Annotated in this window: 51 protein-coding genes and 1 tRNA gene (2 of these 52 cut by a window edge); 25 read left to right on the top strand and 27 right to left on the bottom strand. The window is 69.6% G+C overall.

Annotated elements, in window-relative coordinates; genetic code table 11:
- The 3 genes from RAB70_RS02035 to RAB70_RS02025 form a co-directional block, all read left to right on the top strand.
- Window positions 1-1,034: the 3' portion of a sensor histidine kinase gene (locus tag RAB70_RS02035; RefSeq protein WP_017908164.1), read on the top strand. Its footprint begins 337 nt before the window's first position; 1,034 of the gene's 1,371 nt are visible here — the last part of the coding sequence; its start codon lies beyond the left edge, outside the window; its stop codon occupies window positions 1,032-1,034.
- Between the two features lie 215 nt (window positions 1,035-1,249).
- Window positions 1,250-2,833 (top strand): DUF1800 domain-containing protein, encoded by a 1,584-nt coding sequence (locus RAB70_RS02030; protein WP_148827264.1) that lies wholly within the window; start codon window positions 1,250-1,252, stop codon window positions 2,831-2,833.
- A 29-nt stretch (window positions 2,834-2,862) separates the two neighbouring features.
- Window positions 2,863-4,053: a DUF1501 domain-containing protein gene (locus tag RAB70_RS02025; protein ID WP_148827266.1), complete on the top strand. Its 1,191-nt coding sequence runs from the start codon at window positions 2,863-2,865 to the stop codon at window positions 4,051-4,053.
- Between the two features lie 181 nt (window positions 4,054-4,234).
- Here the strand turns inward: RAB70_RS02025 and RAB70_RS02020 are convergent, their stop codons facing one another.
- Window positions 4,235-5,023 (bottom strand): zinc-dependent peptidase, encoded by a 789-nt coding sequence (locus RAB70_RS02020; protein ID WP_148827268.1) that lies wholly within the window; start codon window positions 5,021-5,023, stop codon window positions 4,235-4,237.
- The gene (locus RAB70_RS02015) at window positions 4,990-5,274 is read right to left on the bottom strand and encodes a hypothetical protein (RefSeq protein WP_017917075.1); all 285 of its coding nucleotides are present in this window, start codon (window positions 5,272-5,274) and stop codon (window positions 4,990-4,992) included. The genes RAB70_RS02020 and RAB70_RS02015 overlap by 34 nt, the downstream gene beginning before the upstream one ends.
- A 155-nt stretch (window positions 5,275-5,429) precedes the next feature.
- Between RAB70_RS02015 and birA the strand changes: the two genes are divergently transcribed.
- The 4 genes from birA (at window position 5,430) to RAB70_RS01995 (ending at window position 8,235) form a co-directional block, all read left to right on the top strand.
- Window positions 5,430-6,395 (top strand): bifunctional biotin--[acetyl-CoA-carboxylase] ligase/biotin operon repressor BirA, encoded by a 966-nt coding sequence (gene birA, locus RAB70_RS02010; protein ID WP_170268082.1) that lies wholly within the window; start codon window positions 5,430-5,432, stop codon window positions 6,393-6,395.
- The gene (locus tag RAB70_RS02005; protein ID WP_148827272.1) at window positions 6,392-7,147 is read left to right on the top strand and encodes a type III pantothenate kinase; all 756 of its coding nucleotides are present in this window, start codon (window positions 6,392-6,394) and stop codon (window positions 7,145-7,147) included. The genes birA and RAB70_RS02005 overlap by 4 nt, the downstream gene beginning before the upstream one ends.
- 122 nt (window positions 7,148-7,269) lie before the next feature.
- Window positions 7,270-8,118 carry an SPOR domain-containing protein gene (locus tag RAB70_RS02000; RefSeq protein WP_170268080.1) on the top strand — a complete coding sequence of 283 codons (849 nt, stop codon included), beginning with the start codon at window positions 7,270-7,272 and terminating at the stop codon, window positions 8,116-8,118.
- A gap of 41 nt (window positions 8,119-8,159) precedes the next feature.
- Window positions 8,160-8,235: transfer RNA gene (locus RAB70_RS01995), tRNA-Thr, on the top strand.
- Between the two features lie 102 nt (window positions 8,236-8,337).
- Here RAB70_RS01995 and RAB70_RS01990 read toward each other — a convergent pair.
- Window positions 8,338-10,077, bottom strand: a complete 1,740-nt coding sequence (locus RAB70_RS01990) for a ShlB/FhaC/HecB family hemolysin secretion/activation protein (RefSeq protein WP_148827274.1) — start codon at window positions 10,075-10,077, stop codon at window positions 8,338-8,340.
- A 196-nt stretch (window positions 10,078-10,273) separates the two neighbouring features.
- On the bottom strand, window positions 10,274-13,459 hold the full coding sequence (locus tag RAB70_RS01985) for a filamentous hemagglutinin N-terminal domain-containing protein (protein WP_170268081.1): 3,186 nt from the start codon (window positions 13,457-13,459) through the stop codon (window positions 10,274-10,276).
- A gap of 153 nt (window positions 13,460-13,612) precedes the next feature.
- Between RAB70_RS01985 and rocF the strand changes: the two genes are divergently transcribed.
- The 4 genes from rocF (at window position 13,613) to RAB70_RS01965 (ending at window position 15,422) form a co-directional block, all read left to right on the top strand.
- Complete coding sequence (gene rocF, locus RAB70_RS01980; protein ID WP_148827278.1) at window positions 13,613-14,536, top strand: arginase; 924 nt, start codon at window positions 13,613-13,615, stop codon at window positions 14,534-14,536.
- Window positions 14,537-14,678: 142 nt separating this feature from the next.
- Window positions 14,679-14,831 carry an entericidin A/B family lipoprotein gene (locus RAB70_RS01975; protein WP_017908941.1) on the top strand — a complete coding sequence of 51 codons (153 nt, stop codon included), beginning with the start codon at window positions 14,679-14,681 and terminating at the stop codon, window positions 14,829-14,831.
- 55 nt (window positions 14,832-14,886) lie between these two features.
- The gene (locus RAB70_RS01970; RefSeq protein ID WP_026143575.1) at window positions 14,887-15,021 is read left to right on the top strand and encodes an entericidin A/B family lipoprotein; all 135 of its coding nucleotides are present in this window, start codon (window positions 14,887-14,889) and stop codon (window positions 15,019-15,021) included.
- Window positions 15,022-15,206: 185 nt separating this feature from the next.
- Window positions 15,207-15,422 carry a CsbD family protein gene (locus RAB70_RS01965; protein WP_010341025.1) on the top strand — a complete coding sequence of 72 codons (216 nt, stop codon included), beginning with the start codon at window positions 15,207-15,209 and terminating at the stop codon, window positions 15,420-15,422.
- 70 nt (window positions 15,423-15,492) lie between these two features.
- On the opposite strand, the gene RAB70_RS01960 is transcribed toward RAB70_RS01965, so the two are convergent.
- Window positions 15,493-16,443 (bottom strand): hypothetical protein, encoded by a 951-nt coding sequence (locus tag RAB70_RS01960; protein WP_408068849.1) that lies wholly within the window; start codon window positions 16,441-16,443, stop codon window positions 15,493-15,495.
- A 108-nt stretch (window positions 16,444-16,551) separates the two neighbouring features.
- On the opposite strand from RAB70_RS01960, the gene RAB70_RS01955 reads away from it, so the two are divergent.
- The 4 genes from RAB70_RS01955 to RAB70_RS01940 all read left to right on the top strand — a co-directional run bounded on the left by RAB70_RS01955 (window position 16,552) and on the right by RAB70_RS01940 (window position 20,900).
- Window positions 16,552-17,844: a tryptophan--tRNA ligase gene (locus RAB70_RS01955; protein ID WP_148827282.1), complete on the top strand. Its 1,293-nt coding sequence runs from the start codon at window positions 16,552-16,554 to the stop codon at window positions 17,842-17,844.
- Between the two features lie 425 nt (window positions 17,845-18,269).
- A complete protein-coding gene (locus RAB70_RS01950) occupies window positions 18,270-19,202 on the top strand; it encodes an MBL fold metallo-hydrolase (RefSeq protein ID WP_148827284.1) in 933 nt (310 codons plus the stop codon).
- 35 nt (window positions 19,203-19,237) lie between these two features.
- On the top strand, window positions 19,238-19,477 hold the full coding sequence (locus RAB70_RS21310) for a peptidase (RefSeq protein WP_394686960.1): 240 nt from the start codon (window positions 19,238-19,240) through the stop codon (window positions 19,475-19,477).
- A 451-nt stretch (window positions 19,478-19,928) separates the two neighbouring features.
- Entirely contained in the window at window positions 19,929-20,900 is a 972-nt protein-coding gene (locus RAB70_RS01940) for an IS110 family transposase (protein WP_148829575.1), read from the top strand.
- A 134-nt stretch (window positions 20,901-21,034) separates the two neighbouring features.
- On the opposite strand, the gene RAB70_RS01935 is transcribed toward RAB70_RS01940, so the two are convergent.
- Both RAB70_RS01935 and RAB70_RS01930 read right to left on the bottom strand, forming a co-directional pair.
- Window positions 21,035-21,622 carry a hypothetical protein gene (locus tag RAB70_RS01935; protein ID WP_148829940.1) on the bottom strand — a complete coding sequence of 196 codons (588 nt, stop codon included), beginning with the start codon at window positions 21,620-21,622 and terminating at the stop codon, window positions 21,035-21,037.
- Between the two features lie 473 nt (window positions 21,623-22,095).
- Window positions 22,096-22,509 (bottom strand): Rap1a/Tai family immunity protein, encoded by a 414-nt coding sequence (locus RAB70_RS01930; protein WP_148829939.1) that lies wholly within the window; start codon window positions 22,507-22,509, stop codon window positions 22,096-22,098.
- A 122-nt stretch (window positions 22,510-22,631) separates the two neighbouring features.
- Between RAB70_RS01930 and yedA the strand changes: the two genes are divergently transcribed.
- Window positions 22,632-23,528 (top strand): drug/metabolite exporter YedA, encoded by an 897-nt coding sequence (gene yedA / locus RAB70_RS01925; protein WP_148829938.1) that lies wholly within the window; start codon window positions 22,632-22,634, stop codon window positions 23,526-23,528.
- Entirely contained in the window at window positions 23,525-24,427 is a 903-nt protein-coding gene (rarD, locus tag RAB70_RS01920; protein WP_148829937.1) for an EamA family transporter RarD, read from the top strand. Before yedA ends, rarD begins: the two co-directional genes overlap by 4 nt.
- A 78-nt stretch (window positions 24,428-24,505) precedes the next feature.
- Here the strand turns inward: rarD and RAB70_RS01915 are convergent, their stop codons facing one another.
- The 5 genes from RAB70_RS01915 to RAB70_RS01895 form a co-directional block, all read right to left on the bottom strand.
- On the bottom strand, window positions 24,506-25,648 hold the full coding sequence (locus RAB70_RS01915) for an alpha/beta fold hydrolase (protein ID WP_148829936.1): 1,143 nt from the start codon (window positions 25,646-25,648) through the stop codon (window positions 24,506-24,508).
- A 150-nt stretch (window positions 25,649-25,798) separates the two neighbouring features.
- Window positions 25,799-27,109 carry an ABC transporter permease gene (locus RAB70_RS01910; protein ID WP_017913664.1) on the bottom strand — a complete coding sequence of 437 codons (1,311 nt, stop codon included), beginning with the start codon at window positions 27,107-27,109 and terminating at the stop codon, window positions 25,799-25,801.
- A 64-nt stretch (window positions 27,110-27,173) separates the two neighbouring features.
- Window positions 27,174-28,331: an ABC transporter permease gene (locus RAB70_RS01905; protein ID WP_148829935.1), complete on the bottom strand. Its 1,158-nt coding sequence runs from the start codon at window positions 28,329-28,331 to the stop codon at window positions 27,174-27,176.
- A 13-nt stretch (window positions 28,332-28,344) separates the two neighbouring features.
- Window positions 28,345-29,034, bottom strand: a complete 690-nt coding sequence (locus RAB70_RS01900) for an ABC transporter ATP-binding protein (protein ID WP_017908954.1) — start codon at window positions 29,032-29,034, stop codon at window positions 28,345-28,347.
- Between the two features lie 900 nt (window positions 29,035-29,934).
- Window positions 29,935-31,182, bottom strand: coding sequence for an efflux RND transporter periplasmic adaptor subunit (locus tag RAB70_RS01895; protein ID WP_148829968.1), 1,248 nt, complete (start codon window positions 31,180-31,182; stop codon window positions 29,935-29,937).
- A 250-nt stretch (window positions 31,183-31,432) separates the two neighbouring features.
- Between RAB70_RS01895 and RAB70_RS01890 the strand changes: the two genes are divergently transcribed.
- The 5 genes from RAB70_RS01890 to RAB70_RS01870 all read left to right on the top strand — a co-directional run bounded on the left by RAB70_RS01890 (window position 31,433) and on the right by RAB70_RS01870 (window position 36,867).
- Window positions 31,433-32,335, top strand: a complete 903-nt coding sequence (locus RAB70_RS01890; RefSeq protein WP_148829969.1) for an ABC transporter ATP-binding protein — start codon at window positions 31,433-31,435, stop codon at window positions 32,333-32,335.
- The gene (locus RAB70_RS01885) at window positions 32,332-33,117 is read left to right on the top strand and encodes an ABC transporter permease (RefSeq protein ID WP_148829970.1); all 786 of its coding nucleotides are present in this window, start codon (window positions 32,332-32,334) and stop codon (window positions 33,115-33,117) included. Before RAB70_RS01890 ends, RAB70_RS01885 begins: the two co-directional genes overlap by 4 nt.
- Window positions 33,118-33,217: 100 nt before the next feature.
- Window positions 33,218-34,417 carry a sensor histidine kinase gene (locus RAB70_RS01880; RefSeq protein WP_148829971.1) on the top strand — a complete coding sequence of 400 codons (1,200 nt, stop codon included), beginning with the start codon at window positions 33,218-33,220 and terminating at the stop codon, window positions 34,415-34,417.
- Window positions 34,418-34,469: 52 nt separating this feature from the next.
- A complete protein-coding gene (locus RAB70_RS01875) occupies window positions 34,470-35,072 on the top strand; it encodes a response regulator transcription factor (RefSeq protein ID WP_026143841.1) in 603 nt (200 codons plus the stop codon).
- 103 nt (window positions 35,073-35,175) lie between these two features.
- Complete coding sequence (locus RAB70_RS01870; RefSeq protein ID WP_017908336.1) at window positions 35,176-36,867, top strand: diguanylate cyclase; 1,692 nt, start codon at window positions 35,176-35,178, stop codon at window positions 36,865-36,867.
- A gap of 88 nt (window positions 36,868-36,955) precedes the next feature.
- Here the strand turns inward: RAB70_RS01870 and fhuE are convergent, their stop codons facing one another.
- The 3 genes from fhuE to RAB70_RS01855 form a co-directional block, all read right to left on the bottom strand.
- Window positions 36,956-39,121 (bottom strand): ferric-rhodotorulic acid/ferric-coprogen receptor FhuE, encoded by a 2,166-nt coding sequence (fhuE, locus tag RAB70_RS01865; protein WP_148829972.1) that lies wholly within the window; start codon window positions 39,119-39,121, stop codon window positions 36,956-36,958.
- Between the two features lie 381 nt (window positions 39,122-39,502).
- Window positions 39,503-40,072: a cytochrome b gene (locus RAB70_RS01860; RefSeq protein ID WP_148829973.1), complete on the bottom strand. Its 570-nt coding sequence runs from the start codon at window positions 40,070-40,072 to the stop codon at window positions 39,503-39,505.
- Entirely contained in the window at window positions 40,069-41,166 is a 1,098-nt protein-coding gene (locus RAB70_RS01855; protein WP_148829974.1) for a catalase family peroxidase, read from the bottom strand. The genes RAB70_RS01860 and RAB70_RS01855 overlap by 4 nt, the downstream gene beginning before the upstream one ends.
- A gap of 211 nt (window positions 41,167-41,377) precedes the next feature.
- On the opposite strand from RAB70_RS01855, the gene RAB70_RS01850 reads away from it, so the two are divergent.
- Complete coding sequence (locus RAB70_RS01850) at window positions 41,378-42,328, top strand: calcium/sodium antiporter (RefSeq protein ID WP_148829975.1); 951 nt, start codon at window positions 41,378-41,380, stop codon at window positions 42,326-42,328.
- A gap of 71 nt (window positions 42,329-42,399) precedes the next feature.
- On the opposite strand, the gene RAB70_RS01845 is transcribed toward RAB70_RS01850, so the two are convergent.
- Genes RAB70_RS01845 through RAB70_RS01820 form a run of 6 tightly spaced genes read right to left on the bottom strand, consistent with a single transcriptional unit; the run spans window position 42,400 to window position 48,309 of the window.
- Entirely contained in the window at window positions 42,400-42,771 is a 372-nt protein-coding gene (locus tag RAB70_RS01845) for a Na+/H+ antiporter subunit G (RefSeq protein ID WP_017908202.1), read from the bottom strand.
- Complete coding sequence (locus RAB70_RS01840; RefSeq protein ID WP_017908201.1) at window positions 42,768-43,052, bottom strand: K+/H+ antiporter subunit F; 285 nt, start codon at window positions 43,050-43,052, stop codon at window positions 42,768-42,770. Before RAB70_RS01840 ends, RAB70_RS01845 begins: the two co-directional genes overlap by 4 nt.
- Window positions 43,049-43,552 (bottom strand): Na+/H+ antiporter subunit E, encoded by a 504-nt coding sequence (locus RAB70_RS01835; RefSeq protein ID WP_010341382.1) that lies wholly within the window; start codon window positions 43,550-43,552, stop codon window positions 43,049-43,051. The genes RAB70_RS01840 and RAB70_RS01835 overlap by 4 nt, the downstream gene beginning before the upstream one ends.
- 1 nt (window position 43,553) lies before the next feature.
- Window positions 43,554-45,116: a monovalent cation/H+ antiporter subunit D gene (locus RAB70_RS01830; protein WP_148829976.1), complete on the bottom strand. Its 1,563-nt coding sequence runs from the start codon at window positions 45,114-45,116 to the stop codon at window positions 43,554-43,556.
- The gene (locus RAB70_RS01825; protein ID WP_148829977.1) at window positions 45,113-45,478 is read right to left on the bottom strand and encodes a Na+/H+ antiporter subunit C; all 366 of its coding nucleotides are present in this window, start codon (window positions 45,476-45,478) and stop codon (window positions 45,113-45,115) included. The genes RAB70_RS01830 and RAB70_RS01825 overlap by 4 nt, the downstream gene beginning before the upstream one ends.
- On the bottom strand, window positions 45,478-48,309 hold the full coding sequence (locus RAB70_RS01820) for a monovalent cation/H+ antiporter subunit A (protein WP_148829978.1): 2,832 nt from the start codon (window positions 48,307-48,309) through the stop codon (window positions 45,478-45,480). Before RAB70_RS01820 ends, RAB70_RS01825 begins: the two co-directional genes overlap by 1 nt.
- Window positions 48,310-48,756: 447 nt before the next feature.
- Here RAB70_RS01820 and RAB70_RS01815 point away from each other — a divergent pair, with 447 nt between their 5' ends.
- A complete protein-coding gene (locus RAB70_RS01815; RefSeq protein WP_148829979.1) occupies window positions 48,757-49,686 on the top strand; it encodes an NAD(P)-dependent oxidoreductase in 930 nt (309 codons plus the stop codon).
- Between the two features lie 121 nt (window positions 49,687-49,807).
- Here the strand turns inward: RAB70_RS01815 and RAB70_RS01810 are convergent, their stop codons facing one another.
- From RAB70_RS01810 to RAB70_RS01790, 5 genes are all read right to left on the bottom strand, one after another.
- Entirely contained in the window at window positions 49,808-50,290 is a 483-nt protein-coding gene (locus RAB70_RS01810; RefSeq protein WP_017910174.1) for a DUF962 domain-containing protein, read from the bottom strand.
- Between the two features lie 464 nt (window positions 50,291-50,754).
- Window positions 50,755-52,524, bottom strand: a complete 1,770-nt coding sequence (locus RAB70_RS01805) for a peptidoglycan-binding protein (protein ID WP_148829980.1) — start codon at window positions 52,522-52,524, stop codon at window positions 50,755-50,757.
- Between the two features lie 70 nt (window positions 52,525-52,594).
- Complete coding sequence (locus RAB70_RS01800) at window positions 52,595-53,095, bottom strand: hypothetical protein (RefSeq protein WP_408068869.1); 501 nt, start codon at window positions 53,093-53,095, stop codon at window positions 52,595-52,597.
- A gap of 376 nt (window positions 53,096-53,471) precedes the next feature.
- On the bottom strand, window positions 53,472-53,954 hold the full coding sequence (locus RAB70_RS01795) for a hypothetical protein (RefSeq protein ID WP_148829981.1): 483 nt from the start codon (window positions 53,952-53,954) through the stop codon (window positions 53,472-53,474).
- Between the two features lie 150 nt (window positions 53,955-54,104).
- A complete protein-coding gene (locus RAB70_RS01790; protein WP_225851724.1) occupies window positions 54,105-54,734 on the bottom strand; it encodes a hypothetical protein in 630 nt (209 codons plus the stop codon).
- A gap of 19 nt (window positions 54,735-54,753) precedes the next feature.
- Between RAB70_RS01790 and RAB70_RS01785 the strand changes: the two genes are divergently transcribed.
- Window positions 54,754-55,526 (top strand): IS5 family transposase gene (locus tag RAB70_RS01785; protein ID WP_148830478.1). Its coding sequence is split into 2 segments (ribosomal slippage): window positions 54,754-55,096 and window positions 55,096-55,526, totalling 774 coding nucleotides; the frame shifts between segments, so codons are not numbered across the junction.
- Window positions 55,527-55,777: 251 nt separating this feature from the next.
- Here RAB70_RS01785 and RAB70_RS01780 read toward each other — a convergent pair.
- Window positions 55,778-56,006, bottom strand: partial view of a phosphoribosylaminoimidazolesuccinocarboxamide synthase gene (locus tag RAB70_RS01780; RefSeq protein ID WP_191091472.1) — the end only. 698 nt of this gene lie beyond the right edge of the window; only the last 229 of its 927 coding nucleotides appear in the window; its start codon lies beyond the right edge, outside the window — the gene reads right to left on this strand; it ends in the stop codon at window positions 55,778-55,780.

The following is a 56,006-nucleotide window of genomic DNA, read 5'->3' as shown; positions in this document are numbered from 1 at the left end:
TCGACGGACCCTGGCCGATGACCCAGATCGACGGCAGCGAAGGCGAGGTCTACCGCTACGGCATCGGCTTGGCCTACGTGCGCCACGACAAGGAAACCCCGGTCACCATCTACATCATGGAGGACACCCGCGCGCTGGGCGCGCAGCTGCGCGTGTTCCGCGGCCGGGTGTGGTTCAACCTCGGCGGCGCCGGTCTGATCCTGCTGGTGCTGCAGGCCTTCATCCTGCAATGGAGCCTGCGCCCGCTGCGCCGGGTGATCAACGAACTGACCAAGGTGCAGCGCGGCGAAGCGGTGCGCATGGGCGATCGCCATCCGCGCGAACTGGAACCGCTGACCGACAGCATCAACGCCTTCATCGAGAGCGAGCGCGAGAACCTGGACCGCCAGCGCAACACCCTGGCCGACCTGGCGCACAGCCTGAAGACGCCGCTGGCGGTATTGCGCACCCAGCTCGACAGCGGCGCGCAGGGGCCGGAGCTGCGCGAAGAGTTGGACGTGCAGCTACGGCGCATGAACAACCTGGTGTCCTACCAGCTGGCGCGCGCCGCCTCCAGCGGCCACAAGCTGTTCGCCGCGCCGTTGCCGATCGAGCCCAACGCCGAGGAGATCGTGCGCGGCCTGGAGAAGGTCTATGCCGCCAAGGGCGTGCTGTGCGAGTTCGATATCGAGCCGAGCGCGCGCTTCCACGGCGAGCCCGGCGACCTGCAGGAACTGCTCGGCAATCTGCTCGAGAACGCCTTCAAGTGGGCGCGCCGGCGGGTGCTGCTGAGCGTGCGCCCGGAGCCGGCCGCCGGCAGCCGCCGCGCCGGCCTGATCATCGCCGTGGAGGACGACGGCCCCGGCATCGCGCCGGAAGAGGTCGCCCACATCCTGCAGCGCGGCGTGCGCGGCGACGAGCGCGTGCATGGCCACGGCATCGGCCTGGCGATCGTGCAGGACCTGGTCAAGGGCTACCGCGGCGAGCTGCAGGTCAGCCGCTCCGAGGAACTGGGCGGGGCGCGCTTCCTGGTCACCCTGCCGCCGGGGTTGTAAGCCCGACAGCGCGCTCCTGTGCTGGTCTGGGACCGGCATTCCGCTGCGCAGCGACGAACCGTGCCAATCGAGCGGCCGCGCGCGCCGCTGCAGTGCAGCAGCAGGTGAATCCCGTGCAAATGACCGGGAGGTTTCCGACAGAGGCTTAACGCGACCGGCGCGCAGCTGGCGATACTGCGCCGGTCTTCACGCCGCTTTTCGTCCAGGAGCCCCGCATGTCCGCATCCCGGCATCGTCCTGCAGCAACGCGTCTGCGCGTGCGCGGCCGGCGCGCGCTGCGCAATTCCCAGCGGTTGCTGCTGTCGTTGCTGCTGGTGCTGTTCACCGTCGGCGCCATCGCCGCCACCGACAAGGTGCTCAAGCGCGACGATGCGCGCTGGCTGCAGTCGATGACCACCGGCCTGGACAGCGCCAGCGTGGCGCAGTTCGAGCGCGATGGCCGCAAGCGCTTCCTGCGCGAGCAACTGCAGGCCGACGGTGGCGATGCCGCCCTGCCGGCGCCGGTGCGCGCGCAACTGGACGGCTACGCCGCGCTGCACACGCCGGTCCAGGAACTGCTCAAGCAGCAGGCCGCCGCACAGCAGGCGATCAAGGCGATGCCGGATGGCGATGCCAAGGTCGCGGCGAAGAAGGCGGCGCAGCAGCGCGGCGATCTGCTGCTGAACCAGGCACGCCAGGCGCAGCTGCTGCGTTCCATCTACGCGCCGGATCAGCTGCGCGAGCAGATGGTTTGGTTCTGGCTCAACCATTTCAGCGTGTTCGCCGACAAGGGTCGCCTGCACTGGACCGTGGCCGACTACGCCGACAACGCGATCCGCCCGCACGCGCTGGGCAAGTTCTCCGACCTGGTGATGGCGACGCTGGAGAGTCCGGCGATGCTGGAGTACCTGGACAACGCGCAGAACGCCAAAGGCAAGGTCAACGAGAACTACGCGCGCGAATTGATGGAACTGCATACCCTCGGCGTCGATGCCGGCTACACGCAGAAGGACGTGCAGCAACTGGCGCTGATCCTCACCGGCGTCGGCATCGCGCCGGTCGACCGCGACGGTCCGCCGAAGTTGCCGCCGGCGCTGCAGGGGCAGTATGTGCGTCGCGGCGCGTTCGAGTTCAATCCGGCGCGGCACGAACCCGGCGACAAGACCTTGCTCGGCCAGCGCATCGCCGGCGGCGGCTTCGACGAGGTCGAGCGCGCGGTGCAACTGATCGTGCGCCAGCCGGCATGCGCGCACTTCATCTCGCGGCAGTTGGCCGAGTACTTCGTCGCCGACGATCCGCCGCCGGCGCTGGTGGAGAAGATGGCGCGCACGTTCCAGCGCAGCGACGGCGACATCGCGGCGGTGCTGCAGGTGATGTTCACCGCACCGGAGATGGCGGCCGGCGCGCCGCACAAGTTCAAGGATCCGTACCGCTTCCTGGTCTCGGCGCTGCGCCTGGCCTACGACGGGCAGACCATCGTCAATCCGCAGCCGTTGCTGGGCTGGTTGAACCAGATGGGCGAGCCGAGCTTCGGACGGATCACGCCCGATGGCTGGTCGCTGCAGTCCAGTGCCTGGAACAGTTCCGGGCAAATGGCGCAGCGCTTCGAGATCGCGCGTGCGATCGGCAACGGCAACACCCAGCTGTTCACCGTCGATGGGCAGCAGCGCGGCGGTTTTCCGCAACTGAGCACGCCGCTGTACTACCACGCGATCGAGCCGCAACTGAGCGACGCCACGCGCCAGGCGCTGGCGCAGGCGCGCTCGCAGCAGGAGTGGAACGGCTACCTGTTGGCCTCGCCCGATTTCAATTACCGCTGACCGCGGCCTTCGCCGCACGGAGATCCGCCATGCACCGTCGCCGCTTCCTGCTCGCGTCCGCCGCCGCTGCGGCCAGCCTGCCGTTCGCCGGGCGCCTGTTCGCCGCACCGGCGCCGTCGCCGCGTTTGTTGGTGGTATTCCTGCGTGGCGGCTACGACTGCAACAACCTGCTGGTCCCGTACGCGAGCGAGTTCTACTACGCCTCGCGGCCGAGCCTGGCCATCGCCAGGCCGGATCCGGCCAATCCCAACAGCGCCATCGCGCTGGACACGCAGTGGGGCCTGAACCCACGGCTGCGCGACACGCTGATGCCGCTGTGGAACGACAAGCAACTGGCCTTTGTGCCTTTCGCCGGCACCGACGACCTGTCGCGCAGCCACTTCGAGACCCAGGACAGCATCGAGGCCGGGCAACCGGCCGGGCAGCGCAGCGACTACCGCACCGGCTTCCTGGCGCGGCTGTCGCAGGTGGCCACCGGCACGCCGTCGATCGCCTTCACCGATTCGCTGCCGCTGAGTTTCCAGGGCGGCGGCGACATTCCCAATCTCTCGCTCAAGCGCAATCCGACCCCGGCGTTCGACCAGCGCCAGGCCGACATCCTCGCCGGCATGTACCACGGCACCCAGTTGGCCAGCGCCGCGCACGACGGCCTGGCGCTGCGCCAGCAGGTCTCGCAGGCCCTGCGCGACGAGATGCAGCAGGCCAACCGCGGCGCCGCCAGCGCACGCACCTTCGCCGACGAGACCCGCCGCATCGCCACGCTGATGCGTGAGCGCTACCGGCTCGGCTTCGTCGATGTCGGCGGCTGGGACACGCACGTCAACCAGGGCAGCACCGACGGCGCGCTGGCCAACAACCTGGCCAACCTGTCCGAGGGGCTGTCGGCCTATGCCGAGGCGCTGGGGCCGGAGTGGCGCAATACGGTGGTGGTGGTGCTGTCCGAGTTCGGCCGCACCTTCCGCGAGAACGGCGACAAGGGCACCGACCACGGCCACGGCACCACGTACTGGGTGCTGGGCGGCGGGGTCAACGGCGGCCGCATCGCCGGCGAGCAGGTGGCGGTGAGCAAGGACAAGCTGTTCCAGGACCGCGACTACCCGGTGCTGACCAACTACCGCGACATGTTCGCCGGCCTGCTCGGCCGCATGTGGGGCCTGTCGCCGACGCAACTGCAGAAGGTGTTTCCGCAGGCGCATGCGCGGGATCTGAAGTTGGTGTGATGCGTTTTCCGCGATGGAGGGATTCGGGAAATGTCCTGTACGAGCGGCTTCAGCCGCGACGGGTGCACTGTGGGAGGGACTTCAGTCCCGACGCGTTATGCGCCCGACTCCCCGTAATGCATGCTTTGTCGCGTTCATCGCGGCGACGTCTTGAAGCGATCCCTCAAGACGCGATGGCCGCTCAGTCCACAGCGAACGGCGACGGCCCATAGAACCGCGCCAGATGCGCCGCCACTTCCGGCATCTCGCGTTGCAGCCGCTCTGGCGCGGAAAAGTGATATTCGCTGACCACCGCGAAGAATTCTTCCGGCGCTTCGGCGGCGTAGGCGTCGATCTCGCTGGCGCGGCCGCGGTCCACGCGCGCGCAGAAGGTGTCGTAGCTGCGCTGGAAATCGTCGGCCCATTGCCGTTGCCACGTGCGCGGCAGCAGCGGCGTGCCGTCCAGGGCGCCGTCGAGCACGTCGAGCTTGTGCGCCATTTCGTGCACCGCCACGCAGTAGCCGGCACGTGGATCGTCCAGATCGGCCTGTACGTCGGCCCAGGACAGGATCAACGGGCCGCTGTCCCAGGATTCGCCGATCAGTTCGTCTTCCCACTCGTGCAGCACGCCGGCCGCGTCGACATGGCTGCGCTGCACGCGGAACGCGTCCGGGTAGACCAGCAATTGCGACCAGCCGCGCATGCCCTCGCTGCCGTACTCCAGCAGCGGCAGGCAGCACAGTGCGGCGAGCAGGCCGCACTGCAGGGCATCCAGCTGCAGACCGCCCAGCGGCGAGATGGTCTTGCGATGCAGGAATTCGCTGGCCAGCGTACGCAGGCGCTGTTCGCGCGGCGCATCCAGGGCGGCGACCCAGGCGCAGTCGCGGCGCACGGCCTGCCAGGTAGGGTCATCGATGGCGGCGGGTTTCGACCACAGCCCGCGCAGCCAGCGTGGAATCAGCGGAACATCCCCGGCAGGAAGCTGTGCCACTTCGGCATGCGCATGCGCGGCACCAGGTCGCTGTCGCTGCCGCCGCCGGTGGTGGTCGAGGCCGGCTTGCCGGTGGAGGCGGGCGCATGCAGCGCCGCGGGCGGGCGCGTCGGCGTGCTGTCGGCATCGGCCGCGTCGCCGTAGGTGCAGTCGGTGTGCGGCTTCTCCGCCAGCACGTTGGACGCGTGGGCGGCGGCGAGTGGCAGCAGCAACAGGAGCAGGCAGGGCAGGGAACGGCGCATCGTCGGCATCCAGGGCGAGCGGCGGTGAATTCCGATTCTAACGCGGTTTTCACCCGCTGCAGGGCTCCGGCTCTGGGCGCCCGGGGGGCGTTGCCGCATACTTTTCGGTTCACGAGGGCGCGCCACTGCACGCCCAGGGGCGGAACGAGGCGATGGAACCGGCGTTGGACGAGCGCGAACTGTTGGCCAGGCTCAGCAAGGGGCCCCTGTCCGGCGATGCCCTGGCGCGTGCCTGCGGGCTGACCCGGGCGGCCGTGTGGAAGCGCATTCAGGCGCTGCGCGCGGCCGGGGTGGAGATCGAGGGCCGGGCCGGCGAGGGCTATGGCCTGGCACGGCCGGTGGAACTGCTCGACGCCGCGGCGATCCGGGCCGGACTGAGCGGGCCGGCGGGCGCCGAGCTGGCCGGGCTGGAGATCGCCTGGAGCCTGGTCTCCAGCAATACCACCCTGCTGCAGCGGCCGGCGCCGGCGCAGGGCAGCGAGGTCCTGATGGCCGAGCGCCAGACCGGCGGCCGTGGCCGCCGTGGCCGGGTCTGGGCGTCGCCGCTGGCGGCGCATCTGTATCTGTCGGTGGCGCGCAGCTTCCAGGGCGGGCTGGGCCGGCTGGGCGGCTTGAGCCTGGCGGCCGGCGTGGCCGTGGCCGAAGCCCTGCGTGCGGCCGGATTCGCCTCAGTCGGGCTGAAGTGGCCGAACGACCTGCTGGCCGACGGGCGCAAGCTGGGCGGCCTGCTGGTGGAAGGCGGCGGCGAGTTCGCCGGGCCGGCGCGGGCCGTGATCGGCCTGGGCCTGAACGTGGCGATGCCGGCGGCCACTGCCGCGGACATCGACCAGCCGTGGACCGACCTGACGTGGCTGGCCGGCGGCGCGGTGTCGCGCAACGCGATCGCCGCGGCGGTGCTGTCGCAGCTGCTGCCGGCCCTGGCGCTGTTCGACGCGGAGGGACTGGCGCCGTTCCTGCCGCGCTACGCCGCGCTGGATCTGCTGGTCGGACGCGCCGTGCGCATCGACGATGGCGGCCAGGTGCGCGAAGGCACGGCCCTGGGGCTGGCCGAGGACGGCGCGCTGCGGGTGGCCTTCGCCGACGGCGAGCAGCCGGTGCATGCGGGCGACGTCAGCGTGAGGCCGGCATGAGCGACTGGCTGTTCGACCTGGGCAATTCGCGCTTCAAGTTTGCCGCGCTGGAACACGGGCAGGTGGGCGCGGTGCAGGCCTGGCCGCATGGTGCCGAGGCGATGGACGCGGCGGCGGTCGCGGCGCTGCCGCAGGGTGGCACCGCCTACGTCGCCAGTGTCGCCGCGCCGGCCCTGACCGCCACCGTGCTGGAGACGCTGCGCAGTCGCTTCGCGCAGGTGCAGGTGGCGCGGACCGAGGCCGTCTGCGCCGGGGTCCGCATCGCCTATGCGCGGCCGCAGGCGTTCGGCGTGGACCGGTTCCTGGCCCTGCTCGCCGCGCATGGCGGCGGCGACGTGCTGGTGGTGGGGGTCGGAACGGCGCTGACCGTGGACCTGCTCGACCGCGATGGCCTGCACCGTGGCGGCCGCATCGCGCCGTCGCCCACGGTGATGCGCCAGGCGCTGCAGCAGAAGGCGGCGCAGTTGCCGGCCGAGGGCGGCGATTACCACGAGTTCGCCGCCGACACCGCCGACGCCCTGGCCTCCGGCTGCGACGGCGCGGCGGTGGCGCTGATCGAGCGCAGCCTGCAGCAAGGCGAGGCCTTGCTCGGACGTCGACCCCGGCTGCTGCTGCACGGCGGTGGGGTGCCGCCGCTGTTGCACGCGCTGCCGCCGGCCGAGCAGCGCCCCGCCTTGGTCTTGGACGGACTGGCGCTGTGGGCGCACGCGCACGTCGTGGCCGGTGCCGGTGCCGGTGCCGGTGCCGCCTGAGCGGGCCGGCGCAGGCGGCCGCGATGCGGCGCGGCGAAGGCGGACGTTGCGCCGAAGTCGCAACGTCCCACGCAAATGCCACTGTCTCTCCCAACGTGCATCGCACGCTCTAGAATCCGGCCATGCTCGTTCGCGCCCTGCTCGTCGTCCTGACCATCCTCAACCTTGGCGTCGCGGTGTGGTGGGCAATGCAGCCGCCGACCCCGCCAGCGGTGCCGATGCCCGCCGTGCCGGCCGGGGTGGCGACGCTGCAACTGGTCAATGAAGCGCCGGCGCCGGCTGCTGCGCCAACTGCGCCGGCGGCCGCGCCTGTCGCCGCGCCAGCCGATGCGCAAGCGGACACCGCCGTCGCCGCCGATACTGTCGAAGCGGTTCCGGCGCAGGCTGACGCACCGGCGGCTCCCACGACCGCCGCACCGTCCACTGCGCCCACGCCGCCCGCTGCCGTGCCTGCGCCCGCTCCAACCCAGAGCCAGGTCGAGCCTGCGGCGAAGCCCGCCGCCGACGCGGCGGTGTGCCTGAGCGTAGGACCGTACCCGGACCGCGACGCGGCGCAGGCGGCCGTCGCCGCGCTGGCCCCGGGAGCGCCGCGTCCGCGCTTGCGCGAGGCCGCCGACAGCGACGCCACCAGCTTCCGCGTGATCCTGCCGACCATCGGCGGCGAAGACGGCCTCAGGCAGGCCACCGAGCGCATCGTCGCCGCCGGCATCCGCGACTATTACCCGTTGCGCCAGGGCGATGCCGGCAATGCCATCGCCCTGGGCCAGTACCGCAGCCGCGAGGGGGCCGAGCGCCGCCGCCAGGAACTGGCCCGTGCCGGCTTCAACGCCGACCTGATCCCCAGCGGCGGCAGCGGCCAGTCGCGCTGGTGGCTGGACCTGCGCGCCGACTCCGCGGCGCAGGCCGCGACCCTGCGCCGCCAGCTCGGCGCCGCGCGCCAGCGCGTGCTGGATTGCGGCGCACTGCGCTAGAATGACCTGCGCCGCATCAGCTGCGTCGCATGCAGTCTTCAGCCGGCATAGCTCAGTTGGTAGAGCAACCGCCTTGTAAGCGGTAGGTCCCCAGTTCGAATCCGGGTGTCGGCACCATTGAAGCGCTCGCAACTTGCGCGCGCAAGCGTGTCAGGGGAGAGCACGCGTGGGTGCGGCTCCGGCGCTCGTGCTGCAGCATGACTGGCGTCATGGACCGACTCAGAAGCGCACGACGAGATTGGCCCACAGCATCGGCGTGCGGTCCTTCCCGAGCAGCGCGTCCTGGCCTCGTGGCAGCGCGTAGCTCATGCGCAGCGTGGCGCGCGTGCCGAAGACGTAGCTCAGGCCCACACCGTAGCCGGCCAGGCGGACCCGATTGCGTTCGTGCCTGGCGAACTTCTGCAGCGTGGCCTGGCCCAGGTCGTAGAACACCTGGGCTGTCAGACCGGGCGATGTCGGCACGGCGGCGTTGATGGTCGCCGAAGCCACATAGCCGCTGTCCGCGCTGAGCGTATCGATGCCATAGGCGCGTACGGCATTGGGCCCGCCAAGCGTCATTTTCTCGGAGCTGTCCAGGGTGCGCGAGGTCTGCTGTGCGTGCAGCGCCAGATCGATGGACGCGCCGGTGCCAAGCGACTGCGACAGCCTGGCGCTCTGCGTGGCCTTGAGAAAGCGGCCGCGTGTGTGGCCGGTCGGGTCCCACCCGCGGTCGTTGCGCAAGTATCCCACGCTGACGCCAGCGGCATACTGCCAGGCAGTGGGCAGACCCAAGAAGGCGCTTTTCCGATCGCCGGAGAGTTCCGCGCCAACGACTCTGGCCGAACGCGCATTGGACTGACCGAAGTACGCATAAGCATCGGTCATGCGCTTGTCGTCCAGCGTGGCGCCGAGGCTGAGCGTGTTCGCCTCGTTGCGGATGAGCGGATAGCTCGCATACAGGCCAGACACGTTGGCGAAGCCGGTGAAGCCGTAACTCCGGTAACGGCCGCCTGTGGTGTAGTCCACGCGCGAGGCCGAAAGACCTGCGCGCGCGCCACGCGCGCCGATCGGCAAGTCGTAGGAGATGCGCCCGATCAGCGTATTGCCGCCATCGCCGGCATGGTCGGACTGGATGCTGCGCGGCGCGCCGTAGGCGACCATTTGAAAGCGGTCGCCCAGGCCGAAGGGACTATTGATGCCCAGTTGCGCTCCCAGCCGATTGCGGCCGGTTGCAGCCGAACCCGCGTTGTCGGCGACCAGTGCACCGGTCCAGCGCGGCGCGGCCTCGACGGAGATCGCAAGCCGGGAGCCGCCGGCGCTCGCGGCAGGCGAGAGCACCGGCGTGACGGCACCGACGCCGGGCAGGTCGGCCAAGCGCAACACCTGCGATTGCGCCTGCCGGACGTCGCCGGAGGCCGAGAGGCCGCGCTCCAGGTAGGACTGCAGGACCGTGTCGTGGACCGGAGAGCGGTTGCGCTGCAGCGCGATCGACTCGATGTGCCCGCGCAGAACGCGAAGCCGCACCACACCGTCGCGGATGTCCTGCTGCGGCACGTAGGCGTAAGAAATGCTTTCGCCGTGATCCAGCAGGAGCTTGGTGATCTGCACGGCGACACCGCGTAGTTGCGCCAATGACATGTCGCGATCGCGATACGGCGCCACCAGTGCGGCGATCTGCGGCGCCAGTATTGCCGGGGCGTTGTCCACCACGATCTGCGTGACATGCAGGCGCGGCGCGCTGGTTGCGTCGGCGGCCGGTGCCGCCGCAGGCGCAGGCCCTTCGATGGCAGGATCTTCGCGGGCGCGGGGATCGCGTGGCGGATTCAGCAGTGGATTGCGCTGCAGGAGCGCACCGCTGGACGGAGGGGCGGCGCCGGGCGCGAGCGCGCCGCGACCGACGTCGGCGTTCTGGGCGATCGCCGGCGCGCCGATCGCGCAGGCGAGTACGCCGATGGCGGCGATGCTGGGGGAGAGATGCATGGGAATGACCGTGTCTGTGCTGTGCGGCGGGGTGCGGCCGTTGAGGCGCCGCCTGTGCATGCCTCGTGCTCGCGGGCAGGGCGTGCCGCATCGCCGGCACCGTGACGACAACGCCCCGCCGCCGCTGCGGGCAGCGACGGCGGGGCGGTCGATGGATGGCGCGACGGCCAGGCAGGCGCTCGAGTGCGCCTCTACGTCAGTAGGGGGAGCGCCACGTGGTGGAGCTCATCCATGGCGTGTACCACCATCCCCAGTCGTTCCAGGACGGCGCGCGTCTCTGGGTGTCGTCGGTCTGCGCGGCGTTGATGCCGCTGGTCGTGCCGGCGACCTTGTTGAGGGTGCCACGCAATGCCACCTTGCTGCTGTCGGCCAGCAAGTAGGTCAGATCGCCACCGACCTCGACGCCATCGGACTCGGTGACGTCGCCCTGCGAGGCGAGCGTCAGATTGCCCTTGCTGGTCGCGCGCTTGTTCAGTGCGATGCCGCGACCGCCGCCGAGGTAGGCAGCGCCGGCGCTGTCGAGCCGGTCGGCGATCAGGGCGCCGCCATTGGCGCGTAGATCCAGTGCGGCCGCACTGACGTTGCCCAGGGTCGCGTTCTGCATCGCGGTCACCGTCGCCTTGCCACCGGCGATGAGCGAGGGCGTGGTGCGATAGTAGTAGCCGGTGGGCACGGCGGTGACGTTGTGGCCGCCGATCAGCAGATCGCCTCTGGCGTTCAGCGCGCCGGAGAAGGCCACATCGCCTTCGCTGACCAGGCTCAGCTTGCCGCCGGCGGAAATGCCAGCGACGCTGGCGGCGCGCTTGCCGCTGACCGACACGTCGCCGCCGCTGGTGATCTGCCCGGCGCCGACGCTGCCGTCGGCGCCGACCATGTCGACCGATCCGCCGCGGACATTGTTCACGGCGACGTTGCCGTTGGCGTTGATCTTCAATGCGCCGTTGGCCTGCAGCATGGGGAAGGACCACCAGGACGGCGCAGCGTTGGCGATGATGTTCTTGCCGCCCAGCGTCAGGTTGCCGCCAGCGCTCAGGCTGCCGCCGAGGGTGACGTCGCCCTGACTGGTCACGCGCAGGTTGCCGCCGGCATAGCCGTTATCGACCCTGACGGTGGATGCGCCGTTGACCGAGATGTCGCCCGAACTGGTCAGAAGGCCGAGGTTGGCATTGCCGTTGCCGGCATTGATGTCGATCGCCCAGCCCGTGATCGCGTTCAGGCGTACGTCGTTCTCTGCCTCGACGCTGACCTTGCCGCTTGTGGTGATGGAGGACGGCGTCCACCAATAGCGTCCGCTGGTCGAAGCCACGTTGCTGCCGGCGAGGCGAACATCGCGCTGGCCGTGCACCGTTCCCACATCCAGGTCGCCGACGGCGCGCACGTCCAGGATGCCCCCGGCGCTGGCGTCGCTCAGCGTCATTCCCTTCTGGCTGCGCAACCGCAGATCGCCGCTGCTGTATGCGTTGCTGATCGCGGCATCGCCGCTGAGCGCGATGTCGGCAGAGCGGGCGGAGACGCTCAGGTTGTTCAGCGCGTTGGAGCCTTGCGCCAGATCGAAGGAGCCACCGAACAGGCTGGCCGAGGACGCCTGTAGCGACGCCCGCTCGGTGGTCTTGGCCTGTTTCCATGCGATCAGATTGAGGCGGCCCCCCGAAGCGGCGCCGTCCAGGACCACGTTGTCGCCGGTGATGCTGAGCGTGTCGCCGGCTTGCGTGTCGCCGGACAGGCGCAGGTCGTCGCCACGTAGCGTGACGGTGCCGCCGCGGGTGCGCACGCCCTCGGCCTGGAACTGGCTGCTGCCGTACAGCGCGATCCTGCCGCGGTCGGACACGATATCGGCATTCTGGTGCAAGGTGTTCGCATGCAGGTCGACGCCGCGGTAGCCGGATCGCAGTTCGGCGTTCTGATGGATGCTGCCGTTGGTGACGGCCATCATGCCGTTGCCGCTGATCGCGCCATCCAGACGGATATCGCCCCGGTCGGCGCCCAGGCTCAGAAAGCCGACCGACTGCTTGCCGCCGACGACGATATCGCCCTTGCCTGATGTGAACACGGCCAGGGAGCCTTGGCTGGCCGCATTCACGAAGCCGCTGCTGATGCTGCCGTTGCCGTCGTGCAGTCGACCGGCGTCGGCAGCGTCCAGCGCGCGACCGAGCACGATGCCGCGGTCGGCGGCGGTAGTGTCCACCGTCGCGCTAACCAGCGACAGCGATGGCTGCGCGGCCTGGTCGGTGGCCGTCAGCACGTTATCCGCGCGGATCTGCAGGTCGCCGCCGCCCACGCTGGCCGCGCCGAAGCGCACATAGCCGGCGTCGTCGGTTGTCGGGATCGTGGTCAGGCGGATATTGCCGAAGATGTCCGCTTCCAGGTCCGCGCCGTCCTGCACCGCGATGCCCTGGCCCTGTACGTCGATGCCGATCTGGTCGTATGGCGTGCCGTGGGTAGCGATCGTGCCGCCGACGCCGACTTCGCCATTGCCCAGGCTACGCAGTGCAACGGTACCGTTGGCTGCAGTGGCATCGAGCGTGGTCGCTTCGAGTGTGCCGGTGTTGTTGATCACGCTGCGCGCGATCGCGTCGCGCGCCCAGGCGGTGAGCACGACATCGCCATTGCTGGATGCGATGAGGCCGCCGTTCTCGACCAGCGCCTGCAGGCTGCCCTGGCTCAGGGTCGCCTGCAGGTTGGATCCGGAGAACGCCAGTCGAATGCCGTCCGCCGCGGCCAGCACGATGGTGCCGCCGCTGGCGACGATGGTTCCGTCGTTGCGCACCTTGTTCGCGCCGAGCAGGGCGACCGAGTCGCGCGCCTTGATCTGACCGAGGTTGGAGACCTCGCCCTTGCCGGCCTGCGCGAAGTCCAGCTTGTCCGCATCGAAATCGTCGTCCTTGATGTCCAGCGACGAAGCGACCAGGCTACCGACATTCAGGTTCGCGCCCTGGCCGATCAGCACGCCGTTCGGATTGACCACGAAGACGCGCCCGTTGGCATTGAGCGTGCCCAGAATCGTCGTCGGGTCCGCCGACGTGATGCGATTGAGGACGGCGGCGGTGGCGTCCTTCTGCACGAAATTGAGCGTTTCGTCCTTGCCGACGTTCATGTCGCGCCAGTTGATCACCAGCTTGTCGCTTGCTTGATTCACGGTGGTGACGCTCCCGTGCGTGTCGATGGTGGCGGTACCATGGGCGATGACGCCATTGTCCGTCGCATATGCCTGATTGATCAGCATGACGGATGCGGCAAGGGTGGCGTGGCGCAGGATCGGTCTGCTCTTTCTCATGTAGCGACTCCGGTGGATAGAGGCTGCAAGGTAGTGAGCCGATCCGAGAATGCACATGGGCGTAATCTGAAAATCGACGGTGCGTTTGTGCGGCGGCACGCGCGGCATTGGCGCCGATGCAGGTCGCGGCCGCAGCGTCGCGCGTGGTCGCGCACCGTCCACAAGGAAGCAGCGGCGGAACGTCACGCCGCACTGCGGCGGGAGGTGTCCCGGTCGGCTGGTTAGAATGGCCGCCATCTTTTTCCGCGGGAGTCTTGAGCAATGCGCCATACCTATTTGCCGGTGTCCCTGATCGGCGTGCCTACCGACATCGGGGCCGGCCATCGCGGTGCGCGCATGGGGCCGGAGGCACTGCGCATCGCCGGCCTGCACGAGGCGCTGACCAATCGTGGCGTCGAGGTGCGCGACATCGGCAACATCGATGGCCCGCGCAATCCCTGGCAGGCGCCGGTCGACGGCTACCGTCACCTGGACGAGGTGGTGGCCTGGAACCGCGCGCTGATGGAGGCCAGCTACGCCGAGCTGCGCGCCGGGCGCATGCCGATCGTGCTCGGCGGCGACCATTGTCTGGGCATCGGTTCGATCACCGCGGTGGCGCGGTACTGCCGCGAGCAGGGCCGCAAGCTGCGGGTGCTGTGGCTGGACGCGCATTCGGACTTCAATACCAGCGAGGTCACGCCGTCGGGCAACGTGCACGGCATGCCGGTGGCCTGCCTGTGCGGGCTGGGCCCGCAGGCGCTGACCGAGCTCGGCGGCAGCGCGCCGGCGTTGCGCCCGGAGCAGGTGCGGCAGATCGGCATCCGCTCGGTCGACCCGGACGAGAAGCGGCTGATCAAGCAGCATCGTGTGGACGTGTACGACATGCGCTACATCGACGAGATGGGCATGAAGCGGACCATGGAGGCGGCGCTGGACGGGCTCGACGCCGACACCCATCTGCACGTCAGCTTCGACGTGGACTTCCTCGACCCCAGCATCGCCCCGGGTGTCGGCACCACCGTGCCTGGCGGCCCCAACTACCGCGAGGCGCAGCTGGTGATGGAGATGATCGCCGACAGCGGGCGCATGGCCTCGCTGGACATCGTGGAGCTGAATCCGGTGCTGGACCACCGCAACCTGACCGCGGAGCTGGCCGTGGACCTGGTGGAGAGCCTGTTCGGCAAATCGACCCTGATGCGTGACTGAGCGACGCGGGCTTACCCTGAATGGGTCGCCGGTTCATTCACGTGAAATCCACAGTCGTGACGGCAGATTCACCCCCAGACGGTAGCGCGGCGACGCCTATCGCCGCCCACCCCGACCACCTGCGATTGCCGAGGACGACCCGATGAAGCGACTGACCACCCTGTTGATGCTGACCCTGTTTTGCGCTGGTGTGCTGACCGGCTGCAACACCGTTGCCGGCGCCGGCAAGGACATGCAGAAGGCGGGCGAGAAGGTGGAAGACACCGCCAAGGATTGCAGCGCGGGCAAGTGCTGAGTTTCGCGCGGCCTGCGTGCCGCGTCCCATGACCAAGTGAGCAAGGAGTGAACCTATGAAGCGTACGTTTGCGTGGATGCTGCTGGCGATGTTCTCGGTGGGCCTGCTGGCCGGTTGCAACACCGTTGCCGGTGCCGGCAAGGACGTGCAGAAGGCGGGCGAGAAGGTCCAAGACGCCGCCAAGAACTGAGCCTCGTCTCGGTGACCAGAAACGGGTCGGCTTGCCGGCCCGTTTTTTTTGCGCGGCTGCCGACCACCGCGTAACGGTTCACGATGCTCATGCATCGCTGACGCTGCGTTGATCGGTTCGCGACGCAGGCCGCGCAATGCTGCGCGGGCGGCGTACGGCGCCGCTTACACATCACGAGAGATGCCATGAACAAAGACATCATTGCCGGCAAGTGGACCCAGCTCAAGGGCAAGATCAAGGCGCAGTGGGGCGACCTCACCGACGACGACTTCGACGTCGCCGAAGGCAATACCCAGTACCTGGCCGGCAAGCTGCAGGAGCGCTACGGCTGGGCGCGCGATCGCGCCGAGAAGGAAGTGCACGCGTTCCGCGACAGCCTGGGCAAGGAATACCACGACTGAGGCGCACACCGCCGCAGCGTCGTCGACACGGGCCGCATTGCGGCCCGTGCTTTTTGCATGCGCGGGAAGTTCAGCGCTCCGGCGGATCGGGCACGTAGTCGCCGGGAAACGCGCTTGGCGCAACCGCCACGCGCCGCGGCGGCAGGTTCCGCGGCAGCACGCCGCGTGCGATCAGCCGTGCGCGGCTGTCGTAGCGCAGCTCGGTCCGTTGCATCGGCACGTCGCTGGCGCGCTCGAATTCTGTGACGCGCGAAGGCGACCATTCGCGCGCGCCGTGGCCGGTGCCCAGGCGCTGCTGCACGCGGGCAGCGGAGGTGCCTTCGCGCGCATACGCCCGTGCGTCCGCGGACGGTGCCGCCGCGAGGGGCGCGGCCGCACTGCGTTGCGGGACGTCGGCGGCCGCTGCCGGTGCAGGCAGCGCGTCCGGCGCCGGGACGCCGGGCGTTGCCGCGCGCGCGGCTGCGTTGGCAGCTCTCTCTGCGTCGACGCCTGCGTCACCCGGGACGGTATCGGGCCATACCCGCGCTTCGTCGAACACCGCCATGCCGATCACGCCCACGTTGCGCGGGCGCCCGGTGCGTGCCGCATAGCTGTCCTCCAGGTCGGTGAACACGAACTGCGCCACGTCCTCGGACGATTTGCGCCACCCGGCGATCTCGGTTTGTTGCCAAGGCGCCAGCACGTAACCGCGCTGGTCGCTGGCCGCGGTCTGGCCACTGACCGCGTTGACCCCGTCCACCGACAGCACCACCAGCACCCGCGCCCCGGTCAGGTTGGTCAGGCGCAGCGCGTAGCGGTGGCCGGGCGTGGCGGCGATCCAGCGCTCGCCGCGCCAGGCGTGCGCGGGCAGCGGATCCTCGCCGGCATCGCGATCGATCACCTGCAGCTGCACCGCCGGCGCCGAGCTCGGTGGCGACGGCCATGGACGAAAGCCGCACAGCCCGCCGATGCACAGCAGCGCGAAGGCGAGCACGGCGAGGGAACGGGAACGGCGGGGCAGGGACGGAGCAGGAACGTGCATCGCGGCGACTCCAGGACGGGGACGCCGGATTGAACGCACCACGCGCCGGAACGGGGTTGTCGCGCAGCGGGTAAACTCGCCGGGTTTCCCCCTGACCGTCCATTCCGCATGACCACCCGCGTTCTCACCGGCATCACCACCTCCGGCACGCCGCACCTTGGCAACTACGTCGGCGCCATCCGCCCCGCGCTGCAGGCCAGCCGGCGTCCCGGCATCGAGAGCTTCTTCTTCCTGGCCGATCTGCACAGCCTGATCAAGGCGCAGGACCCGGCGCGGACCCAGCGCTCGACCCTGGAGATCGCGGCGACCTGGCTGGCGGCGGGCCTGGATCCGGCGCAGGTGTGGTTCTACCGCCAGTCGGACGTGCCGGAGACCAACGAGCTGACCTGGTTCCTGACCTGCGTCGCCGGCAAGGGCATCCTCAACCGCGCGCATGCCTATAAGGCGGCGGTGGACAAGAACCGCGCCGACGGCGAGGACGACGATGCCGGGGTCACTGCCGGCCTGTTCATGTATCCGGTGCTGATGGCCGCCGACATCCTGCTGTTCAAGGCGCAGCAGGTGCCGGTGGGCCGCGACCAGATCCAGCACATCGAGATGGCGCGCGATTTCGCGCAGCGCTTCAACCACGTCTACGGCCGCGAGCACTTCGTGCTGCCCGACGCGCTGATCGACGAGCAGGTGGCGACGCTGCCCGGGCTGGATGGGCGCAAGATGAGCAAGAGCTACGACAACACCATTCCGCTGTTCGCCCCGCGCGAGGAGCTGAAGAAGCGGGTGTTCGCCATCGTCACCGATTCGCGCGCGCCCGGCGAGCCGAAGGAGACCGAGGGCTCTGCGCTGTTCCAGCTGTACCAGGCCTTCGCCAGCGCCGAGGAGACGGCCGCGTTCGCGCAGGCGTTCGCCGCCGGCATCGGCTGGGGCGAGGCCAAGCAGCAGCTGTTTGAGCGCATCGATGCCGAGATCGCGCCGATGCGCGGGCGCTACGAAGCGCTGATGGCGCGCCCGCAGGACATCGAGGCGATCCTGCGCGACAACGCGCAGCGCCTGCGCGAACGCTATGCGATCCCGTTTCTGGCCGAGTTGCGGCATGCGGTGGGCCTGCGCGATCTGTCGGCGCAGGCCGATGGCGCTACCGAAGCGGCGACGGCCAAGCAGGCGCTGCCGAGCTTCAAGCAGTACCGCGAGGCCGACGGCCAGTTCTACTTCAAGCTGCTCGATGGCGACGGCGTGCTGCTGTTGCAGAGCGGCGGCTTCGCCTCGCCGCGCGATGCCGGGCAGACCATCGCCGCGCTCAAGCAGGCCACACAGGCCGACGCGCTGCAGGCGGCGCCGGTGACCCTGGAGGCACCGGCCGAGACGGTGCTGGCGGCGCTGGCGCGGCTGCGCGAGGCGGGCTGAGCGCTCGCGCGGCGGTCCGTCTTAGGGTCGGCTTCAGCCGCGACAGGCATTCCTAGGAATGCTTGTCGCCTAGGAATGCCTGTCGCGGCTGAAGCGGCTCCGACAGGGCGGCACTCGCCTTGTCGGAGGATTGCATTGTGGGAGGGACTTCAGTCCCGACGACGGAGGGTGTCAGGCGGCGCTCGGCTTCGCTTGTCGCGGCTGCATGACGGTCGACTCCTACAGACAAATGACGCGTCCCATCGCGACATCCGAAGCGCGTGTGTTTGCCGGCCGCATGCAGTCGGGACTGAAGTCCCTCCCACAATGGGCTGTCGGGTCTCCGGCGTTTCCGTTATTCGTCCTCATCCGGCCCTTGCCGCCCGGCACTGGCAGCATCCTCCATACCGCCTAGAATGGAGGTTCGCCCGCCACGCCTTTGCGCCATGCCACGCGATCCCAGCATCCATCTCGTCGATACCGGCTTCCAGCGCGCGCAGTTCGATGCCGCCTACCTGATCGTGGAGAGCGGGCGCGGCGCCTTCGTCGACTGCGGCACCAGCCATGCCGTGCCGTTGCTGCTGGACGCCCTGGCGCACGCCGGTCTGGCGCCGGCCGACGTGGACTGGCTGATCCTCACCCACGTGCACCTGGACCATGCCGGCGGTGCGGGTGCGCTGCTGCAGCACCTGCCGAACGCGCGTCTGCTGGTGCATCCGCGCGGTGCGCCGCACATGACCGATCCGGCGCGGCTGATCGCCGGCGCCACCGCGGTGTACGGCGAGGCGGAGATGGCGCGCAGCTACGGCAGCATCGTGCCGGTACCGGCGGAGCGCGTGGTGGTGGCCGAGGACGGCCATCGCCTGTCGCTGGCCGGGCGAGAGCTGTTGTGCATCGACACCCCCGGGCACGCCCGCCATCACCTGTGCGTGTGGGACGCACGCAGCCGCAGCTGGTTCAGTGGCGACACCTTCGGCCTGTCCTACCGCGAACTGGACAGCACGCGCGGTGCGTTCGCGATTCCGACCTCGTCGCCGGTGCAGTTCGAGCCGGAAGCGATGCAGGCCTCGATCCAGCGCATGCTCGGCTATGCGCCGCAGACGCTGTATCTCACCCACTACGGTCCGGTGGAGGGCGCCGAGACACTGGCGGCGGAACTGCTGGAGCAACTGGAGGCGATGGTGGCGATCGCGCGCGGCTGCGACGGCCGTTCCGACCGCCATCGCTGCCTGGTCGCGGCGCTGACCGCGCTGTATCTGGAGCGGGCGCGGCTGCATGGCTGTCCGCTGGACGATGCCGGTGTGGAGCGTGTGCTGCACATGGACATCGAACTCAATGCGCAGGGCCTGGCCTGCTGGCTGGATCGTCCCGCGCGCTGAACGGCGGCCGGTTTCGCGCACGCGAATGCGTCGCCGTGCTGTCTCCGCACGACGCCATTCTCTACACTGTGCGGCCCGCTTGTTGCCAGGTCGTGACCGTGAACCCGATGCGCATGTTGCTGCTGTCCGCTTCCCTGTTCATGGGAGGTGCGGCACAGGCAGCCAACGATGCGCTGGCCGGCGATGCGGGCGGCGACGCCGATGCCTTGGAGCGGCATGCCTTGCCGGCGAACAGCGATCCGGCCGAGGCCTGTGGTCCGGCGATGCCGGGCTGAGCGACGCCGGTCGAGCGACATACGAGTGCCGTCACAGCACGTTGGCTGCGCAGTGCCGGAGCCGTTGGCCATGGCCGGCGATACGTGCGTTGCGCTGGGGATGCGGTAGAAGGAGATCTTCGCGGGTGGCGCAAGGCCACGCGTAGAAGCGGCTTCAGCCGCGACGGGGCGTGACCGGCAATGCCTGTCGCGGTTGAAGCCGCTCCTTGTATCTGGACATGTCGCCCCTAAACAGGCGTCATGTCTTCCGACTGATCATCGGAGGAGGTGTGGGAGGTCCAGTCGCTCCTAAAGCTTCGAGCTTGCATCGTAGATCGGCTCCGCCCTCCACATGCTGGCCCTTGTGTGTCCGAACGGTATCCAGAGTCCGCCCCCAGGCGTGAACTCGCATCGACAAGGCAGGACTGGGCCCAGCGCCGATCATGACCCTGACACGATGGAGGAATCGCCTATGTCTCCCGTCATCGGCATCGACGTCGCCAAACGCAGTTTCGATGTGGCCATCGAGCTGACCAACGGCAAGCACCGTACCAAGGCCAAGTTGTCCAACGATGCCAAGGGCTTCCAGGCCCTGCAGGCATGGCTGCAGACGCATGCCCAGCCCGATAGCTGGATCGCCATGGAGGCCACCGGCACCTACCACCAGGCGCTGGCCGAGTTCCTCCACGCACGCGGCTATCGGGTGTGCGTGCTCAACCCCGCGCAGACGGCCGCCTACGCACGCAGCCAACTCAGCCGGGTCAAGACCGATCGCAGCGATGCCAAGCTGATCGCCAGTTATGCCCTGCGTCACCGCGAGCAGTTACGCCGTTGGTCCCCTGATCCGCCGGCGCTCAAGCAGCTCAAAGCGCTGGTACGCCGGCGCCAGGATCTGCAACAGATGCTGCAGATGGAGCGCAACCGGCTGGACGTCGCTCCGGCCCAGGTGAAGGACTCGATCCAGGTCCATCTGGCCGATCTGCAACACCACATCGCCCAGATCGAGCAGGCCATCGATGACCATATCGACCAGGATCCGACCTTGCGTGGGCAGCGCGAGCTGCTGGTGAGCATCCAGGGGATTGCCGATACCAGCGCGGCCTTGATGCTGGCCGAGCTTGGCGATGTGAGGCGCTTCGCCGATGCCTCGGCGGTGACCGCCTTCGCCGGCCTCAATCCGTGCCTGCAGGAGTCGGGCGAGCGCAAAGGCCACGTCTGCATCTCGCGCACCGGCTCGCCCCGCTTGCGCGCGGGCCTGTTCATGCCGGCCCTGGTGGCCATGACCCACAACCCGATCATCCGGGCGCTGAAACAGCGGCTGAGCGAACGTGGCAAAACCGGCAAGCAGATCGTGTGCGCCGCCATGCGCAAGCTCCTGCACCTGGCCTACGGGGTTCTCAAATCGGGCACGGCGTTCGATCCGAAAAGGGGCCTTGCCTGCTAGGGGGGAAGACGGTATCTGCGAGAGAACAACGCGTTGTTCGGCAAGGCTGCGAAAAGCGCGCGCTAGAAGCGGCCTGAAGCCGTTTCTACCGTGCCAGGTGCGTGCGGGTGCCGCAGGCGACCATGCCGCACTGCTCAGGCAGTGGTGTCGATCAACCCGCCGACGATGCCCTGATTGAGCAGGTCGCCGGTGACCGTGCCGCTGAGGCTGGGATCGGACTGCAGCAGCGAAGACAGCTGCGGGGTCAGGCCCTGGCTGCTGAAGACGCCGGAGGCGTTGTATAGGCCCGGGGTCGACGGCGGCGCGGTGATGGTGCCGAGCAGGCCCTGGTCGTACGTCTGCGTGGCCTGGTCGAGGGTGGGATACGGCGCGGTGCCGGTCGAGGTTGACGCGCCGGCGGTCGAGGTGGAGGTGCCGGCAGAGGAGGCCGAGGCCGCATCGGTGGGGCCGGCGCTGACGATGCTGTTGAACAGCCCGGCCGCGTTGTAGGTCAGGCCCGTGTCGGCCGGGGTGGTTCCCGCGAGGCCGCCGAGGCTGAAGATCACCGAGGCCTCGCCGGACAATTCCACCGCCTGCTGCACCGCGGCCGGATCGTTGCTGACCACGATCGGGTTGCCGGCTTGAGCCGAACCGCTGGAGGCGCTCGCTGCGGAAAAGCCATAGGGCGACGTGCCATAAGGCGTGACGGTGCCGAGCGGCGACAGTGCGGTATCGATGGCCATGGCAGTGCGCAGCGAGCAGGTGTGTGTGCGTACAGATACGCCCGTGCGGCTGAACCGTCTCTTAGGTTTTTCGGGGGCTGCGGAGCGCCGGAGCGGGCTGCAGTTGCGCTGTCATGGACGTCGGCTGATCGGTGGAAACTTCAGTGGTCAGAACTGCATGGAGCAGCACACTCCTCGCGCGAGGCCGATCTCGTTTCTTCGGCCAGAGCGCGGCGCGGGTCGGCCATGCGCAGTGGCGGCAGCTGACGCGACCTGGTTGAGATCCTTCATCTGCTGCGCGCTGCTGGTCTGGCTGTTGGCGCGCCCACGCGGACCTGCAGCGCCGCGGCCTGGTGATCACGGTGGAGCGCCGGGCGCCGCTGGCGGTGGCTGCGGTGCCAGTGTGGATGCCCGTGCGGCACCCGACGCATCGTCGCGCCAGCGGCTCATCGCTGCCTCGTCGCGCCGACGCGACCTCGAGGCAGTCGGCGCCCTCAGTGCGATGGGCGGCGTGGCTTGGCGGGTTTGCAGGGGTACCGTTTGGCCAGGGCCTGCACGACCAGGTCGCTGGCGCGTTCGTCCAGGCGCGTATCGGGCAGCGCGCCGAGATCGGCGACCAGGGCCTGCACATCCGGTGGACCGGACTGGCCGGCCGGTCGGCACCATCGCGCGCCCTCGCTGCCGGCCGCGATGCCGAGCATGTAGGCAGCCGCCGTGCGCGAGGACACCATGACCCGCAGTTCCTGCGGTTGCTGCGGACCCAGGTCGTCTGCCAGCGAGCCATCCAGCGGGGCTTCCAGCAGCTGATGTCCGTTCAAGTCCCAGGGTCCGGCAGGCGGGCGTGCCGCGCTGTTGCTGCTGAGCGCCGCCAGCAGGGGCAGCGCGAGCCAGGTGCGGTGTGATGTCATCCACGACTCCTTTCTAGACGAGTGGTCTGCACGCCGCGGCGGTGCGGCACGCGCGGATGAAGCGGCTTGCGCACAGACCAGGTGCTCTAGAATAGCGCCCCCGCTGTCTCTGGCGCCGTCCGATGCCTTCTGCTCCTGTCGCCGCTGCGCCTGCGCGCGGCGGCTTCGTCGTTCTCGCCCTGTTCCTGGTCTATGTCGTCTGGGGCTCGACCTATCTGGCGATCCGCTTCGCCCTGGAAGGCGGCGCGCCGCCGTTGAGCGTGGTCTCCGGCACGCGCTTCGTGATCGCCGGCAGCGTGCTGTACGCGGTGCTGCGCTGGCGCGGGGTGCCCGCGCCCACGCGCGCGCAGTGGCGGCCGCTGGCCATGCTCGGTGCGCTGATGCTGGTCTGCGGCAATGGCCTGGTGGTGCTGGCCGAGCGTCAGGTGTCCTCGGGACTGGCGGCGGTGGCGGTGGCCTCGGTGCCGCTGTGGATGGCGCTGTTCGGCACGCTGCGCGGCCACCACGCCAGCCGCGGCGAATGGTTGGGGATCGTGGTCGGCTTCGCCGGCGTGGTGTGGCTCAACGCCGGCAGCAGTCTCAATGCCAGCCCGCTGGGCCTGGTGCTGCTGTTGATCGCGCCGGTCGGCTGGGCGTTCGGCTCGGTGTGGTCGCGCGGGCGCGACCTGCCGATGCCGTTCATGGCCGCCGCCGGGCAGATGCTGTGCGGCGGGGTGATGCTGGTGGCGATCGGCCTGCTCAGCGGCGAACGCCTGCACACCCTGCCGAGTACGCAGGGGATGCTGGCGGTGGCCTACCTGTGCGTGTTCGGCTCGATCGTCGCCTTCACCGCCTACGTGTGGCTGCTGCAGAACGTACGCCCGGCGCTGGCCGGCAGCTATGCCTACGTCAATCCGGTGATCGCGGTGGCGCTGGGCAGTTGGCTCGGCAGCGAACGCTTCAGCGCCAGCGATTTCGGTGCGATGGCGGTGATCCTGGCCGGCGTGGTGGTGATCACCGTGGCGAGGACCCGGCGATGACCGCGGTCGCCGCGCAGGAGGCCCGGCGCGGCCTGTGGATCACCGCGGCGACCTTCGCGCTGTGGGGCGTGGTGCCGGTGTACTGGCACCTGCTGCAGGCGGTGCCGTCGCCGCACATCATCGCCCACCGCATCGTCTGGAGCACGCTGCTGGTGGTGGCCTGGCTGGTGTACAGCGCACGCCTGCAGTGGTGGCGGCGCATCGCCGCGCAGCCGCGCGCGCTGGCCACGCTGGCGCTGAGCAGCCTGGCGATCGCCTTCAACTGGGGCCTGTACATCTGGGCGGTCAATGCCGGCCATGTGATCGAGACCAGCCTGGGCTACTTCATCAATCCGCTGGTCAACGTGCTGCTCGGGGTGCTGGTGCTGCGCGAGCGGCTGCGTCCGCTGCAGTGGCTGGCGGTGGCCTGCGCCGCGCTCGGCGTGGCCTGGCTGACCGTCGACGCCGGCACGCTGCCATGGATCGCGCTGGGCCTGGCCGGCTCGTTCGGGCTGTACGGCATGTTGCGCAAGCTGGTGCAGGTGGATGCGGTGGCCGGGCTGGGGGTGGAGAGCCTGTACCTGTTCCTGCCGGCGCTGGGCTTCGTGCTGTGGGGCGAGGCCGGCCACGGCGGCGGCTTCGTCGGCGGCTGGGGCTGGCGCAACGACCTGCTGCTGGCATTCGGCGGCGTGGTCACCGCGGTGCCGCTGATCGGTTTCGCCTACGGCGTGCGGCGCATCCCGCTGTCGCTGGTGGGGCTGCTGCAGTACATCGCGCCGAGCCTGCAGCTGCTGCTGGGCGTGTGGTTCTTCCGCGAGCCGTTCGACGCGGGCAAGGCGATCGGCTTTGCCGCGATCTGGATCGGGTTGCTGTTGTTCGCCGGAGAGAGCTTGTGGCGGCGAGCGGGGATTAGGGATTAGGGATTGGGGATTCGCAAGAGCAGAAGCAGCGCAGCCCGCTGTTACGAATCCCCAATCCCGACTCCCGACTCCCCCGGCTTAGCCGCGGCTACCGCTCGCGGCCGGCCCACCGGTCAGCTGCAGCTCGGGGTCCGCGCGCGGCGGCAGCGGCTGTGGGCAGCGGCCGCCATGGCTCGGCGACTGCAGGTCGGCGAACCAATCCTCCACGGTCGGCGCCAGCAGATCCAGCCGCATCGGCAGGCTCAGGTGGTTCTCGCCGGGCATCTCCAGGTAGTGCGCGTGCGGGGCGTCCAGCGCCAGCAGGCGGCCGTGCGCCACCGGGATGTGCTGGTCGGCGCTGCCGTGCAGCAGCAGCACGCAGGCCGGTGCGGCGCGCGCGGCGGCGGTGACGTCGACCTGGTCCAGGTTCAGCGCCAGGCGCTGGTTGGCGTTGGCGATCACCGCATCCAGGTTCTGCCCGCCGTAGCGCCAGCGCGCCAGGTCCATCGCCGCGCTGGCCATCCAGCCGCGCGGGCGGCTGGCGAGCATGTGCGGGATCATGTCGCGGATGCCGCGGCCGGCGTTGGCGAAGGATTCCATCGCGACCACGCCGTCGACCTGGTCGCCGAGCTTCTGCGCGGCGAACAGCGCGGTGGCCGCGCCGTAGGACACGCCGAACAGGTACACCGGGCCCTGCACCTCGCCGCTGGCGCGCAGGGCGCGGATCACCGCGACCACGTCGTCGGACTCGCGGGTGCCGTAGCCGGCCGGGCCGCCGCCGGAGCGGCCGTGGTTGCGCAGGTCGATGCTGATGCTGCGGTAGCCGGCCTGGGCCAGGTCCAGCGACCACGGCAGCAGCGAGTCGCCGTCCATCATCCAGCCGTGCAGCAGCACCACGGTGCCGCGCGGGGCCATGTGCGAGGCGGGCGCCGGGGTGGCCACGTCCATGGCGAAATCGGCGTGCTCGTGGCCGCTGGCATCGCGGCCGGCGTGCTCGTAGCGGTAGCGCATGTGGTAGTCGCCCGGGTCGATGGCGCGCCAGAAGATCGGGATGCCGCCGGGCACCACCACGTGGCCGCTGCGGTTGGGCAGGGTCGCCAGCAGGCTCTGGATGCGCTCCTCGTCCATCAACGGCGACACGCCGCCCGGCGCGACCAGGCGGTCGCTGAGCGAGGTGGAAGAGCAGGCGCTCAGCCACAGGCTGGCGCAGAGGACGAGCAGCAGGCGCAGGCGCGAGGACATGGGCGTGGCGGCGTGGAACCAAATGGCCGCGCAGGCTAGCGCCTCGGCGGCGGCCGTTCTACCGCGTTTCGATGACGGAACGATGACGCGTCAGCCGCCATTGGGCCGGGCCGGGACAGCGGTCCCGGCCCGGCGCGTTCAGTCCTGGCGCTACAGCGCGCGCAGGGCGGTGGTGATCGGCAGCCGCGCCGCGCGCAGCGCCGGGAATAGGCCGCCGACCAGGCCGATGCCCAGCGCCCACTTCAGCCCGGTCCACAGCAGCGGCGGGGACACCTTGAACTGGAATACCACCTGGCTGAAGTTGCTGCCCAGGGTGGAGACGCTGTAGCCGTTGAAGATCGCCCAGGCGATCAGCCCGCCCAGCACGCCGCCGAGCAGCGCCAGCAGCATGGTCTCCAGCATCACCGCCACCACCACCGGCAGCCCGCGGAAGCCCAGTGCGCGCATCGTGGCGATCTCGCGGGCACGGGTGGCGACCGCCGCGTACATGGTGTTGAGCGCGCCGAACACCGCGCCGATCGCCATGATGGTGCCGATGAAGGTGCCCAGGATCTCCAGGACCTTGCTGAGGTTGCCGCCCTGCTTGCGGTAGTACTCGCGGGTGGTGAACACGTCCAGCTTCAGCCGCGGGTCGGCGTCCATCGCCGCCTTGAACTGGCGGAAGCCGTCCTGGCCCTGGGTGCGCACGCTGATCGACTGGTAGGCGCTGCGGTTGTAGGTGGTGGCCAGGGTCTGGGTGTCGGTCCACAGCTCCGAGTCGTGCGCGTCGCCGCTGGCGAACACGCCGACCACGGTCCAGGCCTGGTTGCCCAGGGTCAGGGTCTGGCCGAGCTGCAGGCCGCGGAACTGCGATTGCGCGCCCTTGCCGACCACGATCTCGCGCAGGCCCGGTTGGAAGCGACGGCCCTGCAGGAGCTTGACCTTGTCGTGCACCGCCCAGCCCTGCTCGCCGACGCCGCGGAACTGCGCGTTGACGTCGGTGCCGTCGGACTTGGACTGCAGGTTCACCACCTGCGACAACTCCGGCGAGACCAACGGGCGGTTGTCGGCGCCGCGCGCCACGCCGGCCAGGCTGGCGATCAAGGGCACCTGGTCGCGGGTGATGACCGAGTTGGTCTCGGCCTGCGAGCCGCCGCGCAGGACGATGGCGGTGGTGTCGTCGCCGGTGCTGTCCAGAGTGGCCTGGAAACCTTGGCCCATCGCCAGCATCGCCACCAGCACGCCGACCACGCCGGCGATGCCGACCACGATCACCGAACTGGCGCCCCAGCGCTGCGGCAGGCTGGCGATGCCGATGCGCGCGGCGGCCAGCGACAGCCGGCCGCTGCGGGTGACCAGCAGCAGCACGGCGAGCACCGCCACCAGCGCCAGCACCAGGAACCAGGGCAGGGCGATCCAGATTCCCAGGCCGAGCGCCAGCGCCGCGATCGCCAGGACGTTCCATAACCATTGCATCTTCATTGCGTTGTTCCTCGGGTCTGCGTCGCCGTCCGTGGCATCGCTGTGCTGGAGAGAAGGGGCGGGCTCAGCGCCCGGCCAGGGCGTCGACGATCTTCAGCCGCTGCGCGCGCAGCGCCGGCAGCAGGCCGACCACCACGCCGATGACCAGCATCAGCGCCGTGCCGATCAGCCAGGTCTGCAGCGGCACCGCGTGCACCGGCAGTGCGCCGCGGCTGGCGCTGGCCAGCACCGGGATCGCCGCCGCCGCCAGCGCCATGCCGAGCAGGCCGCCGAGCACGATCAGCAGCACCGACTCGACGATCACCAGGGTCAGCACGGTGCGGTCCTGGAAGCCCAGGGTCTTGAGCGTGGCCAGTTCCGGAATGCGTTCGCGCACGGCCTGCGCCATGGTGTTGCCGGTCAGCAGCACCAGGGTGAAGAACACCGCGCCCATGATCGAGGTGACGATCAGGCCGATGTCGGCGAACTGCTTGACGAAGGCCTGCTGGAATGCCGACTCGGTCTGCGACTTGGTCTCGTGGTCGGAGTTGGCCGACAGCGCATCGATCGCCTGCGCCACGCGCGAGGCGTGCTCGGGGTTGTCCAGCCGCACCGTGTACCAGCTGACCCGGCCCTTGATGTAGTCGTTGCTCTCGTCGAAGTATTTCCAGTTCATCATCAACTGGTTCTCCGCCTGCACGTTGGCGCGGTCCTTGGCGCGGAAGATCGCCTTCAGTTCCAGCGGCCAGTCGTTGCTGCCGCCGCGCGGGAAGATGGTGGCCTGCAGCGGGATCACGTCGCCGACCTTCCAGCCGTTCTTCTTCGCCAGCGCCTCGCCCACCGCCGCACCGGTGCGGGTGTCGCGGAACGCCTTGAGCTGCTCCGGCGGCATCTCGTACTCGCTGTACACGTCGAAGAAGTTCGGCGCCACCGAGAAGTTGGGGAAGAAATCCTTGGGATCCTTGTAGATGCCGCCGAACCACATCGCATAGGTCACGTCGCGCACGCCCGGCACGCTGCGGATCTGCGCTTCCAGGCGCACCGGCAGCGACTGGGTGATCGACAGGCGCGAGGCCACGACCAGGCGGTTGACGCCTTCCACCGAGCCGCCGGCGGTGAACGCGACGCGCACCGAGTCGAGCAGTCCGAACAGCAGGAACGCGACGATCACCGAGAACAGGGTCAGCACTGTCCGCGTCTTGCTGCGGAACAGTTGCGCCCAGATCAACGAAAAATACTTCATGGCATCGCCTCGCTCAGTGCGCGGCCGGCGCGTCGGCCAGCTCGCCCTTGTCCAGGTGCACGGTGTGGGTGGCGTACTCGGCGGCCTTGGGATCGTGGGTGACCATGACGATGGTCTTGCCGTGGCTGCGGTTGAGTTCCTGCAGCAGGCCCAGCACGTCCTCGGCCGAACGCCGGTCGAGGTCGCCGGTGGGTTCGTCGCAGATCAGGAAGGTGGGGTCGGAGACGATGGCGCGGGCGATGGCCACGCGCTGCTGCTGGCCACCGGACAGTTCGCTGGGCTTGTGGTTGCGGCGCTCGGCCAGGCCGACCAGGGTCAGCGCGATCTCGGCATTGCGCTTGCGCTGGGCGGCGCTGAGCGAGGTCAGTAGCAGCGGCAGTTCGACGTTCTTCTGCGCGGTGAGCATCGGCATCAGGTTGTAGAACTGGAACACGAAGCCGACGTGGTGGCTGCGCCAGGTGGCGAGCTGCCCGCCGCTCATGCGGTCGATGCGCTGGCCTTCGATCTCGATCTCGCCGCCGCTGGGCGAATCCAGCCCGCCGATCAGGTTGAGCAGGGTGGTCTTGCCGGAGCCGGACGGACCCATCAGGGCGACGAAGTCGCCGCGGGCGATATCCAGGTCGATGCCGTGCAGGACCTGGACTTTCTCGGGGCCGCGCTGGTAGGTCTTGGTGACGTTGCGCAGGGTGACGAGGGTGGACATGGTGGTGTTCCTGGCGGTGGACGAGGTGGAGGCGATGCGATCGCCGGTGGGCGAGGGGTTTACGGTTGCGGTTGCGGTTGCAGCTGCAAGTGCAGTTGTTGCTGTTGCTTCTGCCGTTGCTGTTGTTCTTGCTTTTGACTTGCCGGGTTCCCTTCCGAAGCGGCGGCCAGCGCGGGGAAAAACCCCGAAGGGGCGGCGTACATGGATGTACGCCGTCCGCGGCAGGGGCAGGATGCCCCTTCCGCGGATCCCCGGGCTGGACGCGGACCCGGAGCGCGTTAGCGCGGAGGGCGCGTAGGCAGGGTGTGCTTTCTTTTGGTTACTTTTCTTTGCACAAGCAAAGAAAAGTAACTCGCCGCAAGGCGAAAGCTTTGCTCTTGCTCTTGCTGCTACGGTGACGACCGCTGGATTGTAGGAGCGGCTTCAGCCGCGACAGCCATGGACCAATTACGTTTGTCGCGGCTAACGCCGCTCCTACAGTTTTTCTCATCGGACACAAAAGCTTGGAGCAAAGGCTTTCGCCCTTTCGGGCGAGTTACTTTTCTTTGCTCGCGCAAAGAAAAGGTAACCAAAAGAAAGCGCGCCCTGCCTCGCGCCCTCCGCGCTACGCGCTCCGGGTCCGCGGATGGACCGGGGATTCGCGGAAGGGGCATCCTGCCCCTGCCGCGAACGGCGCACATCCATGTGCGCCGCCCTTCGGGTTTTTCCCCGGTCCATCCGCCGCTGCGGAAGGGAACCCTGTAGAGCAAAAGCAACCGCAACAGCGGTAAAGCAACAGCAACAGCAACAACTGGAGCTTGATCGATTCGGCTGCGGCAGGCGCAGCTGAAACTGACCTACATCGGACAGCTGCGACGTCGAGGCGCTGGTGCAGTGCGCAGCGCGTGCTTGTTTGTTGCGCTACTGCGCAGCGGCCTCCGCCGTCTTCACCTGCATGCCAGCATGCAAGGCCTCTGGCGGATCCAGCACCACCGTGTCGCCGGCGGACAGGCCGGACAGTACCTGGCGGTCGTCGCCCAGGGCGATGCCGGTCTTCAGCGCGCGCTGCTCGACCGTGTTGTCCTCCTTGACCGCGAACGCCACATCCTGGCCGGCGCGCTTGACGATCGCCGCGCCCGGCACTCGCACGCCCTGCGGCGTGTGCTGCGCCTGCGGCTGCGGCGCCTCCAGGAAACTGACCCGCACGCCCATCTCCGGCACGATCCGCGCGTCCTTCTGCTTCAGTGCCACGCGCACCTTCACCGTCGCCTTGCCGCGGTCGGCGGAGGGAATGATCGCGATCACCTCGGCCGGGATCTTCCAGTCCGGATACGCGTTGAGCGTGGCCTCCACCGGCATGCCCGGCTTGACCCGGCCGATGTAGGACTCGCCCACCTCGACCTCGATCTCCAGCGAATCCATGTCGACGATGGTGCCGATGCCGGTGCGGGTGAAGCCGCCGCCGGCCGACAGCGGCGAGACGATCTCGCCCGGCTGCGCCGCCTTGGCGGTGACCACGCCGGAGAACGGCGCACGCACGATGGTGTTGTCGACGTTGAGGTCGGAGATCGACAGCTGGTTGCCGGCCACAGACACATTGCGTTGCGCGTTCTGCAACTGCGCACGCAGGGCATCGCGCTGCGCCACGGCCTGCTCGTACTGCGAGCGCGAGACCAGTTGCTGGCCGGCCAGGGTCTGCAGCCGCTGCGCGTCGGCATCGGCCTGGCGCACCTGCGCCTGCATGTTGGCGACCAGGCTGCGCGCCGCCTCCAGCTGCGAGGCCGACAGCACCCGTTGCGCGTTGGCGTCGATCGGATCCAGCGTCGCCATCACCTGGCCTTCCTCCACGCGCATGCCTTCCTCGATGCGCACCTCGCGGACCTTGCCGGTGATCTTGGCCGAGACCGTGGCCATGCGCCGCGCCACCACATAGCCGCTGGCGTCCAGCACCGAGGCGCTGCTGCTGCCGGGGGCGATCGCCACCACCGCGGCGGTGCGCACCTCCAGCGGCTTGCTGCGGCCGAACAGCCACCAGCCGCCGGCGCCCAGGGCGAGCAGCACCACCAGCAGCACCACGGCGATCCACAGCCCGCGCCGCGACGGCGGCTCGCTCGGCGGCGCCTTGCGGTCGATACGGAGTTCCTTGAGCAGGTCGGAGGAAGTACTCATCGTGTCCTTGAACGAAACGGTCGGCGCGCTGCAGTGTGCGAGCCACCGGCCGCTGTGGGCATGGCCGGAAGTCACTTTCTGCGATGCGCTGTAGCGGGAGAACGCCGCCCCTCGGCGTGGATCGCAGCATGCGGCAATCGTGCGGGGGCTGCCAGTGACAGATGTCATCCACTGCAGCTGACGCGCCGCACTGGGCGGCGACTCCGCCGCGGCGCAGCCTAGGCACTCCCTGCCACCACCGGAGTGTCCCATGCCCGATCACGATGCGTTGCCGCTGGCGCAGCTCAGCGGCGTCCACAAGCGCTACGGGACGCTGGTCGCGCTCGACGGCGTCGACCTGCAGCTGCGGCCCGGCCAGTTGCTGGCGTTGCTGGGCGCCAACGGCGCCGGCAAGAGCACCGCGGTGAGCCTGCTGCTCGGGCTGCAGACGCCCGACGCCGGCAGCGTGCGCCTGTGCGGGCAGGATCCGCGGGCGCTGGCGGCACGCCGCCAGGCCGGGGCGATGCTGCAGACCGCCGGGCTGCCGGACACCCTGCGCGTGGGCGAACTGCTGCTGCAGGCGCGCGGCTACTACCCGCAGCCGCGCAGCGTCGCCGATTGCGTGGCGCTGGCCGGGTTGGACGGGTTGATGGCACGCCGCTACGGCCAACTGTCCGGCGGCCAGCAGCGCCGCGTGCAATTCGCGATGGCGATCTGCGGGCGGCCGCGGGTGCTGTTCCTCGACGAGCCCAGCACCGGCCTGGACATCGAGGCGCGGCAGGGCCTGTGGCGGGCGATCCGCGAACTGGTCGCAGACGGCTGCGCGGTGCTGCTGACCACGCACTATCTGGAAGAGGCCGAGGCGCTGGCCGACCGGGTGGCGGTGCTGCAGCGCGGCACGCTGATCGCCGAGGGCAGCGTCGCCGAGCTGCGTGCGCGCTTCGAACAATGCACCATCCGCTGCCGCAGCGCGCTGCCGGCGGCGCAGGTGGCGCAGTGGCCGCAGGTGCGCCACGCCGAGAGCCGCGACGGTGTGCTGGAGGTGGTCGCCGAGCCGGTCGAGCCGGTGGTGGCGCGGCTGCTCGCCGGCGATCCGGCGCTGACGGCGCTGGAAGTGCGCCGTGCCGGCCTCGCCGACGCCTTTCTCGCCATCACCCGTGCGGAGGCCGCATGAATCCGATCGATCTGTCCGTTGCTTCCCCGGCGGCTGTCTGGTCGTTGCGCGACCAGAGCGCGCTGCTGCTGCGCGAGATCCGCTACGAGGTGCTGCGCTGGCTGCGCACGCCGTCGTTCGCCTTGCCCACGCTGCTGTTCCCGCCGTTGTTCTACCTGCTGTTCGGGGTGCTGCTCAATCATGGGCGCCACGACGCGGCGGTGTACCTGATGGCCAGCTACAGCGTGTTCGGGGTGATGGCGTCGGCCCTGTTCGGGTTCGGCGTCGGCCTGGCCCTGGACCGCGAGCGCGGCCTGCTCGCGCTGAAGCGGGCGATGCCGGTGCCGCCGCTGGCCCTGCTGCTGGCGCGCACCGCGCTGGCGATGGCCTTTGCGCTGGCGATCGGCGTCTTGCTGCAGGCGCTGGCCGCGCTGCTCGGCGGGGTGATGCTGACGCCGGCGCAGCGGATCGGGTTGCTGCTGGTCGACGTGCTGGGCACGCTGCCGTTCTGCGCGATCGGGCTGGCGCTGGGCGCCTACGCCGGCGGCAGCGGTGCGCCGGCGCTGGTCAACCTGATCTACCTGCCGATGGCGTTCCTGTCGGGGCTGTGGATCCCGCTGCAGCTGCTGCCGGCGTGGCTGACCACGCTGGCGCCGCTGTGGCCGTCCTATCACCTGGGCCAGATGGCGCTGCGCGTGGTCGGGCAGGGCGACGGCCACGGCAGTGCCGGCCATGTCATCGCGCTGCTGGCGGTGACGGTGGTGTTCTACGCACTGGCGCAGCGGCGCCTGCGTCGCGGCTGATGGTGCGCCGTGCCGATCCCGGCGTCGCCGCGCGGTTTCGCGCGCCGGCGCCTTCGCTAAGCTATGCGCTGCGGCGGCCGTGCCGCCCTGGGAGCCCGACGTGATCGCCTTGCTGCACGCCTCGCCCGACTCGCTGATCGCCCGCCGCATCGGCTGGAGCTCGGCCAAGCCCAGCACCCACTGGTTCGTGTGGCTGTCGCTGGTGTGGTCGATCTGGCTGTTCGTCACTCCGCTGTACGAGCCGTACTACTTCCACAACTGGTTCCCGCCGACGCTGGCCAGCTATCTGATGTTCCTGGCCTTGTACTACGTGGCCTACTACCGCCACCGGCGCTACCTGCCCTGGTGCGTGGCCGGCATGGCGGCGCTGGCGTTCGTGGTGCTGCCGTACAACCCCGGCGCGCAGTGCTACATCATCTATGCCTGCGCCTTCCTGGCGTTCTGCTTCGAGCCGAAGCGGGCGGTGGCGGCGATGCTGCTGGTGCTGGCCTCGTTCGCATTGGCCTGGACGATGCGCGGCTGGTCGCCGCTGTACATGGTCAGCGCGGTGGTGGTCGGCCTGTCGGTGGGGCTGATGAACATCAGCTTCGAGCGCCGTGCGCGCGGCGAGGCGCAGCTGCGCCTGAGCCACGAGGAAGTGCGGCGCCTGGCGGCGGTGGCCGAGCGCGAGCGCATCGGTCGCGACCTGCACGACCTGCTCGGCCACACCCTGTCGCTGGTGGCATTGAAGTCGGACCTGGCCACGCGCCTGCTCGCGCATGACGCCGCCGCGGCGCAGCGCGAGATGGAGGAAGTGGGCCAGGTCGCACGCGAGGCGCTGAGCCAAGTGCGGCGTGCGGTCAGCGGGATCCGCGCGGCGCAGCTGGCGGCGGAGATCGCCTCGGCCAAGCTGCTGCTGGAATCGTCGGGGGTGACCTTCCGCTACCAGGTCGAGGCCTTGCCGCCGTGCCCACAGCTGGAGACGGTGTTCGCGCTGGTGCTGCGCGAGGCCGCCACCAACATCCAGCGCCACGCGCGTGCCAGCCACGCGCAGTTGCGGCTGTGGTGCGAGCGCGGCCAGGCGCTGCTGGAACTGCGCGACGACGGCCGCGGCGGCGCGCTGCAGCCGGGCACCGGGCTGAGCAGCATGCGCGAGCGGCTGGAGGCGGTGGGCGGCAGCCTGCGCATCGCCTCCGAGCGCGGCCTGGGCACCTGCCTGGTCGCCGCCGCGCCGTTGCCGCGGGTCGAGGCGGCGATGGCGGACGCCGCGCCGGCGGCGCGGATGCAGTCCCCGGCGGACCAGGACGCCGCGCTCGGCTGAGCGCCGGCCCGGCCCGGGCACTACAATGGGCCGACAAGGACCGGGGGGTGCCGTGATTCGTTTAGTGCTGGCGGAGGACCAGGCGATGGTGCGCGGTGCGCTGGGCGCACTGCTGGGCCTGGAAGCGGATCTCGACCTGGTCGCCAGCGCGGCCGACGGCGAAGCCGCCTGGCGCGCGCTGCAGGCGCATGCGCCGGACCTGCTGGTCACCGACATCGAGATGCCCGGCCTCAGCGGCCTGGAGCTGGCCCAGCGCATCCAGCGCCAGCAACTGCCGGTGCGCGTCATCATCGTCACCACCTTCGCCCGCCCCGGCTTCCTGCGCCGCGCCCTGGACGCCGGGGTCGGCGGCTACCTGCTCAAGGATGCGCCGCCGCAGCGGCTGATCGAGGCGATCCGCCAGGTGCACCGCGGCGGCCGCGCGATCGACCCGGAACTGGCGCTGGAAGCCTGGTCCGAGGCCGACCCGCTCAACGACCGCGAGCGCCAGGTGCTGCGCCTGGCCGGCGAGGGCGCCTCGGCCGGCGACATCGCCACGCAGTTGGGGCTGTCGTCGGGCACGGTGCGCAACTACCTGTCCGAGGCGATCGGCAAGCTCGGGGTCGGCAACCGCATCGAGGCGGCGCGGCTGGCCCGGCAGAAGGGCTGGCTGTGATGCGGCGCGCGGTTCGGCCTGAAACTTGCATGGCTCCCTGCGCTTGACTGCGCGGCGCAGTGCAGGGCGCGCGCGGCCTTCCTTCCTCCCATTGGCCAACGCCATGCCCTCCACCACGATCAACCGCTATGGCGTGCCGCTGGCCCTGCTGCTGCTGTTGGGCATCAGTGGCGGCGTGCTGGTGGGCAGCGAGCGCTTTCTCGCCGATGCGGCCGCGGTGCAGCGCAGCCACCGGGTCATTGCCGAGATCAACGGCCTGCAGCTCAACCTCGCCGACTGCGATGCCTCGCTGCGCGGCTTCCTGCTGCTGGACAGCCGCGAACACCTGGCCGATTTCCGGGCGTGCCAGCGCGCGCTGCCGCCGCGGCTGCAGCAACTGGCCACGCTGCTGCAGGGCAACCCCGCGCAGCAGCAGCGGCTGCAGGAGGTCCAGGCGCAGATCGAGGCGCGCATGCGCGACAGCGCGCTCGCCGTGGCCCGCTTCCAGGGCAGGGCGGCAGGCATGCGCAAGCCGGACCCGGAGCGCGCCCGCCAGGGCCGTCTGATGTCGCAGGCGATCCGGCGCAACACCGACAGCCTGGTGCGCAGCGAGCGCGCGGCGCTGGCCAGCAGCGCCCGCTCCACCGCCGCCAACGCCGACCTGCTGCGCCGGCTGGCGGTGATCGGCATCCCCACGGTGTGTGCGCTGACCCTGGGCCTGTACCTGCTGCTGCGCCGCGAGATCGGCCGCCGCAGTCAGGCCGAGCAGCGCGGTCACCATGCCAATGCGCTGCTGGTGGGCACCGTGCAGCAGATGCAGCGCACCGAACAGGATCTGCGCACGCTCAACCGCTGCAGCCGCGGACTGCAGAGCTGCGTGCAGCAGGACGAGGCGGTGGAGGTCGCGCGGCAGGCGCTGGAGCGCCTGCTCGGCGACGCCGGCTGCAGCGTGTACTGCACCGACGCGGCGGGCGAGCAGGCGGTCTGCGTCGCGCACTGGGGCGAGGATGCGGTGTGCGCGCCGTCGCTGTCGCTGAGCGGCTGCGAAGGCCTGCGCAGCCGCGCTACCCAGATCCAGCGGCCCGGCGCCGCGCCGGCCTGCGCGCACGCCGCCGGCGTGGCACGCCATGGCACCTGCGTGCCGATGATGGTGCAGGGCGAGCCGCTGGGGCTGATCCACCTGTCCAGCCGCGATCCGACCCTGCTCGAGCGCCTGCCCCTGGTCGAGGTGGTGGCCGAACAGCTGGCGATGGCGCTGCACAACCTGCAGTTGCGCCAGCGCCTGCGCACGCAGTCGATCCGCGATCCGTTGACCGGGCTGTACAACCGCCGCTACCTGGAAGAATCGCTGGTGCGCGAACTGGCGCGCTGCGAGCGCCGTGAGCAGCCGCTGGCGCTGATGATGCTGGACCTGGACCACTTCAAGGCGCTCAACGACCGCCTCGGCCACGCCGGCGGCGATGCCTTGCTGGCGGCGTTCGGTCAGTTGCTGGCCGGGCTGGTGCGGCCGGAGGACATCGCCTGCCGCTACGGCGGCGAGGAGTTCACGGTGATCCTGCCGGGCGCCGCCGCCGACGTGGCGCAGCGCCGCGCCGAGCAGATCCGCGCCGCGGTGGCGAACCTGCAGGTGCAGCACCAGGGTCAGGCGCTGCCGCCGGTGACCGTGTCGATCGGCGTGGCCGCCTATCCGGACCACGGCCGCAGCACCGAGGAGCTGCTGCGCTGCGCGGATGCGGCGCTGTACCGCGGCAAGCGCAGCGGCCGCAACCGGGTCGCTGCCGCTGGCGACGCACCGCTGCGCATCGCCGAGGCCTAGGCCGCCTCCATCCCGTGCATGCAGTGCCGCGGTCGCGCGCCTGCGCCGCGGCCGTGCCAGCGTCAGCACCCGCGCGCGGCCTGCCGGCTCAGAACGACCAGCTGAAGCTCAGCGTGCCGTTGCGCGGTTCGCCCCAGGCACCGTAGCCGTAGATCTGCGCGTAGTAACGCTTGTCCAGCAGGTTGTTGAGGTTGAGCTGCACCGAGAAGGCCGGCGAAAGGCGGTAGCGCGCGAAAGCGCTGACCAGCGCGTAGCCGCTCTGCGCGAAGCGGCCGTAGGTGGCATCGACGTAGTAGATGCGGTTCTGCCAGTTGACGCCGCCGCCGACGGTCAGTTCGCCCAGGCGGCGCGGGGTGTAGCTGCTGTAGAGCTTGAGCGTGGTCTGCGGCAACTGGCTGTTGATGTCGGCGCCGGCGACGTCCTTGGCCACGTAGCGCGAGGCGCCGAAGGTGGCGTTCCAGCCCGGCGCCAGCTCGCCGTTGAGTTCCAGTTCGAAACCGCGGCTGACCGTGCCCTGCGCGGCGACATAGGCGGTTTCGGTGGTGCCCTGCACGAATCCGCTGGTGGCCTGGGCGACGTTGTCCTGGTCGATGCGGAACACCGACAGCGCGGCGTTGAGGCGGTCGTCGAACCAGGCGCCCTTGATGCCGGCCTCGTAGCTCTTGCCGATTACCGGATCCAGGTAGGCGCCGCTGGCGGTGCGCGCGGTCTGCGGCTGGAAGATGTCGGTGTAGCTGGCATAGACCGACCAGACGTCGTCGAGCGTGTACACCAGGCCGGCATAGGGCGTGGTTTTCTCCTGGTGCAGCACGTAGCCCACCCCGCTCTCGGCACCGTCCACCTTCCAGTCGGTGTAGCGCGCGCCCACGATCAGCTTCAGCGGATCGGCCAGCGACAGCCGCGCTGCCGCATAGCCGGCCTTCTGGGTGACGGTGCCGCGGCTGAACTCGCTGATCGGCGACCAGGCCGGTTCCGGATAGGCGCCGGTCCAGCCCAGGTAGCTCGGCAGCGGCCCGGGGAAGTCGAAGGCGCCGGTGTTCACGTAGCGGCGGCGGTTGTAGCTGAGCCCGGCCATCAATTCGTGATCGCGCCCGCCCAGCTGGAACGGGCCTTCGGCGTAGGCGTCCAGGCCGTCGACCTTGCGCCCGGTGATGTAGTAGCCCGAGTACGGCACCACGCCGGCGCCGGTCTGCCGGTCGAAGCCATAGATCGTGTAGTACGGGTAGAACAGCTTATCGGTGACGTTGGTCTGGTCGTGGGTGGCGTTGAGCTTGAGCTGCCAGCCGTTGCCGAAGGCGTGCTGCAGGGTGGCGAAGGCGCGCTTGCTGGTGGTGTCCCAGAACGTCCAGTACGCGGCCGGGTTGAACCAGTGCGGATAGTCGGTGCGGCTGCCGTCTGCGTACCACAGCGGGAAGCCGCCCCAGGTGACGCCGTCAGACTGCTTGTTCTGGTAGTCGTAGCCCACGCTCAGCTGCGTGTCCGGGGTCAGGTCGGCATCGATCACCGCATAGCCCAGCGACTTGCGCTGGCTGTAGCGCTGCACGTACGAATCGGTGTCCAGATAGCTGCCGATCACCCGCGCGCGCACCGTGCCGCTGGCGTTGAGCGGGGTGGTGACGTCGACCGTGGAGCGAGTGCGGCCCCAACTGCCGGCACTGACGGTGACGCTGCCGGTCAGTTCGGCGCTGTCGGCGTGCTTACGGATCAGGTTGACCGAGGCCGAGGGGTTGCCGGCGCCGGTGAGCAGACCGGTGGCGCCGCGCACCACTTCCACCCGGTCGTACAGGGCCAGGTCCAGCGCCGAATCGCCGTAGCTCCAGTTCTGCACCATCGTGGTCGGGATGCCGTCGAACTGGTAGTTGTCGATGTAGAAGCCGCGCGCGTAGAACTCGAAGCGTTCGCTGTCCGAGCGCGTGCTGGACACGCCGGTGGTGTTCTCCAGCACGTCGATGATGTCGTCCAGGCCCTGATCCTCGATGCGCTGGTGGCTGATGATGCTCACCGACTGCGGGATCTCCCGCGGCGCCAGGTCGAAGCGGGTGCCGGCGCTGGTCTTGCGCACGCTGTAGCCCTCGGCGCGCTCGCCCTTGACGCTGATCTTGTCGAGCGTGGTGGCGTCGCGCTCGGTGTCCTTGGTGCTGTCCGCAGCAGACGTGGTCGCTGTCGCCGCGAAGGCCGGCATGGCGGTCAGCAGGCAGGCCATGGCCAGGACCGAACGGCGCGGGAAACGACAGATGGGGGCAACACGGGACATCGCGGACTCCAAGGCAGCAGGCAGGGCCATCGCCGGCGCGGATGCGGCGCCGGACGACGATCGAGGGTGAGCTGGCTTGGCGCGTGGGCCCGCAGGCCGGCAGGCGGCTACGGAACATCGGCACTGGCTGGCGCGGTCGCGGCGCCGGATTCCCAGAGGAACGACCGGTGCGCGGGAAAACAGGGGCGGACGAGCGCGCCCGTCCGCCGACAAGTGTAACGGCGGCCCGGGACCGGGACCATGTCGGGGGCGACACAAACGCGTGGCGTCGCCCGGGAGACAGGCCGCACCGCACTGGCCGAATCGACATGCGCGTGCCGGCGCTAGCGTGCGCAGCGCGGGACGCACGCGCTGCGTCCCGCGTGTCGTGTCGTGGGTGGACTACGCCTTGTCGCGTGGCGCTGCAGGCGCCGCCGCGCCACGCGCCATGCTCGAGAACACGCCATCGCGGCGCACCCAGGCATGGAACAGCGCCGCGCACAGATGCATCAGCACCGTGGCGAACAGCAGGTAGGCCAGCCAGCCGTGCGCGCTGCGCAGCCAGGCGTACAGCGCCGGGCTGTGCGGGACGATCGGTGGCAACTGCACGCCCGGCCACAGCACGATCGGGTAGCCGCCGGCCGAGAGCATCGACCAGCCCAGCAGCGGCATCGCCAGCATCAGTGCGTACAGCAGCCAGTGCGAGGCATGCGCGGCGGCCTTTTGCCAGCGCGGCAGGTCGGCCGGCAGCGGCGGCGGCCGGTGCAGCAGGCGGTTGCCCAGGCGCACCAGTACCAGCAGCCCGATGGCGATGCCGAGCGGGCGATGCAGGTTCAGCAGCCAGGGCCGCTGCGACACCGAGGCGACCATGCCCACGCCGACGAACAGCATGGTCAGGATCATCGCCGCCATCAGCCAGTGCAGTACGCGCGCGAGCAGGTTGAAGTGCGCGGAGCGGTCGTCGCGGTTCATTGCGCACCTCCGTGCGGGCGGCCGGTGGCGTCGGGCGCCTGGCCGCGGGCGATCTCGCGCTCGCGGCGGTTGAAGGACTGCGAATACACCGCCGAGCGCGCGGCCAGGATCGGATCGTCGGAGCCGGCGATGCCGTGCGGCAGGATCAGCGGATCGTAGTTGAGGTCGCGGCACGGCCCGGTGGCCTGCGGTTCGGCGTGGTCCAGCACCAGGATGCCGGCGACCACCTGCTGACGGTCCTGCGGCCACGGCTGCGAGGGGTCGTCGACCGGGTCGCCGGGCGCGGCCACGGTCAGCACCAGGTCCCAACGCAGCGGGCCGCGCGCCAGCCGCGCCTGCAGGTCTTCGCTCAGGAAGTCGGCATCGGCCTTGGTGCGTTGCTCGGCCGACAGTGGCGCGAACGGGGTCTGCGGGCGCATCGACCAGCGCACCGCGTGCGTGCTGCCGTCGGCGGCGGTGAAGCGGAACGCGTTGACGCCGTTGTACTGGGTGTTGGCCCAGCTGTCCGACCACGGCGCGGTCTTGGCCCACTCCTGGAACTTCTTCGCCTCCGGGTAGCGCTGCAGGAATGCCGCCATCTTCGCCGGGTCCGGCTTGCCGGTGGCCGGATCCGGCCGCGCGGCCAGCGTCTGCGCCATGAAGCCCTCGGTGCTGGCGACCACGAAGAACGGGAAGCTGTTCATCGCCGTGCGCCATTCCTGGCCGTCGTCGCTGCGCAACTGCAGCGCCATGCTGCGCACGCGGGCGGTGCCGTCGGCGCCGTGCGGGTCGCCGCCGCCGATCGACAGGCGGCCCAGCACCGGCACCGAGGATTGCGCGAACACCCGTGCCGAGGACAGCGCGCTGCCCTGGCCGTTGCCCTCGAAATGGCCGCTGACGCACACGCCCTTGCTGTGCGCACGGCGGAAGCCCGGATGCGGCGGGCCGCCGGCTTCGATGGCGTCGGTCATGCGCTGCGCGGTCAGCCGCTGCGGGCCGCCGAGCCAGCCGGCGCTCCAGGCGAAGGCGGCGGCGAGTGCCGCGGCGATCGCGGCGATGCCGGCCAGCGCCAGCCAGGGCCGCCGCGGCGGCGGCGTGGGATCGGGACGGGACATGGGCGGCTCCTGTGGCGAAGGCGAGGGGAGGGACGCGGTCGGGCGCGCGGCAGGCGCTAGCAGACACGGTCGGGCATGAACGCAGTGCAGTGGCGGCGGGTTGCGCGCGGGACTGGCCGCCGCAGCGTGCCATGGCCGGGCAGGCACGACCACGGCGGCGTCATCGGCGCTGCGCATAGAATCGCCGCATCTTGCGGGCAGGGAGTCGGCGATGGCCGGTGCGATCGGATTGGTGCTGTTGGGGCTGGCGTTCCTGGCGCTGGGCGGGGACTCGATCGTGAAGGCGGCCTCCGGCCTGGCGCAGCGCTGCGGCGCCTCGCCGTTCGTGGCCGGCTTGCTGCTGGTGGCCTTCGGCACCTCGCTGCCGGAACTGGCGGTCAACGCGCGCGCCTACGCCGCCGGCGCGCAGGACCTGGCGTTGGGCAACGCGATCGGCAGCAACCTGGCCAATCTCGGCCTGACCCTGGGCCTGGCCGCGCTGGCGGCGCCGCTGCTGCTGCGCACGCGCCTGCTGCCGCCACTGCTGGTGCTGCTGACCCTGGCGACGCTGGCGCTGATCGGCTTCGGCCTGGATGGCGCGATCTCGCGCGCTGAGGGCGTGGCGCTGCTGCTGGCCTTCGTCGGCGTGGTCGCCTTCCTGCTGCTGCGCGCGCGGCATGAACCGGCCGCGCGCCAGCTCGGCGTGTCCGGCTACGCGGTGACCCGCACCGGGCTGGTGCTGAATCTGCTGCGCCTGCTGATCGCCCTCGTGCTGTTGAACGCTGGCGCCAACCTTGTGGTGGAACAAGCGCCGCGGCTGGGTGCGGCCTGGGGCCTGTCGCCGCTGCTGGTCGGCCTGCTGCCGGTGGCGATCGGCACCGCGCTGCCGGAAGCCGCGGCCGCGGTGGCCGCCGCGCGCCGGGGCCAGGGCGACATGGTGGTCGGCCACGTGCTGGGCTCGAGCCTGTTCAACCTGCTGGTGGTGATCGGCGGCATGGCGGCGCTGCGGCCGCTGCCGTTGCCGGCCTCGTTCGTGCGCCTGGAACTGCCGGCGGCGATCGCGCTGGCGGCGGTGCTGTACCCGATGCTGCGCGGCGACATGCGGTTGAGTCGCGGCGAGGGCGCGGTGCTGCTGGTGGCGTTCCTGGCGTGGGTGGGACTGGAGTTGGCGTTGGTGGCGTGAGTGCCGAGAGTGGGGAATCGGGAATCGGGAATCGGGAATCGGAAAAGCCGCTTCTACGCAGACCCACGCGCTCAGCGCTCCTCCGGCTGCTCCGGCGGCGGCAGCCCTTCCTGCTCGGCGTGGTCGCTGCCCGGCACCTGCGGGCGCTGTTCCAGCATCAGCGACAGCGCCGCCTTGGCCATCATGTGCGCACTGATCGGCGCGGTGATGAACAGGAACGCGGTGATCAGCAACTCGCGCGGCTGCGGGTCCTGGCCCAGGAACAGGTGGTAGCCGACCGAGGCCAGCAGCACGCAGCCCACGCCCAGGGTGCTGGCCTTGGTCGGTGCGTGCAGGCGCTTGAAGAAGTCCGACAGCTTCACCAGCCCCAGCGCGCCGACCAGGATGAAGAAGCAGCCGACGATCAGCAGCAGCGACAGCCCGACCTGCAGCACGCCGATCATTCGACGATGTCCCGGCGCAGCACGAACTTGCTCAGCACCACGGTGCTGCCGAAGCCGAGCATGGCGATGATCAGCGCCGCCTCGAAATACACCGGCGAATCCAGGTACATGCCGAACAGCATCAGCTCGGCGATCGCGGTCACCGACAGCGTGTCCAGCGCCAGGATGCGGTCGGGCACGGTCGGCCCGCGCAGCAGCCGCCACAGCGCCAGCAGCATCGCCAGCGCCACCACGTGCATGCACACGACGATCGTGGTCTCGATGAACATGTGGCTGGTCATGGGAAGATCTCCATCAGCGGCGCTTCGTAGCGCGTCTTGATCTGCCGGATCACGGTCTCGGCATCGTCCAGGTGCAGCACGTGCACCAGCAGGTACTTGCGGTCGTCCGACAGCGCCGCCGACACCGTTCCCGGGGTCAGGGTGATCATGCTGGTCAGCGCGGCGATGCCGTGGATGTTGGCGATGTCCAGCGGCACCCAGATGAAGCCGGGGTGGATGCGTTTCTCCGGACCGAGCACCTGCAGCGCCACCACCACGTTGGAGCGCACGATGTCCCAGGCCGCCACGCACAGCATCTTCGGCACCGGGCGCAGCGAGCCGATGCGCGCGAACTCGCGGTCCAGGCGCGCGGCGAACAGCGGCACCGCCACGCCCAGCACCGCGCCCAGCAGCACCTGGCCGAGACTGAAGCTGTCGCTCATCAGCAGCCAGAACGCGGTGACGGTCAGGCTCAGCGGCCAGGACGGGAACAGGCGGCGCGACCAGGGACGGGCGGACATGTCAGGGCTCCCGCAGGATCGGCGCGGTGCCGCGCAGCTGGGTGGTGTAGTCGGCCGGGCGCAGCAGTTGTGCGGCGGCGGCCTCGCTGTAGCGCAGCAGCGGCCCGGCCGCCACGGTCATCGCCACGCCGTAGCCGAGCAGCAGCACGGTGGCGGCGGTTTCCAGCGGCCGTGCCGGCGCCTTGCGCGGCGCCGGGCGCGGCAATTCCACGGTGCCGTCCTCGGCCGTGTCCTGGTCGCCGGGCACGCGCCAGAACAGGCGCACGCCGCCGCGGGTCAGGCCCATGATCACCATCAGGCTGCTGAGCAGCACCGCGGCCCACACCGGTGCGGTCAGCCCGCCCGGCGTCGCGCTCAGGATCGCCACCTTGGCCAGGAAGCCTGACAGCGGCGGCAGCCCGGCCACCGAGATCGCCGCGATCAGGAACAGCACGCCGGGCACGGTCTTGCCCGGCAGCGGCGCGATGATCTCCTTGCGGTCGCTGGCGCCGCCGCGGCGACGCCGGATCAGGTCGGCGATCATGAACAGCGCCGCGGCGACGAAGCTGCTGTGCGCCAGGTAATACAGCCCGGCGCCGAGCGTGCCGGCTGAGTCCAGCGCGAAGGCCACGAACAGCGTCGCCGCCGACACGATCACCAGGTAGCCGATCAGCACCCGCAGGCGCACCGCCGCCAGCACGCCCAGCGCGGCCAGCAGCAGCGTCGCCAGGCCCAGCCACAGCAGCCAGTCGCGGCCGTAGCCGTCCAGCGCCTGCGCCTGGCTGCCGAGGATCAGCGTGCTCACCCGCAGCACCGCGTACAGGCCGACCTTGGTCATGATCACGAACAGCGCCGCCACCGCCGCCGGCGCGCGCGCATAGGTTTCCGGCAGCCACAGGTACAGCGGCAGCAGCGCGGCCTTGGCGCAGAACACCAGCAGCAACAGGCCGAACGCGGCCTTGATCAGCGCCACGTTCTGCGGCGGCGCCTGCGCCACGCGCTGCGACAGCTCGGCCATGTTCAACGAACCGAGCAGCGCGTACAGCAGGCCCAGCGCGATCAGGAACACGGTGGAGGAGGTGACGTTGAACACCACGTAATGGAAGCCCACGCGCAGGCGCAGGCTGCGCCCGCCGCTGAGCAGCAGGCCGTAGGAGGCGATCAGCATCACCTCGAAGAACACGAACAGGTTGAACACGTCGCCGGTCAGGAACGCGCCATTAAGGCCGACCAGTTGGAACTGGAACAGCGCATGGAAATGCGGCGCGCGCCGGTCCCAGCCGGCGCAGGCGTGCAGCAGGCAGGTGCCGGCGAGCAGGGTGGTGGTCGCGAGCATCCATGCCGACAGGCGATCGGCCATCAGCACGATGCCCAGCCGCGAGGGCCAGTCGCCGAGCAGATAGGCATGGACCTGACCGTCGCTCACCTGCACGCACAGCGCCAGCACCGCCGCGGCCAGCGCCGTCATCGCGGTCCAGGCCACCGCGCGGCGCACCTTGCGGCCGTAGCGGCGGTGCTCGGCGAACAGCGACAGCGCCGCGCCGAGCAACGGGATCAGGATCGGCAGGATCAGCAGATGGGTCATGGCGCCTCCCCATCGGCGGGGTCGCGGTCCGGGCGCGCATCGACGTGGTCGCTGTGGTTGTCGCCGCGGCTGCGCATGGCCAACACGATGCTCACCGCGGTCATCGCGAAGGCGATCACGATCGCGGTCAGCACCAGCGCCTGCGGCAGCGGATCGGCGTGCTCGGCCAGGGTCGGGGCGATGCCGTCGCGCAGCACCGGCGCCTTGCCCTGTACCAGCCGGCCGCCGGCGAAGATCAGCAGATTGGTGGCGTAGGACAGCACGGTCATGCCCAGGATCACGTCGAAGCTGCGCGCGCGCAGCAGCAGGTACACGCCCACCGCGGTCAGCACGCCGATCGCGCTCGCCAGTGCCAGTTCCATCAGTGCATCTCCCCGGTGATGGGCGAACGCCGCGCCGGGTCGATCTGCCCGCGCTGCGAATCGCGGGTGCGCGAGGGCTTGATCGTGCCCATCATCGACAGCGTCAGCATGGTGCCGCCGAACACCACCAGATACACGCCGGTATCGAAGACCAGCGCGCTGGCCAGCGGGACCGTGCCGATCAGCGGCAACTGCAGATCCAGATGGCCGCTGGTCAGGAACGGCACCCCGAACAGCATCGAGGCCATGCCGCCGAACGTGGCCAGCAGCAGGCCCAGGCCGATGCAGCGGATGTAGTCGAAGCCGAAGCGCGACTCCACCGAGGCCGCGCCCTGGATCACGTACTGCATCAGCAGCGGCACCGCCAGCACCAGCCCGGCGATGAAGCCGCCGCCGGGCGCGTTGTGGCCGCGCAGGAACAGGAAGATCGACACGGTCAGGGTCAGCGGGAACATCAGCTGCGCCAGGTCGGCCGGCACCGGCAGCTTGATCGGCGGCCCCGGCATCACCTTCTCCGGCGCCATCCGCGCGCGCCGCAGCAGCGCATGCACCACCAGCGCGGCGATGCCGAACACGGTGATCTCGCCGAAGGTATCGAAGCCGCGGAAGTCCACCAGGATCACGTTGACCACGTTGCGGCCGTAGGCTTCCGGCAGCGCGCGCTGCAGCAGCTCGCCGGCCATCGTCGTCGCCGGCCGGGTCATCACCGAATACGCCAGCAGCGCCATGCCGCCGCCGGCGACGATCGCCAGGGCCGCATCGCGCCAGCGGCGCCAGCGCCGCGGTTCCGGCGGCGAGGCCTTGGGCAGGTAGTTCATGCCCAGCAGCATCAGCACCAGGGTCACCATCTCCACCAGCAACTGGGTCAGCGCCAGGTCCGGCGCCGACAGGAACACGAACACCAGGCTCACGCCCAGCCCGCTGCCGCCCAGCACCAGCACCGCCAGCAGCCGCTGCCGGTACAGGAACAGCGTGGACAGCGCGCAACTGAGGATCAGCAGCCACAGGCCCCAACCCAGCAACGGCATGCCCTGCGGCGCCGGCCACTGCTGCCACAGCGGCGGCGCCCGCAGCAGCGGCGCGGCCACGACGACCACCGCGGCCAGCACCAGCCAGCGCAGGCTGCGTTGCAGGCGGCCGTTGGCGAGCAGGCGGGTGAAGCGTGCGGCCACGCCGAACAGGGTCTGCACGTGCCAGTGGAACACGCGCTTGCCCAGCGAGCGGCGCACCTCGGTGTACAGCGCGGTCAGCCGGCGCAGCCCGAAATACAGCGCCACGCCGCCGACCACGCCGGCGATGCTCATCGCCAGCGGCGCGTTCCAGCCGTGCCAGACGGCCAGGCTGTAGTCGGGCAGGGCGTTGCCCAGGATCGCGCCGGCGGCGGCGCGCAGCACCGGCGCCACGGTCAGCGCCGGCACGATGCCGACCGCCACGCACACCAGCACCAGGATCTCCACCGGAATCTTCATCCAGCGCGGCGGCTCGTGCGGCATCGTCTCCAGCCGACGCGGGCCATGGCCGAAGAAGGTCTCATAGACGAAGCGCAGGCTGTAGGCCACGCCGAACACGCCGGCCAACAGTGCCGAGGTCGCGGTGAACACGCGCATTGCCGCCGGGCCGTCGGCGCCCAGCGCCTCGGCGAAGAACATCTCCTTGGACAGGAAGCCGTTGAGCAGCGGGATGCCGGCCATCGACAGCGAGGCGGTGATCGCCAGCGCGCTGGTGATCGGCATCCAGCGGCGCAGGTTGCCGAGCCGGCGCATGTCGCGGGTATGGGTCTCGTGGTCGATGATGCCGGCGGCCATGAACAGCGAGGCCTTGAACACCGCGTGGTTGAGGATGTGGAACACGCCGGCCACCACCGCCATCGGCGTGGATAGCCCGAACAGCATGGTGATCAGGCCCAGGTGCGAGATCGTCGAATACGCCAGCAGGCCCTTGAGGTCGTGCTGGAAGATCGCGAACCAGGCGCCGGTGAGCAGGGTGATCGCGCCGACGCCGCTGACCGTGTAGAAGAACAGGTCGCTGCCGGCCAGCGCCGGATGCAGCCGCGCCAGCAGGAACACGCCGGCCTTCACCATCGTCGCCGAATGCAGATAGGCCGACACCGGGGTGGGCGCGGCCATCGCGTGCGGCAGCCAGAAATGGAACGGGAACTGCGCGCTCTTGGTGAAGATGCCGAGCAGGATCAGCCCCAGCGCCCACGGATACAGCGGGCTGGCGCGGATCACGTCGCCGGCGGCGAGCACCGCGTCGAGCTGGTAGCTGCCGACGATGCGCCCCAGCAGCAGCACGCCGCCGAGCAGCGCCAGGCCACCGCCGCCGGTGATCACCAGGGCCATGCGCGCGCCGTCGCGCGCGTCCTGGCGGTGCGACCAGAAGCCGATCAGCAGGAACGAACTGATGCTGGTCAGTTCCCAGAACACCATCAGCAGCAACAGGTTGCCGGCAATCACCATGCCCAGCATCGCGCCCATGAACAGCAGCAGGCAGGCGTAGAAGCGCGCCGCGTTCTCGCGCGCGCTGAGGTAATAGTGCGCGTACATCACCACCAGCGCGCCGATCGCCAGCACCAGGCCGGCGAACATCCAGGCCAGGCCATCCAGGCGCAGCGAGAACTGCAGGCCGATCTGCGGCAGCCAGGCGTGGTCGGCGCGGACGATGCCGCCGTCGAGCACCGTGGGCGTCAGCGCGCCGAGCACCGCCAGGCCCGCCAACGGCGCCAGCGCCGCGGCCCAGGCCAGGGTGGCGCGCGAGCGGTGGCGCAGGGCGACGACGGCCGCCGCCATCAGAAACGGCAAGGCCAGCAGGAGGTCGAGGGCTGGGATCATGCAGGGAATACGAGATTCGCGAGCAGGAGCCCGAGTGTAACAGGCGCGTCACGGCGGTGGCCGGCGCGGGAACGTAAGGCGTGCACGGTCATGCCGACAGCGTAGCGGTGCGCAGGTGATGCGCTTGCGAGCGCGGGCGGGGAGGGGAGCGATCGAACGCTGGCGCTGCGCGATGCGCCACACGCCATGCGCGGCGCGCGCTCGCGTGTGGCGCAAGCATCGCCGTGGGTGAGCGCATTCTGCAGCGCGTCGCGCGTCGCTCTCCATCCGGGTGCCGGTGCGTGCGGCCCGTGCCAGGTCGCCGGTGCGCTTGGCGATCGTTGGCGGCTGCGTGTGTCCGCGCCACGCGTCGCCTTGTCCGCCTCCACCGGCCGTCGCATGCCGTGCAGCGTGCGGATGCCGCGTGATTCCAGCCGCAAACGGCGGCGCACGCACTATCCTGTGCCGATGACCGATTCGCTTGCCGCTGCCTCCGCTTCTCCGACGACCGTCGCGCCACCGCGCATCGCACTGGTGTTCGGCGGCAGCGGCCAGATCGGCGAGCGCCTGCTGCACCGCCTGCTGGCCGACGGGTGGGAGGTGCACGCCTACTCCCGGCAGGCGCGCGCGGCGCACCCCGGCCTGCACTGGCATGCCGGCGAACTCAGCGCGCTGCAGGCGCCGCCGGTGGCGGCGGAGGTGGTGTTCAGTTGCGGGCCGCTGGACGCTTTCGCCGACTGGTATCGGCGTGCGCCCGTCGCCGCTTCGCGCGTGGTCGCCTTCGGCTCCACCAGCCTGGAGGTCAAGCGCGACTCGCTGGACGCCGCCGAACGCGACGTCGCCCGGCGCCTGCGCGAGGCCGAAGCCATCGTGTTCGCGGTGGCCGCCGAACGCGGCGCGGCGGCGACGGTGTTGCGGCCGACCCTGGTCTACGGCGCCGGCCGCGACCGCACCCTCAGCGCGATCGCGGCACTGGCGCGGCGCACCGGCTGGTTCGTGCTGCCGCGCAGCGCCAGCGGCCTGCGCCAGCCGGTGCACGTGCAGGACCTGGCCGACGCGGCGCTGGCGGTGCTGGCGCACCCGGCCACGCACGGGCGCAGCTACGCCCTCGGTGGCGGCGAGACGCTCAGCTACCGTGAGATGGTGCGGCGTGTGCTGGCCGCGCTGCGGCCGCCGGCGCGGCTGTTGACCCTGCCGCATGCACTGTTCGCATCGGCGCTGACGCTGGCCCACGCCTGTGGCCGCCTGCAGGGCATGAACCGCGCCGCGCTGCAGCGCATGCGCGAGGACCTGGCGTTCGACCTGCAACCGGCACGGCAGGATTTCGGCTACGTGCCGCGCGCCTTCGCCCCGGATGCGGCGATGTTGGGCCTGGAGGCCGGGGACACGGCGCAGTAGGGCTGACACGGCGTCGCGTCCTCGCTGGCGCGATGCGGGCCGCGCGTAGGCGCGGCGGGTGGAGGAGTTCCGGCAGCGCCTGCGTCCGCCTGGCGATGCGCGGTGGTGTTGCTGGCCGCGCTCAGTAGCGCCAGTGCATGCGCCGGTACAGCTTGGCCAGCACCCAGGCCGGGCCGATCAGCAGATAGGTCAGATCGGTGAGGAAGCTGGGTCGGTGGCCTTCCAGCGCATGTCCGATGAACTGCGCGATCCAGGCCACCACGAACACGCCGATCGCCAGCCACAGCAGCCCCGGCAGGCCCAGGTGCGCCTCCAGCAGCCGGCACAGGCAGCCGCAGAAGAAGAACGCCGCCAGCATGCCGTAGCCCAGCGGGCGCGACAGGCGGTTGTAGTACATCCATGCCGCGAACATGCCCAGCGCCGCCCACAGCCCGCTCTGGAACCAGGTGCCGCCGACCGGGATGCACCACAGCAGGGCCACCACCGACCACAAGATCGCCGGCACCGCGACCACGTGGATGCGCTGGTTGGCGGCATTGCGGTGATCGTCGGAATAGCTGGCGAAATAGCGGTCGATCGGGCGCGCGTAGGCGGTGGTATCCATCTTCCCTCCCAGGAACCGGCCCAGCATAGCGCCATCGCCGGCGCGATGCGGAGACACCGCGCCGTGGATCCGGCAACGCAGGCAGCGATTGCCCGCAGCACGGCGCCTTGCCCGCTTGCTGGTCGCGCCCGACACCGTCCATGTCCTCGCCCAGCGCAGCGCAGATGAGGCCGTCCCCAGCGGAGCGACCTTTCGGAGCCTCCAGGAACGTTGGGAAATGTCCTGTGGGAGCGGCTTCAGCCGCGACGGGCTTTGCCGGGAACATCCCGTCGCTCCCACAAGGCAACGTGCATCCGGTTCGATCGTGCCGGATGCAGAGGGATGAGAGGTGCTTGCTTCGTTTCGACGAACGGCGTCTGAGATGCGTCGGACGCCGCACGACCGGTCAGCGCAGGCACGCGGTGGCATCGCCGGTCGGGGGCGATCGCGCTGTCGGCACGATCGCCCCGCCACGGCTTGGCGACTCAGGCGCGCGCCATGCTCTTGTTCGTCTCCTGCTGCTGCTCCCGCTGCACCGACTCCTGCTGCTGCGCGGACTGGCGAGCCAGTTGTGCGCTGGTCTGCTCCAGCGGCGGTGCTTGCTGCTGCAGATCCACCACCGCACGGAAGCCCGGCGTGGTCCCGGCGACGAAGGCCGTTTCACCACGCATGCTGACTTCCTTCAGCTTGTCCGGGTGGTCGATCCCGGCCTGCTTGGCCTGCAGGGTCAGGTTGGCCACGGCTTCGTTCGACAGCTTGGCGTGTTGCGGATCGGCCTGCTTGGCGGCACGATCGGCCTCCGTGCGCATCTTGTCGTACAGCGGCGTATCCGGATGTCCCGGCTCGCCGAGCTGCGGGCCTTTCTGGGCCTGCTCGGCGGCCGCCAGCCCGGCCCGGGTGTCGCGGCCGACGATGCCGTCCTGGGTGAGGCCGCGTTGTTTCTGCAGGGCGGTGACCGCCTCATGGGTGTTGTCGCCGAAGCGCCCGTCCTCGGCCAGCGGACGGCCCTGCGCGTCGCGGATGCCGAGGCGATTGAGGTGCTGCTGTAACTCGCGCACTTCCGAGCCGTGGTCGCCCTGACGCAGCGTGCCGTTGCCGCGCTGGGCCTGATCGCGCGCAGACGCGTCGACCTGCTGGCCGCGGTTCCACCACGTCTCCGGGCTGACGGCCTTCCCGTTCGCATCGTGCATCTGGTAATGCACGTGCTGGGCATACTGGCTCGCCCCATTCGGGCCGCGTCCGCCCATGGTGCCGATCGGATCGCCGGCGCGCACGGTATCGCCTTCTTTCACCGAGCGTGAATCCAGGTGCAGGATTTCGTGCGAGTTGCCCTGCGCGTCGCGGATCTTCACCGTGCCGTACTGGCCGCCGGAGAAGGTCACCGTGCCGGAGATCGGTGCGTGCACCGTCGGGTGCTGCCGGTTGATGCCGGTCTGGCCGCCTTCGTAGTTGAAGTCGGTGCCGCCGTGCGGGCCGCGGGCGCGCTGTTCGCCGTAGTGCCCGGTGATGTGCGGATCGACCTTGCCCTGGCTGGGCAGCATGCGTTCCATGGTCTGCTGGAAGTTGCTGTGAGACGCCCCTGCGTTGGCGGTCGCCGGACGATGGCCCTGCGTGGGTGCAGCCACGGGCTCACCCAGCCGTCCCGCTGCCAGGTTCTGCATCAACTCGGGTGTCAGCGTTCGTTGCCAGTGTTCGAAACGCCTCTCGCGATCCGCCAGGCCGTTCGGTGGGTTGGCGCCGTTGATGGTGGCACCCGCGTTTTGGACGCTGTTGCGCTGTTCCTCGGGAACTTTCTGCTGCCAGTACCAAGTGGCGATGCGCGAGGCGTTCTCGGGCTGAGATGCCAGTTCTGGCCGATTGACCAGATCCAGCCCCAACGCCTCGCCAGCCGCGCGGTACTGCGCCTTGCCGGTCAATTGCATGTAGCCACGGCCGTGATACAGATAGCCGTCTCCCGGCTGATCGTTGCCGAGATCCCGTCGATTGCCGTACATGAGTTCGCCGAGCCGTTCGGGTCGTCCCCTGAGCGCCTCGACGCGCGCGCTTTCGAGCGCCTCCGGCCCTTCGCGCAACGCAGAACGCACATTGGCCGTGATCTGTCCGATTCCCTTGGTGTAATTGAAGCTTTCCTCGAGCTTGGAAAGTCCGCCGGACTCATGGCCCACCTGCGCCATGAAATTCGCCAGTTCCCTGGGCTGTGTGATGCCGGCCGCGTAGGCGGCGCGGAGCATCTGGTTCTCTCTGTCTGTTGCCATGGTGTAGCTCCTCATTTCTCAGCAACGTGATGGACGGACCATCCATGTCCGCGGAAACCATTACTTCCCTTTAATTCTTGTCTGGTGCGCCCTCTTCCAGTGGGGCGACCTTGGGTAGCTTGGCGGGGTCGAAATCCGCGAATGCCACCTGCCCGAAATCTTTGGCCGTCAGTTCCAATTGCTTATGTTGTTCTGATTGCGTATCGGTGAGTTCGCGTACCACCTTGTCCAGCAGCCAGGTTTTGCTGTCGGGCGCATAGCGGAAAGTGAAGTCGTCAGCCCAGCGCTCGCGCGAGCCGCCCGAGATGGAGATGGTGAATTGCCCTTTCTCGATCCGCGAAAACGCATAAGGATCGCCGGCCATGCCGCCGCAGTTCGCGCATGGGACGATATGCGCATTCTCCGCGGCCTTGTGCAGCTCTCCACGTTCATCCTGGGTCAGCAGGATCACCGTTCTTGGTGCGCCCTGACCCAACTTCTCGCCAGCGGGCGATGGGGGGGAAACGACCAGTAATGCATCTGACCGACCGGTGCCGGTGAGGTCGCCCCGGAGCGTGTCCACGGCCTCCATGCCAGCAGGAACGAAGGATGCGACATTTTGCACAGGAGCACTCCCTTGCTGGTTGGCGGTGGCGTTCTGCCCCTGGTTTTGCTGACTAGGGGAGGGAGACTGCTGCGGGGTGTCTCGCATGTCGGCAGACTTGCCGTCCGCGGGCGCACCTCCGCAGGCTACCAATGCCAGGGCGAGGAGGGGCGAAGAGAACTTCAGGAAATGCACGCGAATTCCTCTTTTAGGTTCAATTTCCACCCAGTGAGGCGGGCATATACGTACTGCGCCGCAGTTTCTGGGCGCGAGTGTTGGATAGACGGCGGACGTTTGTGGCGCGATAGGTGGAACGGCGCTGCGCTGGCGAAGAAGCATCCATGCGGGTCTCCTGGGGCCGCGACTACAACGCCTGATCGTCGACCTTCACCAGCGTCCAGCACGGCTTCTGTGCGAACTGGTAGACCTGCTGGTCGCCGGTATCGGGAGTGCGCACCATGACTTGCCGGCCCTCGGCGTTCTGCGTCACCACGACCTCGCGCCCGCCCTTGCGGGCTGCCTCCAGGTTCGGGATCACCGGCCATTCGACCTCGGCCAGGGGCACGTTGCGGGTCACCGGCGCCGGTTCCGGCTGCGCGTCCGGGTCGATGTGGATCATCGTCAACGGGTTGGCGGTCGCCTTCTCCTGGACCGCGATGTCGGCGCTGAAGCGCTTGAGGAAGGCATCGAAATCGGCGTCCTGGCAACGCGGGGCGGCTGCGGCAGGTGCGGCCTGCGCGGGCGCGGCCGTCGCCGCGGCCACCGTGGAGCCAGCCGGTTGCGCCTTGCACGCGACCAGGGCCGCGGCCAATGCCAGGGACGTCAGAATGGGGCGTGCGATAGCCAACGGATCCTCCTGATCGGGTCGGGCGGGCAATCGCCCTTCGGGCGGGTGAGTCTAGTTCACCGGGATCATCATGTCGTGAAGCCGAACCGGGACATTGTCGGGGACCTACCGGCAGCGAACGTCAGGGCTGTAAGCCGCGTGGCGAAAGGATCACAGTCCATTCGAGAACACATCCAGCTTCCGCGGTTCGATCCATCCTTGCGCACAATCGCCTTCAGGACGCGCATTGCCTGCAATGGTGCAGTGTTTGCCCTGTTTGCGCTGTGTCACGAAGTCGATTGGGCGCTCGCCATACTGATTGCAAATGGGCTTGCCGTTGCATGCGCCGACGCTGGCGGGAGGGACGGCGACCACGTAGTAGTAGGCTGCCTGTTGACCCGCATGCGCGGTCGCCAGAATGCAGACGAACTGTCCATCCGAAAGCTTGGCGGTGACCTGCACCTTGCTGCCGGTGACGGGTAGGGCATCCAGAAGTGTCGCGTCGCGTTCGGCCACGCCTGCGAAGTTTCCGTCTGCGCCACAGTCTGGAGACACGTCGACGTCGTAGAAATCGCCAGCGTCCATGTTGCCCGCCACGCAGCCGTTGCCCTTGGCCGCATTCTCACAACGAAGGTGCAAGGACTCGGCCAGTGCTGCAACGCCGTCATCCTGATGGGCCGTCTGCGATGCGGTGGACGCGCGAACGGGGGCGGCCTTGTCCGAAGATGCAGTGCGAGCGGATGCGTCAGCGGCGGGACTTGCGGTTGTCGACGCATCGGTCTGCCTAGGCTGTATCGACATTCAGCGGTATTTTTTGGGGATGTCGAAGACCATCACGTCGCGGCCCAGCCGCTATGAATTGACCCAGAGCCAATGGGAGCGGATCGAAGACTTGCTTCCAGGCAAAGCCAGTGACCCGGGCCGCACAGCAGCGGACAACCGGACTTTCGTCAATGGCGTGCTGTGGGTGTTGCGCTCCGGCGCACGCTGGAGTGATCTGCCGCCGCGCTACGGGGCCTACAAAAGCGTGCACAAACGCTTTACCCGTTGGGCCGCCAAGGGCGTCTGGGAGCGGATTTTCCAGAGCCTGACTCGGGCTCGAGACAACGAGTACCTGATGATCGATAGCAGCATCGTCCGGGCGCATGCACAAGCGGCGACCGGAAAAGGGGGGCTTCGGACTCGGCTCTGGGGCGCTCCCGAGGAGGCCTGAGCACAAAGATCCACTTGGCCGTGGACAGCCAGGGCCGGCCGGTGCGGGTCGTGCTGACAGGTGGGCAGCGTAACGACATCACGCAAGCGCGCGCCTTGTTGGCCGGGTTCAAGCCGAAATATGTGCTAGCCGACAAGGGTTATGACAGTCGGGAACTGGTGGCGTTGATCAGGTCACGAGGCGCCAAGGCGGTGATCCCTCCACGCAGTTGCCAGCGGCCGCGCCGCTACGACAAAGCACGCTACCGGTTACGCAATCGCATCGAACGTTGCTTCGCCAAGCTCAAACAGTTCCGCCGTATCGCCACGCGCTTCGATCGCAAGCCAACTCATTTCTTGGCTTTCCTGTATCTGGCCTCTATCCCAATGTGGCTGAAATGAATGTCGATACAGCCTAGGGCTGCAGGCAGCCAGCGCCATGACAAGCGTGAGGGCTGCAAAAAGCGGGGGCGAACTAGCCAACGGATCCTCCTGATCGGGTCGCGCGCACGAGCGTTCGCGCGGGTGCCGGAGTCTAGCCGGACAGGATGCTCCGGGTCGTGAATCAGCGGGCATGGCGGTCGGTGCCCGCAAGGTGGCCGCCTTCCGCGACCACCCGTGACGCGCCGGGCATCCGGCGCGCTGCCCCACACTCAGTCGACCGAAATCCCCGCCAGCCGCTGCAGCGCTTCGGCGTACTTGGCGCGGGTGCGGTCGATCACCTCCTGCGGCAGGCGCGGGCCGGGCGCGGTCTTGCCCCAGTCCAGCGTCTCCAGGTAGTCGCGCACGAACTGCTTGTCGTAGCTCGGCGGGCTGGTCCCGACTTCGTACTGGTCGGCCGGCCAGTAGCGCGAGGAGTCCGGGGTCAGCATCTCGTCCATG

The organism is Xanthomonas sontii, assembly GCF_040529055.1.
Lineage (GTDB): Bacteria > Pseudomonadota > Gammaproteobacteria > Xanthomonadales > Xanthomonadaceae > Xanthomonas_A > Xanthomonas_A sontii.
Note: the sequence above shows the minus strand (reverse complement) of the source record. Positions and strands in the feature narration are given on the sequence as shown.

Coding starts and splice junctions, on each gene's coding strand:
- RAB70_RS02030 (WP_148827264.1), top strand. CDS start 1,250: ATGTCCGCATCCCGGCATCGTCCTGCAGCAACGCGTCTGCGCGTGCGC.
- RAB70_RS02025 (WP_148827266.1), top strand. CDS start 2,863: ATGCACCGTCGCCGCTTCCTGCTCGCGTCCGCCGCCGCTGCGGCCAGC.
- RAB70_RS02015 (WP_017917075.1), bottom strand. CDS start 5,274: ATGCCGACGATGCGCCGTTCCCTGCCCTGCCTGCTCCTGTTGCTGCTG.
- RAB70_RS02005 (WP_148827272.1), top strand. CDS start 6,392: ATGAGCGACTGGCTGTTCGACCTGGGCAATTCGCGCTTCAAGTTTGCC.
- RAB70_RS02000 (WP_170268080.1), top strand. CDS start 7,270: ATGCTCGTTCGCGCCCTGCTCGTCGTCCTGACCATCCTCAACCTTGGC.
- RAB70_RS01990 (WP_148827274.1), bottom strand. CDS start 10,077: ATGCATCTCTCCCCCAGCATCGCCGCCATCGGCGTACTCGCCTGCGCG.
- RAB70_RS01985 (WP_170268081.1), bottom strand. CDS start 13,459: ATGCCGCGCGTGCCGCCGCACAAACGCACCGTCGATTTTCAGATTACG.
- rocF (WP_148827278.1), top strand. CDS start 13,613: ATGCGCCATACCTATTTGCCGGTGTCCCTGATCGGCGTGCCTACCGAC.
- RAB70_RS01975 (WP_017908941.1), top strand. CDS start 14,679: ATGAAGCGACTGACCACCCTGTTGATGCTGACCCTGTTTTGCGCTGGT.
- RAB70_RS01970 (WP_026143575.1), top strand. CDS start 14,887: ATGAAGCGTACGTTTGCGTGGATGCTGCTGGCGATGTTCTCGGTGGGC.
- RAB70_RS01965 (WP_010341025.1), top strand. CDS start 15,207: ATGAACAAAGACATCATTGCCGGCAAGTGGACCCAGCTCAAGGGCAAG.
- RAB70_RS01960 (WP_408068849.1), bottom strand. CDS start 16,443: ATGCACGTTCCTGCTCCGTCCCTGCCCCGCCGTTCCCGTTCCCTCGCC.
- RAB70_RS01955 (WP_148827282.1), top strand. CDS start 16,552: ATGACCACCCGCGTTCTCACCGGCATCACCACCTCCGGCACGCCGCAC.
- RAB70_RS01950 (WP_148827284.1), top strand. CDS start 18,270: ATGCCACGCGATCCCAGCATCCATCTCGTCGATACCGGCTTCCAGCGC.
- RAB70_RS01940 (WP_148829575.1), top strand. CDS start 19,929: ATGTCTCCCGTCATCGGCATCGACGTCGCCAAACGCAGTTTCGATGTG.
- RAB70_RS01935 (WP_148829940.1), bottom strand. CDS start 21,622: ATGGCCATCGATACCGCACTGTCGCCGCTCGGCACCGTCACGCCTTAT.
- RAB70_RS01930 (WP_148829939.1), bottom strand. CDS start 22,509: ATGACATCACACCGCACCTGGCTCGCGCTGCCCCTGCTGGCGGCGCTC.
- yedA (WP_148829938.1), top strand. CDS start 22,632: ATGCCTTCTGCTCCTGTCGCCGCTGCGCCTGCGCGCGGCGGCTTCGTC.
- rarD (WP_148829937.1), top strand. CDS start 23,525: ATGACCGCGGTCGCCGCGCAGGAGGCCCGGCGCGGCCTGTGGATCACC.
- RAB70_RS01915 (WP_148829936.1), bottom strand. CDS start 25,648: ATGTCCTCGCGCCTGCGCCTGCTGCTCGTCCTCTGCGCCAGCCTGTGG.
- RAB70_RS01910 (WP_017913664.1), bottom strand. CDS start 27,109: ATGAAGATGCAATGGTTATGGAACGTCCTGGCGATCGCGGCGCTGGCG.
- RAB70_RS01905 (WP_148829935.1), bottom strand. CDS start 28,331: ATGAAGTATTTTTCGTTGATCTGGGCGCAACTGTTCCGCAGCAAGACG.
- RAB70_RS01900 (WP_017908954.1), bottom strand. CDS start 29,034: ATGTCCACCCTCGTCACCCTGCGCAACGTCACCAAGACCTACCAGCGC.
- RAB70_RS01895 (WP_148829968.1), bottom strand. CDS start 31,182: ATGAGTACTTCCTCCGACCTGCTCAAGGAACTCCGTATCGACCGCAAG.
- RAB70_RS01890 (WP_148829969.1), top strand. CDS start 31,433: ATGCCCGATCACGATGCGTTGCCGCTGGCGCAGCTCAGCGGCGTCCAC.
- RAB70_RS01885 (WP_148829970.1), top strand. CDS start 32,332: ATGAATCCGATCGATCTGTCCGTTGCTTCCCCGGCGGCTGTCTGGTCG.
- RAB70_RS01870 (WP_017908336.1), top strand. CDS start 35,176: ATGCCCTCCACCACGATCAACCGCTATGGCGTGCCGCTGGCCCTGCTG.
- fhuE (WP_148829972.1), bottom strand. CDS start 39,121: ATGTCCCGTGTTGCCCCCATCTGTCGTTTCCCGCGCCGTTCGGTCCTG.
- RAB70_RS01860 (WP_148829973.1), bottom strand. CDS start 40,072: ATGAACCGCGACGACCGCTCCGCGCACTTCAACCTGCTCGCGCGCGTA.
- RAB70_RS01855 (WP_148829974.1), bottom strand. CDS start 41,166: ATGTCCCGTCCCGATCCCACGCCGCCGCCGCGGCGGCCCTGGCTGGCG.
- RAB70_RS01850 (WP_148829975.1), top strand. CDS start 41,378: ATGGCCGGTGCGATCGGATTGGTGCTGTTGGGGCTGGCGTTCCTGGCG.
- RAB70_RS01845 (WP_017908202.1), bottom strand. CDS start 42,771: ATGATCGGCGTGCTGCAGGTCGGGCTGTCGCTGCTGCTGATCGTCGGC.
- RAB70_RS01840 (WP_017908201.1), bottom strand. CDS start 43,052: ATGACCAGCCACATGTTCATCGAGACCACGATCGTCGTGTGCATGCAC.
- RAB70_RS01835 (WP_010341382.1), bottom strand. CDS start 43,552: ATGTCCGCCCGTCCCTGGTCGCGCCGCCTGTTCCCGTCCTGGCCGCTG.
- RAB70_RS01830 (WP_148829976.1), bottom strand. CDS start 45,116: ATGACCCATCTGCTGATCCTGCCGATCCTGATCCCGTTGCTCGGCGCG.
- RAB70_RS01825 (WP_148829977.1), bottom strand. CDS start 45,478: ATGGAACTGGCACTGGCGAGCGCGATCGGCGTGCTGACCGCGGTGGGC.
- RAB70_RS01820 (WP_148829978.1), bottom strand. CDS start 48,309: ATGATCCCAGCCCTCGACCTCCTGCTGGCCTTGCCGTTTCTGATGGCG.
- RAB70_RS01815 (WP_148829979.1), top strand. CDS start 48,757: ATGACCGATTCGCTTGCCGCTGCCTCCGCTTCTCCGACGACCGTCGCG.
- RAB70_RS01810 (WP_017910174.1), bottom strand. CDS start 50,290: ATGGATACCACCGCCTACGCGCGCCCGATCGACCGCTATTTCGCCAGC.
- RAB70_RS01805 (WP_148829980.1), bottom strand. CDS start 52,524: ATGGCAACAGACAGAGAGAACCAGATGCTCCGCGCCGCCTACGCGGCC.
- RAB70_RS01800 (WP_408068869.1), bottom strand. CDS start 53,095: ATGGAGGCCGTGGACACGCTCCGGGGCGACCTCACCGGCACCGGTCGG.
- RAB70_RS01790 (WP_225851724.1), bottom strand. CDS start 54,734: ATGTCGATACAGCCTAGGCAGACCGATGCGTCGACAACCGCAAGTCCC.